At 57.2% G+C, this 57,671-nt stretch carries 46 protein-coding genes; 22 read left to right on the top strand and 24 right to left on the bottom strand.

Features of this window, described 5'->3' with window-relative positions:
- The first annotated feature begins 12 nt into the window (after positions 1-12).
- From LEP6406_RS28425 to LEP6406_RS0215905, 4 genes are all read left to right on the top strand, one after another.
- Positions 13-1,227 carry a PDDEXK-like family protein gene (locus LEP6406_RS28425; RefSeq protein ID WP_162160889.1) on the top strand — a complete coding sequence of 405 codons (1,215 nt, stop codon included), beginning with the start codon at positions 13-15 and terminating at the stop codon, positions 1,225-1,227.
- Between the two features lie 166 nt (positions 1,228-1,393).
- Entirely contained in the window at positions 1,394-2,095 is a 702-nt protein-coding gene (locus tag LEP6406_RS0215915; protein ID WP_008318203.1) for a DUF433 domain-containing protein, read from the top strand.
- Positions 2,096-2,221: 126 nt separating this feature from the next.
- On the top strand, positions 2,222-5,377 hold the full coding sequence (locus LEP6406_RS0215910; RefSeq protein ID WP_008318200.1) for a type I restriction endonuclease subunit R: 3,156 nt from the start codon (positions 2,222-2,224) through the stop codon (positions 5,375-5,377).
- Positions 5,364-6,143, top strand: a complete 780-nt coding sequence (locus LEP6406_RS0215905) for a M48 family metallopeptidase (RefSeq protein WP_008318198.1) — start codon at positions 5,364-5,366, stop codon at positions 6,141-6,143. Before LEP6406_RS0215910 ends, LEP6406_RS0215905 begins: the two co-directional genes overlap by 14 nt.
- Here the strand turns inward: LEP6406_RS0215905 and LEP6406_RS32950 are convergent.
- Both LEP6406_RS32950 and LEP6406_RS0215895 read right to left on the bottom strand, forming a co-directional pair.
- Positions 6,140-6,316 (bottom strand): hypothetical protein, encoded by a 177-nt coding sequence (locus LEP6406_RS32950; protein WP_202807533.1) that lies wholly within the window; start codon positions 6,314-6,316, stop codon positions 6,140-6,142. The two genes, LEP6406_RS0215905 and LEP6406_RS32950, sit on opposite strands and share 4 nt — an antisense overlap.
- Positions 6,317-6,318: 2 nt before the next feature.
- On the bottom strand, positions 6,319-7,266 hold the full coding sequence (locus tag LEP6406_RS0215895; protein WP_008318195.1) for an alpha-E domain-containing protein: 948 nt from the start codon (positions 7,264-7,266) through the stop codon (positions 6,319-6,321).
- 119 nt (positions 7,267-7,385) lie between these two features.
- On the opposite strand from LEP6406_RS0215895, the gene LEP6406_RS32945 reads away from it, so the two are divergent.
- Positions 7,386-7,538 (top strand): hypothetical protein, encoded by a 153-nt coding sequence (locus tag LEP6406_RS32945; protein ID WP_155834702.1) that lies wholly within the window; start codon positions 7,386-7,388, stop codon positions 7,536-7,538.
- Here the strand turns inward: LEP6406_RS32945 and LEP6406_RS0215890 are convergent.
- The 4 genes from LEP6406_RS0215890 to LEP6406_RS0215875 all read right to left on the bottom strand — a co-directional run bounded on the left by LEP6406_RS0215890 (position 7,535) and on the right by LEP6406_RS0215875 (position 12,644).
- Positions 7,535-8,968: a circularly permuted type 2 ATP-grasp protein gene (locus tag LEP6406_RS0215890; RefSeq protein ID WP_008318191.1), complete on the bottom strand. Its 1,434-nt coding sequence runs from the start codon at positions 8,966-8,968 to the stop codon at positions 7,535-7,537. The two genes, LEP6406_RS32945 and LEP6406_RS0215890, sit on opposite strands and share 4 nt — an antisense overlap.
- A gap of 130 nt (positions 8,969-9,098) precedes the next feature.
- Positions 9,099-9,764 (bottom strand): hypothetical protein, encoded by a 666-nt coding sequence (locus tag LEP6406_RS0215885; RefSeq protein WP_008318189.1) that lies wholly within the window; start codon positions 9,762-9,764, stop codon positions 9,099-9,101.
- A gap of 496 nt (positions 9,765-10,260) precedes the next feature.
- Complete coding sequence (gndA, locus tag LEP6406_RS0215880; RefSeq protein ID WP_008318187.1) at positions 10,261-11,685, bottom strand: NADP-dependent phosphogluconate dehydrogenase; 1,425 nt, start codon at positions 11,683-11,685, stop codon at positions 10,261-10,263.
- A gap of 242 nt (positions 11,686-11,927) precedes the next feature.
- Positions 11,928-12,644 carry a tetratricopeptide repeat protein gene (locus tag LEP6406_RS0215875; RefSeq protein ID WP_225886697.1) on the bottom strand — a complete coding sequence of 239 codons (717 nt, stop codon included), beginning with the start codon at positions 12,642-12,644 and terminating at the stop codon, positions 11,928-11,930.
- 505 nt (positions 12,645-13,149) lie between these two features.
- Here LEP6406_RS0215875 and LEP6406_RS0215870 point away from each other — a divergent pair.
- The 3 genes from LEP6406_RS0215870 (at position 13,150) to LEP6406_RS0215860 (ending at position 17,870) form a co-directional block, all read left to right on the top strand.
- A complete protein-coding gene (locus LEP6406_RS0215870) occupies positions 13,150-13,755 on the top strand; it encodes a peroxiredoxin (protein WP_008318183.1) in 606 nt (201 codons plus the stop codon).
- 551 nt (positions 13,756-14,306) lie between these two features.
- The gene (gene sat, locus LEP6406_RS0215865; protein WP_008318181.1) at positions 14,307-15,485 is read left to right on the top strand and encodes a sulfate adenylyltransferase; all 1,179 of its coding nucleotides are present in this window, start codon (positions 14,307-14,309) and stop codon (positions 15,483-15,485) included.
- 108 nt (positions 15,486-15,593) lie between these two features.
- Positions 15,594-17,870 (top strand): caspase family protein, encoded by a 2,277-nt coding sequence (locus LEP6406_RS0215860; RefSeq protein ID WP_008318180.1) that lies wholly within the window; start codon positions 15,594-15,596, stop codon positions 17,868-17,870.
- An 8-nt stretch (positions 17,871-17,878) separates the two neighbouring features.
- Here LEP6406_RS0215860 and psb35 read toward each other — a convergent pair whose 3' ends face one another.
- The 3 genes from psb35 to chlG all read right to left on the bottom strand — a co-directional run bounded on the left by psb35 (position 17,879) and on the right by chlG (position 21,677).
- On the bottom strand, positions 17,879-18,100 hold the full coding sequence (psb35, locus tag LEP6406_RS0215855) for a photosystem II assembly protein Psb35 (RefSeq protein WP_317133847.1): 222 nt from the start codon (positions 18,098-18,100) through the stop codon (positions 17,879-17,881).
- A gap of 47 nt (positions 18,101-18,147) precedes the next feature.
- The gene (locus LEP6406_RS0215850) at positions 18,148-20,535 is read right to left on the bottom strand and encodes a transglycosylase domain-containing protein (protein WP_008318173.1); all 2,388 of its coding nucleotides are present in this window, start codon (positions 20,533-20,535) and stop codon (positions 18,148-18,150) included.
- A 131-nt stretch (positions 20,536-20,666) separates the two neighbouring features.
- Positions 20,667-21,677, bottom strand: coding sequence for a chlorophyll synthase ChlG (gene chlG / locus LEP6406_RS0215845; protein ID WP_008318168.1), 1,011 nt, complete (start codon positions 21,675-21,677; stop codon positions 20,667-20,669).
- 470 nt (positions 21,678-22,147) lie between these two features.
- Here chlG and tgt point away from each other — a divergent pair, with 470 nt between their 5' ends.
- Both tgt and LEP6406_RS0215830 read left to right on the top strand, forming a co-directional pair.
- Complete coding sequence (gene tgt / locus LEP6406_RS0215835; RefSeq protein ID WP_008318161.1) at positions 22,148-23,266, top strand: tRNA guanosine(34) transglycosylase Tgt; 1,119 nt, start codon at positions 22,148-22,150, stop codon at positions 23,264-23,266.
- 82 nt (positions 23,267-23,348) lie between these two features.
- Positions 23,349-23,486, top strand: a complete 138-nt coding sequence (locus tag LEP6406_RS0215830; protein WP_008318159.1) for a photosystem II reaction center protein K — start codon at positions 23,349-23,351, stop codon at positions 23,484-23,486.
- Positions 23,487-23,590: 104 nt separating this feature from the next.
- On the opposite strand, the gene LEP6406_RS0215825 is transcribed toward LEP6406_RS0215830, so the two are convergent.
- A complete protein-coding gene (locus LEP6406_RS0215825; RefSeq protein ID WP_008318156.1) occupies positions 23,591-24,454 on the bottom strand; it encodes a DUF72 domain-containing protein in 864 nt (287 codons plus the stop codon).
- A gap of 78 nt (positions 24,455-24,532) precedes the next feature.
- Here LEP6406_RS0215825 and msrP point away from each other — a divergent pair, with 78 nt between their 5' ends.
- The 3 genes from msrP (at position 24,533) to LEP6406_RS0215805 (ending at position 27,727) form a co-directional block, all read left to right on the top strand.
- The gene (msrP, locus tag LEP6406_RS0215820; RefSeq protein WP_008318154.1) at positions 24,533-25,531 is read left to right on the top strand and encodes a protein-methionine-sulfoxide reductase catalytic subunit MsrP; all 999 of its coding nucleotides are present in this window, start codon (positions 24,533-24,535) and stop codon (positions 25,529-25,531) included.
- A 266-nt stretch (positions 25,532-25,797) separates the two neighbouring features.
- Positions 25,798-27,150 (top strand): hypothetical protein, encoded by a 1,353-nt coding sequence (locus LEP6406_RS0215815; protein WP_008318152.1) that lies wholly within the window; start codon positions 25,798-25,800, stop codon positions 27,148-27,150.
- Positions 27,151-27,337: 187 nt separating this feature from the next.
- On the top strand, positions 27,338-27,727 hold the full coding sequence (locus LEP6406_RS0215805; RefSeq protein WP_008318150.1) for a hypothetical protein: 390 nt from the start codon (positions 27,338-27,340) through the stop codon (positions 27,725-27,727).
- Between the two features lie 65 nt (positions 27,728-27,792).
- On the opposite strand, the gene LEP6406_RS0215800 is transcribed toward LEP6406_RS0215805, so the two are convergent.
- The 6 genes from LEP6406_RS0215800 to LEP6406_RS0215775 form a co-directional block, all read right to left on the bottom strand.
- Positions 27,793-28,452 (bottom strand): phosphoribosyltransferase, encoded by a 660-nt coding sequence (locus LEP6406_RS0215800; protein ID WP_008318149.1) that lies wholly within the window; start codon positions 28,450-28,452, stop codon positions 27,793-27,795.
- Between the two features lie 27 nt (positions 28,453-28,479).
- Positions 28,480-28,821 (bottom strand): hypothetical protein, encoded by a 342-nt coding sequence (locus LEP6406_RS0215795; RefSeq protein WP_008318146.1) that lies wholly within the window; start codon positions 28,819-28,821, stop codon positions 28,480-28,482.
- A gap of 287 nt (positions 28,822-29,108) precedes the next feature.
- Entirely contained in the window at positions 29,109-29,366 is a 258-nt protein-coding gene (locus LEP6406_RS0215790) for a CRR7 family NDH-1 assembly protein (RefSeq protein WP_008318144.1), read from the bottom strand.
- 56 nt (positions 29,367-29,422) lie between these two features.
- Positions 29,423-30,166, bottom strand: coding sequence for a hypothetical protein (locus LEP6406_RS0215785; RefSeq protein WP_008318143.1), 744 nt, complete (start codon positions 30,164-30,166; stop codon positions 29,423-29,425).
- Positions 30,167-30,171: 5 nt separating this feature from the next.
- Positions 30,172-31,533, bottom strand: coding sequence for a tRNA (N6-isopentenyl adenosine(37)-C2)-methylthiotransferase MiaB (gene miaB / locus LEP6406_RS0215780; protein WP_008318142.1), 1,362 nt, complete (start codon positions 31,531-31,533; stop codon positions 30,172-30,174).
- 70 nt (positions 31,534-31,603) lie between these two features.
- Positions 31,604-33,607, bottom strand: coding sequence for a cation:proton antiporter domain-containing protein (locus LEP6406_RS0215775; protein ID WP_225886547.1), 2,004 nt, complete (start codon positions 33,605-33,607; stop codon positions 31,604-31,606).
- 273 nt (positions 33,608-33,880) lie between these two features.
- Here LEP6406_RS0215775 and LEP6406_RS30430 point away from each other — a divergent pair, with 273 nt between their 5' ends.
- From LEP6406_RS30430 to LEP6406_RS0215735, 8 genes are all read left to right on the top strand, one after another.
- Positions 33,881-37,432, top strand: a complete 3,552-nt coding sequence (locus tag LEP6406_RS30430; protein WP_071992245.1) for a bifunctional diguanylate cyclase/phosphodiesterase — start codon at positions 33,881-33,883, stop codon at positions 37,430-37,432.
- Positions 37,433-37,506: 74 nt separating this feature from the next.
- Positions 37,507-37,704, top strand: a complete 198-nt coding sequence (locus tag LEP6406_RS0215765) for a hypothetical protein (RefSeq protein ID WP_008318139.1) — start codon at positions 37,507-37,509, stop codon at positions 37,702-37,704.
- Positions 37,705-37,789: 85 nt separating this feature from the next.
- Complete coding sequence (locus LEP6406_RS0215760) at positions 37,790-40,207, top strand: heavy metal translocating P-type ATPase (protein ID WP_008318138.1); 2,418 nt, start codon at positions 37,790-37,792, stop codon at positions 40,205-40,207.
- Positions 40,208-40,683: 476 nt separating this feature from the next.
- Positions 40,684-41,445 (top strand): DUF502 domain-containing protein, encoded by a 762-nt coding sequence (locus tag LEP6406_RS0215755; RefSeq protein ID WP_008318137.1) that lies wholly within the window; start codon positions 40,684-40,686, stop codon positions 41,443-41,445.
- 30 nt (positions 41,446-41,475) lie between these two features.
- Positions 41,476-42,153 carry a transcription antitermination factor NusB gene (gene nusB / locus LEP6406_RS0215750; protein ID WP_008318136.1) on the top strand — a complete coding sequence of 226 codons (678 nt, stop codon included), beginning with the start codon at positions 41,476-41,478 and terminating at the stop codon, positions 42,151-42,153.
- Positions 42,154-42,213: 60 nt separating this feature from the next.
- On the top strand, positions 42,214-43,794 hold the full coding sequence (ftsY, locus tag LEP6406_RS0215745) for a signal recognition particle-docking protein FtsY (RefSeq protein WP_008318135.1): 1,581 nt from the start codon (positions 42,214-42,216) through the stop codon (positions 43,792-43,794).
- 41 nt (positions 43,795-43,835) lie between these two features.
- Entirely contained in the window at positions 43,836-44,615 is a 780-nt protein-coding gene (locus LEP6406_RS0215740; protein ID WP_225886545.1) for a lipase family protein, read from the top strand.
- A gap of 351 nt (positions 44,616-44,966) precedes the next feature.
- Positions 44,967-46,961 carry an FAD-dependent oxidoreductase gene (locus LEP6406_RS0215735; RefSeq protein ID WP_008318133.1) on the top strand — a complete coding sequence of 665 codons (1,995 nt, stop codon included), beginning with the start codon at positions 44,967-44,969 and terminating at the stop codon, positions 46,959-46,961.
- Here LEP6406_RS0215735 and LEP6406_RS0215730 read toward each other — a convergent pair.
- From LEP6406_RS0215730 to LEP6406_RS0215715, 4 genes are all read right to left on the bottom strand, one after another.
- Positions 46,952-48,361, bottom strand: a complete 1,410-nt coding sequence (locus LEP6406_RS0215730) for a leucyl aminopeptidase family protein (RefSeq protein WP_008318132.1) — start codon at positions 48,359-48,361, stop codon at positions 46,952-46,954. The genes LEP6406_RS0215735 and LEP6406_RS0215730 overlap by 10 nt on opposite strands.
- 84 nt (positions 48,362-48,445) lie before the next feature.
- Positions 48,446-49,627, bottom strand: coding sequence for a M20 family metallopeptidase (locus tag LEP6406_RS0215725; RefSeq protein ID WP_008318131.1), 1,182 nt, complete (start codon positions 49,625-49,627; stop codon positions 48,446-48,448).
- Between the two features lie 336 nt (positions 49,628-49,963).
- On the bottom strand, positions 49,964-50,395 hold the full coding sequence (locus LEP6406_RS28415; protein WP_008317039.1) for a gamma-glutamylcyclotransferase family protein: 432 nt from the start codon (positions 50,393-50,395) through the stop codon (positions 49,964-49,966).
- Positions 50,396-50,399: 4 nt separating this feature from the next.
- The gene (locus LEP6406_RS0215715; protein WP_008317040.1) at positions 50,400-51,473 is read right to left on the bottom strand and encodes a glycosyltransferase family 4 protein; all 1,074 of its coding nucleotides are present in this window, start codon (positions 51,471-51,473) and stop codon (positions 50,400-50,402) included.
- Between the two features lie 362 nt (positions 51,474-51,835).
- On the opposite strand from LEP6406_RS0215715, the gene LEP6406_RS0215710 reads away from it, so the two are divergent.
- Entirely contained in the window at positions 51,836-52,738 is a 903-nt protein-coding gene (locus LEP6406_RS0215710; RefSeq protein WP_008317041.1) for a cell division protein FtsX, read from the top strand.
- Positions 52,739-52,869: 131 nt separating this feature from the next.
- On the opposite strand, the gene LEP6406_RS0215705 is transcribed toward LEP6406_RS0215710, so the two are convergent.
- From LEP6406_RS0215705 to urtD, 4 genes are all read right to left on the bottom strand, one after another.
- A complete protein-coding gene (locus tag LEP6406_RS0215705; protein WP_008317043.1) occupies positions 52,870-54,768 on the bottom strand; it encodes a primary-amine oxidase in 1,899 nt (632 codons plus the stop codon).
- 113 nt (positions 54,769-54,881) lie between these two features.
- Entirely contained in the window at positions 54,882-55,649 is a 768-nt protein-coding gene (locus LEP6406_RS0215700; protein ID WP_008317044.1) for a PEP-CTERM sorting domain-containing protein, read from the bottom strand.
- A 321-nt stretch (positions 55,650-55,970) separates the two neighbouring features.
- A complete protein-coding gene (gene urtE, locus LEP6406_RS0215695) occupies positions 55,971-56,726 on the bottom strand; it encodes an urea ABC transporter ATP-binding subunit UrtE (RefSeq protein WP_008317046.1) in 756 nt (251 codons plus the stop codon).
- Positions 56,727-56,745: 19 nt separating this feature from the next.
- On the bottom strand, positions 56,746-57,671 hold a 926-nt coding region (gene urtD / locus LEP6406_RS0215690), incomplete at its 5' end, for an urea ABC transporter ATP-binding protein UrtD (protein WP_263971185.1).

The raw sequence follows: 57,671 nt of genomic DNA, 5'->3' as shown, positions 1-57,671 counted from the left end.
CTGATGATGAATATGCCCGCCCCTGATCCCCAAAAGCTGCTAGAGCAGCTCGTCGTCAATAACGCCGACCTCGAACGCCTAGAAAGCCTGCTCAACCAGTTCAACATCTTTGAAGCCGTGGGCATGGTGCGGCAGGAGATCCGCCACTCCCGCTTCCTCTCCTTCCTGCTCAACCCCAACGCTCCCCATCACCTCCGCGATATCTTTCTCAAAGCCTTCCTCAAACAGCTCTTGCTAGGAGCCAACAACGCCACCGTCAGCCCCATCGACATTGACATTGCCGATCTCACCGATACCGAAGTCCGCCGCGAGTGGAAAAATATCGACATCCTGCTGGTTTCCCCCGGTAGCCAAATCGTCTGTGCCATTGAGAACAAGGTCGATTCTGGTGAGCACTCTAACCAGCTCCAGCGCTACCGCCAAATCGTTCAGCAGGAATTCCCCAACTACCGCCAAATCTTCGTCTTCCTCACGCCCCAAGGCATCTTTCCCGATGGCGAAGCAGACCAAGAGCACTGGTGCGTTTACAGCTATCGCAAAGTCGCAGACTTGATTGGGGAGGTGTGCGATCGTCACCGCGCCACCCTCCAGCCCGAAGTCTGCACCCTCATGCAGCACTACAGCACCCTCATCAACCGACACCTCATGGAAGACTCCGAAATCGCCAAGCTCTGCCGCGATATCTACCTAAAGCATCAGGCAGCGATCGACCTCATCTACGAGCATCGTCCGGCCCTAGATATCGAAGCCTATAAGCTGGTCAAAAAGTTGGTGAACGAGGCTTCACCGGATCAGATCGTTTTTGACGATAGCTGGACCGCGAGAAAGATCCTCAGCTTTTCCGTTCCCAGGTGGGATGACTTTCCTGCTTATACAAGCTGCCAAGGCTGGACGAAATCGCAACGAATTCTGCTACTTCAGTTCCATGTCGAGCCCCCCATTCTCAAGCTCATTCTCTGCCTCGGACCAGGCGATCCCAATATTCGCCAATCAATCTACCTATCCATCAAAGACCACAACATCCTCGGATTCACCACACAACAGCCGAGCCCAGAAGTGAAATGGCTGGCTCTCGTCGAAAGAATCATCTCCGAAGACCTTCGCCCGGAGATGTTTATCAGTGACATTGAAGACGACGTGCGGCAGTTCTGGCAGCAGTTCCTTACCAATGAGCTACCTAGAATTGATGAGGCGATCGTGCAAGCCTTTGGGACAGCCCAGGGATAGAAAAGGGGGGCGATCGCCCCCCTAGAGACCCACTGCGCCAAAAAACAGGCCATCAACCAGGGCATGATTCAGCAGATCCTTACCGGGTGAGTGCTGTTGGTATAAGTTATTCCGATTCCCCTATCTGGTTGATAATGAGAGCCATCCCTGAACTATCCAGGCCACCATGACCGATCTCTACCAGGGTCGCGACCCGAGAGACATCTCCACCTACACCCTCCCCGATGCCGCCCGCTACCTACGCATTCCCGTGGGCACCATTCGGTCGTGGACAGTTGGCCGCTCATACCCCGTCAGCCAGGGCAAACGCTTCTTCGAGCCCCTGATCGCCGTTCCCCCACAAACGCCCCGCCTGCTCTCCTTCACCAACCTGATCGAGATCCACGTTCTACGCGCCATCCGCAAACACCACAAAATTCAGCTCGACAACGTCCGCACCGCCCTCGACTACCTCGAAGCCCAGCTCCAGGTCTCCCACCCCCTAGCCCACGAAGAATTTCGCACCGACGGCATTAGCCTCTTCATCGAGCGCTATGGCACCCTGATCAACGCCTCTGCCCAGGGCCAAACCCAGCTCAAAGCCGTGCTCACCCAACACCTAGAGCGCATCGAACCCGACGACACCGGCCTCGCCATCAAGCTCTACCCTTTCACCCGCTCCGACGAAGCCCACAACCCCCGCATCGTCGTCATCGACCCCCGCATCGCCTTCGGTCGCTTGGTCATCGACGGCACCGGCATCCCCACCCACATCATCGCCGAGCGGTACAAAGCTGGAGACTCACTGCAAGACCTGGTCGAAGACTACGATTGTGACTTCAGCCAGATCGAAGAAGCCATCCGGTGCGAAATTCCCCTGGCAGCATGAGTTCGGGTAATGTCTGGTTTTCGTGAGGCATTTCCCAAACGAGTGATTGGCCCAAAAACGGCTTGCTATAACTGGGGAACACTGGTTAAGCAGCCCAACCTCGGGCACCCATCAAGGAGCACAGCCGTGAGCACCGTCGGCCAACGGGAACGAGCCACCCAAAATCGAGTCGTCCAGTTGTTTCAAACCCACCTAGGCTACCGCTACCTAGGCAACTGGGAGGCCCGCCCCAACAACCGCAACATCGAGGCCGACCTACTGCGATCGTGGCTCACCCGCCAGGGCGTTAGCGAAACCCTGATCGCCAAAGCCCTGCGGGAGCTAGACCAAGCCGCCGCCCTGGGCGATAGCCAAAACCTCTACGACGCCAACAAAGCCGTCTATGGCCTGCTGCGCTACGGCATCAAAGTCAAAGCCGGAGCCGGAGAGCAAACCCAGACCGTACCGCTCATCGACTGGCAGCAGCCCGAAAATAACGACTTTGCCCTGGCCGAAGAAGTCACCCTCAAAGGCCAAAACAACCGCCGACCCGACCTTGTGCTCTACGTCAACGGCATTGCCCTGGGCATTCTTGAACTGAAAAAGGGCAGCGTCGATGTCGCCAAAGGCATTCGCCAAAACCTCGACAACCAGCGCAAAGAGTTTAACCGCGCCTTCTTCACCACCCAGCAGCTCGTCATGGCCGGGAACGACACCCAGGGCCTGCGCTACGGCACCATCGAAACCGCCGAGAAGTATTACCTCACCTGGAAAGAAGAAAACCCCCGCTACACCCCCAAAACCGACCCCAAAAGCCACAAATACCTACCCACCATCGACCCCGCGATTAGCGACAATGCCCTCGACACCGCCCTGGTGCGCCTCTGTGCCAAAGGTCGCCTGCTCGAACTGATCCATGACTTCACCGTCTTTGATGCAGGCATCAAAAAGACCTGCCGCCACAACCAATACTTCGGTATCAAAGCCGCCCAGCAGCGGGTGCCGCAGCGCGAAGGGGGAATTATCTGGCACACCCAGGGCTCAGGCAAAAGCTTGACCATGGTGTGGCTGGCCAAGTGGCTGCGCGAAAACGCCACCGATGCCCGCGTGTTGATCATCACCGATCGCACCGAACTAGACGAACAAATTGAAGGCGTCTTCCACGGCGTAGACGAAGCCATCTACCGCACCACCAGCGGCACCGACCTGATCGCCAAACTCAACAGCCCTACTCCCTGGCTGCTGTGCTCCCTCGTCCACAAATTCGGCAACCGCGACGAGGCCGACTCCAGCCAGAGCACAGACGAATTCATTCAAGACCTACAGCGCAACCTGCCCAGCAACTTTAGCCCCAAGGGCAACCTGTTTGTCTTTGTAGACGAGTGCCACCGCACCCAGTCAGGCAAGCTCCACACCGCCATGACCACCCTGCTGCCGGGGGCCATGTTCATCGGCTTTACTGGTACGCCGTTGCTCAAAGCCGACCAACAGACCAGCCTAGAGGTGTTCGGCACCTACATCCACACCTACAAATTTGATGAAGCCGTCAGCGACGGGGTGGTGCTCGACCTGCGCTACGAGGCTCGCGACATTGACCAGCACCTCACCTCCCAGCAGAAAGTCGATCAGTGGTTTGAGGCCAAAACCCGCAGCCTTTCAGAACTGGCCAAGTCACAACTGAAAAAGCGCTGGGGCACAATGCGCAACGTGCTCTCTAGCCAGTCGCGCCTGGAGATGATCGCTAACGACATCTTGATGGATATGGAGACCAAGCCCCGGCTGATGGACGGGCGCGGTAACGCCATCCTGGTGTGCGCCAGCATTTACCAAGCCTGCAAAATCTACGAGATCTTCAGCCATACTGACCTGGCGGGGAAATGTGCGATCGTCACCAGCTACAAACCCGGCCCCGCCGACATCAAAGGCGAAGAAACCGGCGAAGGCGAAACCGAGAAGCTGAACCAGTACGCCATCTACCGCCGCATGTTAGCGGAGTACTTTAATGAACCCGAAGACCGGGCCATGCACCGGGTGGCAGAGTTTGAACAGCAGGTGAAGGATCGCTTCAAAAAAGAACCGGGCCAGATGCGCCTGCTGATTGTGGTGGATAAGCTGCTCACCGGCTTCGATGCCCCCAGCGCCACCTACCTCTACATCGACAAAAATATGCAGGATCACGGCCTGTTTCAGGCCATTTGCCGGGTCAATCGCCTCGACGGCGACGACAAAGAATACGGCTACATCGTGGACTACAAAGACCTGTTTAAGTCCCTAGAGGGGGCGATCACCGACTACACCAGCGGCGCGTTCGAGAACTATGACGCCGAGGATGTCGCTGGACTGCTGTGCGATCGCATTGAAAAAGGCCGCGATCGCCTCGAAGACCTGCGCGAACAGGTCAAAGCCCTCTGCGAGCCCGTGCGCCTGCCCCGCGAAAGGCTCGACTACCTGCACTACTTCTGCGCCGAAGACACCGCCGACAAAACCGCCCTAGCCGCCAACGAACCCAAGCGCGTCGCCCTCTACCAGGTAGTCGCGGCCCTGGTACGCGCCTATGCCAACCTGGCCAACGAAATGGCCGCAGCAGGCTACTCGCCCCAGGAAATCGCCACCATCCAGGCCGAGGTCAAGCATTATGAAACGATGGGCCACGAGGTCAAAATTGCCAGCGGCGACTACATCGACATGAAGCAGTACGAGCCCGCCATGCGCCGCCTGCTCGACAGCTACATTCGCGCCGACCCCAGCGAGACCATCTCCGACCTCGACGAGATGGGCTTGATCGATCTGATCGTCCAGCGAGGCACTACCGCTGCCTGTGAGCAACTGCCCAAGGGCATCCGCGACAACCAAGATGCCGTAGCCGAAACCATCGAGAACAACTTGCGGCGGGTGATCACCGAGGAAAGCCCGGTCAACCCCAAATACTACGATCGCATGTCCGAGCTGCTGGACGCTCTGATCCAGCAACGACGACAACAGGCCATCAGCTACCAGGAGTACCTAGAGCAGGTGAAACAGCTTGCAGGCCAAGTCAAGCCCGCTGCTGACGCTGACCTAGACAGCTATCCCACATCCCTGGATACCCCAGCCAAGCGATCGCTCTACGACAACTTGGGCCAAAATGAAGCCTTAGCTCTGCGCATCGACACAGCGGTACGCTACACCAAGAAAGCTGACTGGATTGGCAACAAATTCAAAGAACGAGAAGTGGCCCGCGCCGTGCGCGAAGAATCCGCAGGCTACAATGTCAACCTCGACCAGGTGATGGAATTGCTAAAGAACCAACGTGAGTACCAATAGTCTCACCTTAGATCCAGCCCCCAATTCAGCTCCTAATCCAGCCGCCGGGACGACCGCCATCGTGATTCGCGACATTCCCGTGCAGGTCATGCGCAAGCCGATCAAAAATCTGCACCTGGGCGTCTACCCCCCCGATGGCCAAGTGCGAGTCTCGGCTCCCGAACACCTCACCGACGACAACATTCGCCTCGCCGTAATTTCCCGTCTCAGTTGGATTCGCAAGCAGCAGGCGGCGTTTCAGGCTCAGCCCCGCCAGTCAGCGCGAGAAATGGTCAGCGGCGAGAGCCACTACCTGTTTGGCCAGCGCTATCGCCTGGAGGTGATCGAACGGCGCGGTCGCCACGAGGTGGTTGTGAAAAACAACAGTACCCTCCAACTGTTTGTGAATCCTGGCACCACCCCCGCAAACCGAACTAGGGTTTTAATCGAGTGGTATCGCCAGCAGCTCAAAGCTCGTATCCCCCCCTTGCTAGTGTTCTGGCAGCCGATCATTGGCCAACAGGTTAGCGCCTGGGGCGTCAAGAAAATGAAAACTAAGTGGGGCAGTTGTAACAGTCAGCAGCGCCGCATCTGGCTCAACCTAGAGCTAGCCAAAAAGCCCCCCGAGTGCCTGGAATACGTGATGGTTCACGAACTCGTGCACCTGCTCGAACGTCATCACAATGACCGCTTCAAAGCCCTGATGGATGAGTTTTTGCCCCCCTGGCGCATCCGGCGCGACCTACTCGCGTACGCTCCGTTAGGACATGAGACCTGGGAGCATTAATACCCCAGAGCCGCGATCGCTGCCTTCTTCTGCTCGGGGCTCACCTCCAGATACCGTTGCAAACTAGCCAAGCTCCGGTGGCCGCTAATCTCCTGAATCACCCGCAGGGGCACCCCAGCATTCCGAATACGCTTCCAGGATTTCAGCGATCTGGCAATGATGAATTGCCCCACGCCTAGGCCGATTGGAGGGAAAAGAAATCCTCAAAAATACAGCCCCCCACTCCGTTTAGGCGGCTCTGAAGACCATCTAGGAATTCATGGAGGCCGTCCTGGAAGATTTCCTCAATGGTGACGTACTCCAACTCCGATCGCAGGCGTCCGAGGGCGCGATCGCTGGGGGTGCTCCAGGTTCCCGCTGCTGTCCCGGAAATGCTATGGAGCGATCGCTCCGCCTCCAGTAAACAAAAGTGGATAGACCGGGGAAATTCCCGGTTTAAGAGTAAGAACTCCGTCACCCCCGTTGGGGTAATGCGGTACTGATTTTTGCGATACATCTCATAGGCGCTGGCGGACTTGAGCAGAGCAATCCACTGGAGATCATCCAGTGGTGTCCCCACCGCCTTGGCCGAGGGCAGCAGAATGTAGTATTTGACATCCAAGATTCGCGCTGTCTTGTCCGCCCGCTCCAACAGCCGCCCCAGTTGCCCAAAGTGCCAGCCTTCGTTGTGGGCCATCGTGGCATCCATTACCCCGGCAAATAGGTGACTGGCCATTTTCACCTGGGGATAAAATTCGTGGATATTAGACAGTGACCCCGCCTTGGCTGCCTCCATGACCTTGAGGTAAAAGTCGTTGACCTGCTCCCACATCTCTGAAGAAATAATCTCCCGCACCGAGCGAGCACTTTCCCGCGCCCGCTGAAGACAGGACAGGATGGAATTGGGATATTCGCGATCAAAGGTAAAGAATTGGAGCACGTTCTCCGCGCTCGCCTCGCCATAGCGCTCCCGAAATACCTCTAAATCCCCCGTTGTGACCACTAGGGGTTCCCACTGCTGGGTCACCCCTGGGGGACAATCCAGCAGCAAATTCAGATTCACATCCACAAAGCGGGCCACATTTTCTGCCCGCTCTACATAGCGGTTAATCCAGTAGATGGAATCGGCAACACGACTGAGCATGGTGATTAATTCAAATACGCGAACAGAACAGAACAGGGATTGCCCCTACGGAACACAGGGGAGGCAGAGCCTCCGGCAGAGGTACCCAGGCAGAGCCAGGGCACCAGAACACAAATTCCATGGGCGACATCCTGCATTGGGCGCGGTTTCCGCGCCCCTACCCCCATCACCCCTACCCCCATCACCCCAATACCCCATCACCCCAATACCCCATCACCCCAATACCCCATCACCCCAATACCCCATCACCCCAATACCCCATCACCCCCTAACCTTTAACAACCCAAGTGTCTTTACTCCCTCCCCCTTGGGAAGAGTTGACCACGAGAGACCCTTTGCGGAGGGCGACACGGGTGAGGCCACCGGGATTGACGTGGATTTTTTTGCCAAAGAGGATGTAGGGCCGCAGATCGACGTGGCAACCTTCAAAGGTGTCGCCGATGAGGGTGGGGACGCGGGAGAGGCAGAGGGTGGGTTGGGCGATGTAGCCTCGGGGATTGGCTTGGATCAGTTCTGCAAATTCGGCTTGCTCCGCTGGGGTGGATTGGGGGCCGACTAACATGCCGTAGCCTCCGGAGGCGTTGGTGGCTTTCACCACCAATTGGTCCAGGTTGGCCAGGACATGGGCTTGCTGTTGGGGATCTTCGCAGAAGTAGGTGGGGACGTTGGGGATGATCTGATCTTCGTCTAAGTAGTAGCGCACCATCTCGGGCACGTAGGCATAGATGAGCTTGTCATCGGCGACGCCAGTACCCATGGCATTTGCGATCGCAACTCGACCCTGACGGTAGACCTCCATCAGACCGGGCACCCCGAGGAGGGAATCGGGGCGAAAGGCGAGGGGATCGATGAAGTCATCATCGATGCGCCGATAGACCACATCCACCCGCTGGAGACCCTTGGTGGTCCGCATCTGCAAGTAACCGTTTGACACCACCAAGTCTCGTCCCTCCACCAGTTCCGCCCCCATCTGCTGGGCTAGGAAAGAATGCTCAAAATAGGCGGAGTTGTAAATGCCAGGGGTGAGGACCACCACGCGGGGATCGCTGAGGGCAGGGGGAGCCAGGTTGAGTAGGGTTTCCAGGAGCTGGCTGGCGTAGTCATCCACGGGCTGAATATCCAGCACCGAAAAAAGCTGGGGGAAGGTACTCTTCATCACCCGCCGATTTTCCAGCACATAGGAAACGCCAGAGGGGCAGCGCAGGTTGTCCTCCAAAACGTACCAACGGCCATCGCGATCGCGCACCAGATCGGTACCCGTGATGTGGCACCAGATTCCCTCCGGTGGCTGGAGCCCCATACAGGGTTTCAGAAACCCTGGAGCCGATTCCACCACATGACGGGGAATGACATTATCCTTGAGAATCTTTTGATCGTTGTAGACATCGTGGATAAAGCAGTTCAATGCCTGAATCCGCTGCTGAAGCCCCCGCGCTAGCCATTCCCATTCCTGGGCCGCCACCACCCGAGGCACCACATCAAAGGGAAAAATGCGCTCAGTCCCTTCATCGTCGCTATAGACATTGAAGGTCACGCCCAACTTGAAGAGGGCATGTTGGGCGGCCCGTTGCCGCTGCTGCAAATCCTCTAGGGACAGTTCGTTAATGCGGTCAATTAGCAGCCTAGCCTCAGGGCGAGGTTCCTGCTGACGAACAAAGAGTTCGTCATAGAAATCACCGGGATCATAGTCATTGAACAGCACCACCAACCTCCTGACAGACGGATCACTGACCGCCTGTATTTGTCTATGCTTTATTGGAATACGGGCTCACCGTCCCACGGTTTGTAGTGAGAGCTACGGATTACCCTGAATGGAGGCGAGACGGAGCAGTCTAATCGTAATCATAGATGTCTTGGGCCTGGACCCGACGGGGGCGGGGAGCTGTAGGCAAGAATTCCTGTTGATAGTAGGGATAGCTGGGGGGTGGGATATCCGGTGCGTAGACGATTTGGCTGGGGCGCTGAGACCGACTACGGGCTTGGAAGGCCACCAGTATTACTAAAATCAGCAGCACAACGGCCCCGCCCACGAGGACCACAATCACCAACCCTGCGCCCACCCAGAGGAGGGAAGTCTGGGTTTTGTCGGTATCTTGCTGCACGCCAGCCAACTGCTGTTGTTGGGAGGTCAGGTTATTAACCGATCGCTCATAGGCATCCAGGCGAGTCGCGATCGCACGGGTTTCCAAGCGCTCCTCCTGAAGTTGGGACTCCAGATCTCGGATTAGGCCCTGTTGCTCATTGAGTTGGGTCTCTAGGGTGGTGGTTAAAGCCTGTTGCTGTTTCAGCGCTTCCAGCAACTTTTCCTGGGCCTCGGTATTCATCTCTAGTCCGGGCGGCGGCGAGGGCACTGGAATCACCGCCTCATTTAACGCAGGCGGTGAGGCTAGATCCACATTCGGAGAGGATTCGCTCACCCCAATCCGAGCCAACAACAACATTAGCGCCGCAGCGCCAGTGGTGGCACAACCTGCAATAAATGCTGAGGTGTCGCTCATACCATTGGAGTTTAAAAAGCCCTCGGACGAGGCAGGTTTACCACCCAAGATGGTGGAATGGGTTTAAGGATAGCGCCTTAGAGGATAGCGCAGCCTGCGACAATCCTGGTACATCTTAGGAGCCAACTTTAAGGTTAGAGTCAAGTTTATATGACCGCTACAAAATTATGACCAGTTCCCAGATTATGGGGTGGGGTGACTCACCCCATAATCTCCCTCACAGCCTGGAAGGTATCTCTCCTAACCCCTCTCCCAAACTTGGGCTTTCGTTCATTTTCCGGTCCCCTCTCCCCGTGGGAGAGGGCTAGGGTGAGGGGCCGAGTGTGCCACGATGGAACGGCCAGGGTATTTACGCCGCCCAGTACTAGTGGTCTGTCAACCTTACCTTTGTGAGTCTGCGTAGATTGGGTGAAACGAAGGGTCACCCAACAGCGGTGGGCCATGTTGGGTTCCGCTAGCACTGCACCCAACCTACAAAATTAGGTTTGACAGACCACTAGACATGGGCTGGAGCCTTGGTCCATTCCGTATGGAATGCACCCTCCTTGTCTACTCGGTCATAGGTGTGGGCACCGAAATAATCCCGCTGGGCCTGGGTTAGGTTCTGGGGCAAGCGATCGCGGCGATAGCTATCGAAGTAGTCCAGGGATGCGCTAAAGGCCGGGACGGGAATACCCAGTTGGGCTGCCATGGCAATCACCTCGCGCCATGCCGATTGGCGATCGAGGATGGTCTGCTTGAATTCCGGAGCCAGCAGCAGGTTAGCAAGGCTACTGTTCTCATCGTAAGCCTGTTTGATCTTGTTCAAAAAGCGGGCACGAATGATGCAGCCCCCCTTCCAGATGCGGGCAGTTTCCCCCAGATCTACCCCGTAGTTATAGGTTTGGGACGCCTTGTCGATCAGCGCCATACCCTGGGCATAGGAACAGATTTTGGAGCAGTACAGGGCGTCGCGAATCTTGTTGATGGTGGCTTTCACATCCCCCTCAAAGCGATCAGGGGGGCCGTTGAGTTCCTTGGCGGCGGCGACCCGTTCGGCCTTAATGGAGGACATGATGCGGGCGTTTACCGCAGCGGTAATGGTGGGGATCGCCACCCCCATTTCCAGGGCGCTCATGACGGTCCAGCGCCCGGTGCCCTTTTGTCCCGCCGCGTCTAGGATTAATTCCACCAAGGGCGTCCCGGTCTCTTCATCCAGATTGGTGAAGATGTCCGTGGTGATTTCAATCAAAAAGGAGTTCAGCTCGTCCGTCAGGTTCCATTCGGCAAAGACATCATGGAGCTGTTCATGCCCCAGACCTAGGACGTTCTTCATCAGGTCATAGGCTTCGGCAATGAGCTGCATGTCGCCGTACTCGATGCCGTTGTGGACCATCTTGACGTAGTGACCAGAGCCACCGGGACCAATGTAGGTGACGCAGGGACCATCATCCACTTGGGCGGCAATCTTCTGCACAATGGGGGCGATGGAATCGTAGGCGGCGCGGGTACCACCGGGCATGAGGCTGGGACCATTCAAGGCTCCTTCCTCACCGCCGCTGACCCCCATGCCGATAAATCGGAGGCCCGTGGACTCTAGTTCCTCCACCCGGCGTTCCGTATCGTTGTATAGAGAGTTGCCGCCATCGATGATCATGTCTCCTTCATCGAGGAGGGGCTTGAGCTGGTTAATCACCGCATCTACGGGGCCACCGGCTTTGACCATCACCAGGATGCGCCGGGGCCGCTCCAGAGCGGTGACAAATTCTTCGAGGGAATAGGTGGCCTGGACATTTTTGCCCTGGGCGCGTTTCGCCATGAAGAGATCAGTTTTGTCGCGGGAGCGGTTGTACACGGCGACGGGGAAACCATTGCGCTCGACGTTGAGGGCGAGGTTCTCGCCCATCACGGCGAGGCCAATTACACCAAAACTCTGTGCCATAGGTCTGTTTAGGGGGTTGAGGACGGGGAAGGATCGCTCACGCCTGGATACGCTGCGGGGGAATCGGCTAGTCCAATGGGATTGCCCAATTGGATGTTAGCTCCATTGGGGTAATTACCTTGCCCAATTCCAGCGCCCTAGGGCCACAAGCTGTGTTTAGAGTAGTCAACTTTATTTGTCTCTCCTAGACACCCTCAGGTTTTCTTTGAGATTACGGGGAAATTGTGGTGGATGGCATGCTCCTATCGGGCTTGCCACAGGGCCGTTACGGTGGTGATTTGTTCGGGACTAAACCCGGCGCGGCTGAGGTGGTCTAGGTGGGCGCGATCTCGGTAGCGCCCATCTAGGGCCAGGGCTGTACCGTAGGCGGTTTGGGCCGCAGCCCTATCACCTGCACTCCAATGGGCCAGGGCTAGCGCTACCCAGGGATGGGGGTTATAGGGTTCTAGTTCCGTGGCTTGCTGAGCATGGGCAATGGCCTGGGGCAGGTCTGGCCAGCGCTGATAGGCCAGACTCAGGTTGTAATGGGCAATTTCATTGTCTGGCTTCAGGGTCTTCGCCTGGGTGTGGGTTGCGATCGCGGCAGCCAAATCCCCTTCCACCAAGTACACGATGCCCAGAGCATTGAGGGCGGGAATATCCTCTGGCTGTTGGGTCAGAGCCCGTTGCAGGGTGGCAATGGCCTGAGGTCGCTGACCCGCTAGGTGTTGGGTCCAGCCCAGAAGCACTTGCCCAGGGATGTGATTGGGATCCAGGGCCACGGCTGTTTTCAGAGTTGCGATCGCATCCGTCATCTCCCCTCCTTGCCGGAGTTGGAGTCCTCGCTGACGATAGGCGGCGGCAGCGGCAGGATTCTGCAAGAAAGCAGGCTGCCCCAGGGTTGCCAGTTGAGGGAATTCCATCCCCTGTAGGGAGGTAGCCCCCTGGTCACAGCCCCCCACCCCCAGTAGGGTGATCACCCCCAGCAAGACACAACTATACCCACCGACATACCTACCGACATACCCACCGACCGATGGTCCCTGCCGTTGTGGGCGTCCCCCCTGAACCCGATCGGTGCACAGGGAATTCCCTTGGCCCCTAATTGACCCTAGAGCGGGGTTGTTCAAGAGTTAAGTTCCCTTGTGAATAATCGCTTGGGCTAATTTGCTCCAGATACCGAGCACCTTTCTGATGCTCAGTGCCCCCCGGACTAGCGACTGCTATCGTGAACGACAACTGCCATCTTGCCCTCCATCCTAGCGACGATTTGGCAACGATTGGAACCCCCCAATCCCTTGTTCTAGGGGCAGGGAGAGCCCGAAAAACAGGCAGAATGGCTGTGGTGATATAGTCAAAAAGACCTGTAGCGGTGGTGGACCTAAGGGCATCCAGGACTACGACTCAAGCTCCGTCATGCAGGGTGTCTTCTGGTCAGTCCATTCGGTTGCGTTGCATCAATACGGTTTTAGGAGAATGTGTATTATGACCAGTCCGGCAGAAGGCTGTTTGCGAGTGGGCCAAGCCGCTCCCGACTTCACCGCGACGGCAGTGGTCGATCAACAGTTCAAAACCCTCAAGTTATCCGATTTTCGCAGTAAATACGTCGTCCTGTTTTTCTATCCTCTGGATTTCACCTTTGTCTGTCCCACAGAAATCGCCGCCTTCAGCGATCGCTACAGTGAGTTCAAAGACCTCAATGCCGAGGTCTTAGGTATCTCAGTAGACAGTGAATTTTCCCACCTGGCTTGGATTCAGACAGAACGGACACTCGGAGGAGTTGGTGATCTGAACTATCCCCTCGTGTCTGATATCAAGAAGGAAATCAGTACCGCCTATAACGTTTTGGATCCCGATGCAGGTGTTGCCCTGCGCGGCCTTTTCATCATCGATAAGGAAGGGGTGGTTCAACATGCCACCATCAACAATCTTTCCTTCGGACGCAGTGTGGATGAGACGCTGCGGGTGTTGCAGGCGATCCAACATGTCCAGGCTTACCCCGATGAGGTGTGCCCTGTGGGCTGGCAACCAGGGGAAAAGACCATGAACCCCGACCCGGTGAAGTCCAAGGAGTTTTTTGCCTCGGTTTAGAAGCTTCCACCTCAACAGTCATCTCCGTAGGCCCACCCTGCGGGAAGAGCCAAGATCCATCTAAATAACACCCCACTACCCGCCCAATATCGGTCACCCGCTCACCGGGCAACCACAAGGGATTGCCCCTACAGAACACAGGGGATGCAGAGCCAGGGCACCAGAAACAGTTCTGAACAGTCCGCCAAATGCGAACCAAACCCGCCCCTACCGTTCACACCTGTCACCCTCTGCATTGGGCGCGGAAACCGCGCCCCTACCCATCCACCCCAACACCCCATTACCCAAGCCCTTTGGGCAGGCTTCGCCAACACACCCCATCAGGGGTCACCCGGCAACGAAGACGGTGCATTGCTTCGCGTGGGCGAAGCCACGCCTTAGCGCTATGCACCCTACAACCCCCACCCCATCACTCCATCACTCCCCCACCCCATCACTCCCCCACCCCCTCCAGTGAGTATTAAATCTCCCCCACGGATAACTCATTGGTGTTCAATAGATTTCAGTGGATTAAAAGTAGTCAATAAGCAGTAGACACAGAGGACGATATCTTGAGTCATTCCATTGGTGACAATGCCCCCCACGGCGGCACCCTGATCAATCGCATCGTGTCCCCAGAGCAGCGTCAAGAGTTTCTTGCCAAGGCAGATCACTTGCCCGTAGTGCCCTTAGACGATCGTGCCTTTTCTGACTTGGTGATGATCGCCATCGGTGGCTTTAGCCCCCTGACCGGATTTATGGCCCAAGCGGACTACGAGACCGTCGTGACGGATATGCGTCTTGCCAACGGTTTGCCCTGGTCGGTGCCCGTCACCCTGTCTGTGGATGAGGCCATTGCCGCCCCCCTAGAGGAAGGCACCCTGGTGCGCCTAGATGATAGTAGTGGCCGCTTTGTGGGAGTCTTAGAGCTGACCCAAAAGTACACCTACGACAAGGTCAAGGAAGCCACCCACGTCTACCGCACGGATGAGGAGAAGCACCCTGGAGTCAAGGTGGTGTACGACCAGGGACCGATCAACTTAGCTGGCCCTGTGTGGCTACTCCAGCGAGATCCCCATCCCCTATTTCCTACCTACCAGATTGATCCGGCGGTTTCGCGGGCACAATTTGCGGCCAAAGGATGGACAACTGTGGTGGGTTTTCAAACCCGCAATCCCATTCACCGCGCCCACGAGTACATCCAAAAGTGCGCCTTGGAAATCGTGGATGGCCTCTTTCTCCATCCCCTTGTGGGGGCCACCAAATCCGATGACATTCCCGCTGATGTGCGGATGCGGTGTTACGAAATCATGGTGGATCGCTACTTCCCTCAAGATCGGGTAATTCTGGCCATTAATCCCTCAGCCATGCGGTACGCTGGTCCTAGAGAGGCCATTTTTCATGCTATCGTTCGCAAGAACTACGGCTGTACCCACTTTATTGTGGGCCGCGACCATGCCGGGGTAGGGGACTACTACGGAACCTACGACGCCCAATACATTTTTGACGAGTTTGAGCCCGGTGAGTTGGGCATTACTCCCCTCAAGTTTGAGCATGCTTTTTATTGCAAGCGCACGGGGACAATGGCAACAACCAAAACCAGCCCCAGTACCCCAGAGGAGCGGGTACACCTTTCTGGGACCAAGGTTCGGGAGATGCTGCGCCGGGGAGAATTGCCCCCACCAGAGTTTTCTCGACCTGAGGTGGCCACGGAACTGGCTCGGGCAATGCGGGCTCCCCAGGGCGTCTAGATTCCTCTTCATGGGGCTTGGTTTGGTACTACCCCCAATCTCCATGGCACGGTCGTCTGCTCTGGGCCTGATAGTTGAAACGACCGCTAGGAGTGAAACAGCAGCATTGTGGCGCTGGGACGACGAGCATTTGGGCAACGGCTAGGGCTGGTCCTAGCCGCACTGGGATTAGCCGATAGCAGTTTGACCGGCTGGGCGGGGGCCTATCAACGGGCCTTGGCTCAGTCGGCTGGGCGTCGTTTGGCGCTCTTAGTTGGCATTGATAACTACCCTGAGACGGTGTGGCAGGGGGATGGCGGAGCCGGACGGGGGGCTCCTCTGCGGGGGTGCACTACGGATGTGATGCTCCAGCGATCGCTGTTGATCCAGCGGTTTGGATTTTTGCCGGAGGATGTGGTGACTCTGGTGGACGGTCAGGCTACACGCCAGGGTATTTTGCAGGCGCTGGAGGACCATCTGGTGGCCCAGGCTCAGCCAGGGGATCTGGTGGTGTTCCACTTCAGTGGGTTGGGGGGCCAAGTCTACCTCAGCGATCGCCCCCAGCAGGCGATCCCCACGCTGGTGGCGGTGGACAGTCATTTGCCCCAGGCCAATCGTCCGGAGATTCAGGATTTGTTTGAAGCGGGGCTGGCGGCCCGCCTGCATCAAATTTCCAGTGCCCAAATTACAACGGTAATTGATGCCAGTCGAGCGGAGCCCCTGGGATGGCTCCAGGGTAATTTGCGGGTGCGATCGCGCCCTGTGGTCCCCACTGGAGAGTTGCCCCAGAGACAGCCAGAGGCGGACATGAAGCCAGAGGTCTTGGCCCATCCTTCTTGGCCCGGTTTGGTGTTACGGGCGAGTGGGCCAGACCGGGTGGCACTAGAGAGTGATTGGTCCGGCTTTAGCGCTGGGTTGTTGACCTACGCCCTGACCCAGCAACTGTGGGTGTCGCGATCGGGGCGTTTCCCCCAGGAGGTGTGGCAAGGTATCCGCCAAGCCATGACCCGCTGGCTTAAAACCGGGACCACAGCCCAGATAGAGGGAGGGGCAAGTCCTAATGTATCTCTGGGTTTCTATGGTGGGGGCAGCGATCGCATGACTCCAGTTGTGGGAGCCATTCAGTCCCTGGGGAAGGAGGGCAAGACGGCTACAGTTTGGCTGGGGGGGCTAGAGCCTGCAATTCTGGCCCACTGCGAAGCAGGCACCCGCTTACGCCCTGTTACCCCCCAATCCACCCTCCCTACTTCCCCTGAAACCGTGGTGGTACAGTCGCGTCAAGGGCTCACGGCGACCGTGCAGATCGTGACGCCCCCCGCCCCCGCCATGGGTATGGGGGTCGTGGAGGCGGTGCGGCTCTTGCCCCGTAATCTCTCTCTGACGGTGGCCCTGGATGGAGACTTGGCGCGAATTGAACGGGTAGATGCCACCAGCGCCTTGGCGAGCATTCCCTATGTGGCAACTGCGATCGCGGGAGAGCAAATGGCCGATTGTCTCTTTGGCCGAGTTCAGCTCCAGACCGCACCCACCCTGACCGCAGCAGTTCCCACAGACCAAAACGTTACCCCCATGAAATCGGCTCCAGCAGCCGGGGAGATCAGCCAAAACGGTTATGGGTTGTTTGCCCCCGATCGCACCCTGATTCCAGGCACCACCACAGACCAGGAAGAGGCGGTCAAAACTGCTGTAGGGCGTTTGAACCATCAGTTACAAAGTCTGTTGGCGGCAAAACTACTGCGTCTAACCCACAATCCGGTATCCTCCAACCTGCCCATCCAGTTCACCCTAGAAGCCGTCGGTAAACCTCGGCAAATTCTGGCCCAAGCGGCCACAGCCTGCCTGTCGGAACGGCGGCAGAGTAAACCCTCCGCTGCCCTAGCGGGTATTGCCAATATCCCAGAGCCAGAGACAGTCCAACGACTGCGGTTCCGGCTCCATAACTTTAGCCGTCGTCCCGTCTATGCCCTATTAGCCACCTTTGATCGCCATGGGCGTTTTTCTCTCTACTGCCCCACCTTGGTCGAGCCGCCCCTACCCGATGAACCCTTAGAAACCCTGGTCACAGCGGCCAAAATCGGTCCCGATGATCAACGTGTTTTTCCAGAGAGCGATGGGGGATGGCTTTTCAAGCATCCAGCGGGCACCCTGGAAGTCTTTGCAGTCCTGAGTATGACCCCCTTTCACCACACCTGGGATACCCTGCGGCAGCAGGGCATCGTATTGCAGGGAGACCGTCTGATCACCTTGTCCCAACCCCTTGCCGTCGCCCAAGCCCTTTTAGCAGATCTGGATAGCGCGGGGCGCGAGAATGCTCAAACTGAGAGCAAACCGACGATCGCTCCCGAAGACGATCGCTTCTTCCATCTCAAGATGGAAACCTGGGCCGCTTTAGCGATCGCGGCATAAACCTGCGATTAGGTGCCTGTCTCCGTCTCATCCTTTGGTGAATCGACCTTGGGAATAAAATCTGGGCGATCTTTGTCTTCCCAACCTGCGGGTCGTTTGGAGTTGTACCAAGCCAGAGAGCCAATGGCCACTGCTGCAACAAATCCCACCACATAGACAGCGGTGAAGTAGGGAAAGCTGGCCGCCTCAGCGGTAGCCAGCTCGGTCATCCAGATTAGGGACATCGTCATATTTTCCTTGCTAGTGCGTCTGGGTATTCTGTAGAGAAGAGATGGGGCTACTCCCCTGCCGAGTCCCCGCTGCCGCCACTGGGCGCAGGGGTGGGTGGGGGAGCCGGAGCTGGGGCCGGGGCTGGGGCAGGTTCTGGGGCCGGAGCGGGGGCCGGAGCCGGGGCAGGTTCTGGAGACGGAGCCGGGGCCGGAGCCGGGGCCGGAGCGGGGGCCGGAGCCGGAGGAGAGCTCCCCCCGCCACTGGATCCCCCACTCGGGGCCGGACGGCTACCGCTGCCCCCGCCGCTGCTGGGGGCAGCAGGTGTGGCGGATTCCTCAGAACTCGCAGGCGTCGGCTCCTGTTCGGCTACCCCAGAGGATTCACCCTCCGGGCGATCGTCCCTACTCTCGTCACTGTTGGGACTAGCTGTCACCCGACCAGGCTTCACGGGCTCCGCCTCAATGCTGCCCCGCCGTCCCGCCAGTTGGGGCAGGGGCGGGAATTCTTCAACGGGAATCTCGTCCAACAGTTGGGAAACAAACTGTCTCCAAGTGTAAGCAGCGGTGCTGCTGGCACCATAGGTGGGACTACTGTCATCATTGCCTAGCCAAACCCCCACCACCAATTGGGGGATGTAGCCGATGAACCACAGATCGCGGTTGCGTTCAGAGGTGCCCGTCTTACCCGCCACTGGGCGGCCAATGGCAGCTCTTGCACCGGTGCCCCCTTCCACCACCCCTCGGAGCATCCAGGTCATAATCGCGGCGGTGTCGGCATCCACCGCCTGTTGGGGCGTCGCATCGACGCTATAGAGGACATTCCCAGCACTGTCTACAATCCGCCGAATTCCATGGGCTTGGACATGCTTACCCGCCGTGGCCAAGGTGCCATAGGCGCTGGTAATTTCCAGCAGATTGACCTCGGAGGCTCCCAGGGCCATGGAGTAGGTGGCATTGAGGGGGGACTCAATACCCATCCGCTGAGCCATCTCGATTACGGGGTCGAAGCCCACGTCAATTAAGACCTTCACCGCCACGATGTTAATAGAGGAAGTTAGCGCCCGCTGAATGGAGACATTGCCGCTATAGCTACCGCCATAGTTTTTGGGCTCATAGCCATCCACCACAAACTTAGCGTCGGCATAGCTCTTGGAGGGGTCAAACCCTGCCGCGATCGCAGTGGTATAAACAAACGTTTTGAAGGTAGATCCGGGCTGCCGCTGGGCCTGGGTGGCTCGGTTGAACTGACTCTCATTAAAATCAGTGCCCCCCACCATGGCCTTAATCTCGCCATTGCGGGGATCCACCGCCACCAGAGAACCCTGGCCAAAGCGCTGCCGTTGCCCTTGGACCTCGACAGTTTCCTCAATGGTGCTCTGGGCCTTGCGTTGCCAGTCTATATTCAGCGTGGTTTCAACTTCCAGTCCCCCGGCTTCAATCACCTCCGGGGGCAGGAGTTCCGCCAGTTGTCTCTGAATGTAGATGGTGAAATAGGGAAACTCGCTGTAGAGATACCTCGGTTCCTTGGGGGTGGTCAGCAATTCAGCGGCACGGGCGGTATCCGCTTCCGCCTGGGTAATGACCCCCGTCTCTAGCATCCGACCAATGACCAAATTACGCTGGCGCAGGGCAGCAACCGGATCCACAAGGGGAGAGTAAACACTAGGAGCTGGGGCCATCCCCGCAATCATGGCGGACTCCGCTAAGGTCAACTCATCTACGGCTTTACCAAAGTAAATCCAGGCAGCATCAGCTACCCCGTAGGCCCCGGCCCCCAGATAGACCAAATTCAGATAGCGCTCTAGCACTACCGACTTGTCGTAGTCCTGCTGAATTTTCAACGCGATCAGGGCTTCCCGAACCTTGCGTTGAAAGTTGCGGTCTTGATCCAGAAAAACAATGCGGGCCACCTGCTGGGTGATGGTGCTGGCCCCTTCCACCACATCCTGCTGGCGCACATTAGCCAAACCAGCCCGGACAATAGCCTGAAAGTCTACACCACTATGCTCATAGAACCGCCGATCCTCAGCCGCAATGAAAGCTTCCAGAAGATCCGGAGGAATGTCATCGTAGGCGACCTTGTCGCGGGTAGCGGGACCAAGTTTCTGTAAAACCCTGCCATCCCCCGCTCTGATGGTGATGGTGCCACCCCGTTCATAGGTGAGGAGCTTAGCCGTATCTGGCAGTTGGGCATCCGTAGATCGCCAGACCCGATGGACCCGATGGGCTCCCCCCGTGCCCATGGCCCCCACCAAGAGTACCAGCCAAAACAAAGGTCGATAGTGCAGGGGTCGCCGATAGCGAGGCGATCGTACTTTTTGAGGTTTGGCCTCAGGGGATAGGGCTGCCCCCGCCACATCGGCTTGGGCAAAATTCTGATGCAGGGAATCTGAACCCCCAGTCTTCTGGTGTTGTACGGCCCAGAATCCTCGAAACCTAGAGAAGACGCTCGTCACCTTATGCCCCCATGCCTCTGTACTGCAATGGTTCCGGTATTGCAATGGTTATTAAAACGGCACCCCTACAATCGGACGCTGGGTTGCAGCTCCTGCCCATAACTGCGCAGATTCTACCAGCCTCCATCGTCCTAGACTACCGTGCTGTGACCCAGGGCCAATGCCGTCACCAACATACCCAAAACCAAGAAGGGTTGGGCACTAGCTTGATACTTCACATCGTTTTCCAGGGGATTCCGTAGAAAGTACATGTCTTGAAAGGTAATCTGGGGAATAATCAGCAGCACCAACAGCACGGCGTAGAGATTCTGGTGTACCGCCACCAGATAGGCTGCGATGCCCCCCTGGAAAATATCAATCATCAGCACACAGATCCAGGCGGCGGTGCCGACTCCGAACATTACCGGTAGGGAAGCGAGCCCCATCTGGCGATCACCCTCCACACTTTTGAAGTCATTGACTACCGCAATCCCCAACCCCGCCATGCTGTAGAACAGGGTTAGCAGCACAATGGTCAGGTTTAACTCCCCAAACAGAGCATGACCCGCCCACCAAGGTAGGGCAATATAGCTGGCTCCGAGGGCATAGTTGCCCAGCCAGCCATTTTGCTTCAGTTTCAGGGGCGGCGCGGAATAGATGTAGGACAAAAACGATCCCCCCAGGGACAGAGCGGTAATCGTGGGAAAAGTATGACCTGCCCAGCGATCCAAACCATAGGCAACGGCAATACCAGCCCCCAAGAGAAGCAAAATTTGCACCACCACTTGGGGAACGGAAATTGCCCCCGAGGGAATGGGGCGATAGGGTTCGTTGATGGCGTCAATGTCGCGATCGTAGAAGTCGTTGAGGGTTTGGGTATAGCCCGTCAGCAGGGGACCCGACAGTAACATACAGGCCGCCACCACCAAGACGGTTTCCACACTCCAGGTGAACTGTCCGGAGGAAGCGGAGCCGCAGAGGACACCCCAGATTAGGGGAATCCAGGTAATGGGCTTCATGAGTTGCAGGCGAATCTTCCAGATGGAGGTTTCCCCAGCGCCAGCACCCTTCATCCCTAGAAGTTGGCGGGCTTTGCTGCCGCGTGGGTCCGAGGGGGGGGGATCCTGACTCGGTGTAGTCGTGGTGGGGGCGGGCTCAGCCATAGTGGTTCTTGAAGTTATGAACTTAGATGTGGATTTAGCTTAACGATTACCACGATTCACCGTAACCCACCCATCGCTGTCTTTAGGCCATTTCCCGAAAAGAAAGTTTCCCCATGGAGCGCACAGCCCTGCAACCCCTAGGGAGGACCGTTTGGTCAGGTGCTAGTACCGCAGGCGTAAATCAGTCCACGATTGTCGTGTCAGCCCAACATTTTCCGGTTCCCTCTCCCCGTGGGAGAGGGCTAGGGTGAGGGGCTGAGTGTGCCACGATAGAACGGTCAGAGTATTTACGCCGCAGAGTGCTAGTTTCTATGGCGGAGATTGTCTGTGGGGGAACTCGCCGTGGAATCGCTGAGACATTTTTGCGGGAGGCCAACATTGGCTTGACGCTGGGCTTTAAGATTGAGGTTCTGTCAATTTTTGCCCCAGTCCGCTCAGCGGGAAACACCTGAATCTTCGGAAATACCACGTTGTCAGTCTTTACCTACCAATGCGAAGGCCGCTGTAGCCACACCGAGGCCCGAGCAGGCACCTTCACCACCCCCCATGGTCCTGTCCAGACCCCTCGGTTCATGCCCGTGGGAACCTTGGCCAATGTCAAAACCGTTACCCCGGCTCAGCTCCAGACCACCGGAGCCCAGATGGTGCTGGCTAACACCTACCATCTGCACCTGCAACCGGGGGAAGACATTGTGGCGGGGGCGGGGGGCGTGCATCGCTTTATGGGCTGGAATGGTCCCATGTTGACGGACTCGGGCGGGTTTCAGGTCTTTAGCCTGAGTGAGATGCGCAGCATCTCGGAGCAGGGGGTGACTTTTCGTTCCCCTAAGGATGGTCGTATTATTAACCTCACTCCAGAGGAGTCGATGCGGATTCAGATGGAGCTGGGGGCGGATGTGGTGATGGCCTTTGATGAATGTCCGCCCTATCCCGCCAGTTGGGAGGCGGTGAAGGTGGCGACGGATCGTACCTACCGCTGGCTGCAACGTTGTATGGCATCTCACCAAGCTCCCCACCAGGCACTTTTTGGCATTGTTCAGGGGGGGGTGTATCTGGATCTGCGTCGAGAGGCGGCGGTGGCTCTGACCGCGCTGGATCTGCCGGGGTATGCCATTGGCGGTGTGAGTGTCGGTGAGCCACCGGAGTTGATCGAAAAAATTGTCCAGGCGATTACGCCGCTACTGCCGCAGCACAAGCCCCGCTACCTGATGGGGGTGGGCACCTATCGGGAAATGGTGCGTGCGATCGCAGCGGGTATGGACCTATTCGATTGTGTCATTCCTACCCGGCTGGCGCGCCACGGCACCGCTTTGGTGGCGGGGGAGCGGTGGAACTTGAAAAATGCTCGCTTTCGCCGAGACTTTGCCCCCTTAGATGCCACCTGCCCCTGCTATACCTGTCAAACCTTTAGTCGTGCCTACCTCTGCCACCTGATCCATGCCCATGAGTTACTGGCCTTCACCCTGCTGTCAATCCATAACATTACAGAGCTGGTGAGGTTTACCCAGCGTATTCGCGATGCCATCCTCCGCGATCGCTTTGCTGAGGAATTCAGCCCCTGGCTGACTTCGGAACTTCCGGAAATCTAACTGTTGGCCGGGGCTACCGGGTGCGGTCGTGTTAAAATGTGTGGCAATTCTGAGAAACTGTGTTGAAGAGGTGGAAACGTCGATGGAAGCCGCACTCCTGCTCGCAAAACTGCCTGAGGCATACTCTATCTTTGATCCCCTAGTGGATGTCCTGCCCGTAATTCCGATCTTTTTCCTGCTGTTGGCCTTTGTGTGGCAAGCCGCAGTGGGCTTTAGATAAGCCTGCTGATCACCAGCCCTGGCTGTGGTAACAGACTTAATTCTGGCCTAGGGGATAATGCTGCAACATTATCCCCTAGGTCTTTTTAATTAACCTACAAAATCTTAAAACAGGGTGAGTTGACTGGGGTCGGGGGGAATCGCGTCCCAGGGAAGTGGGGGAAGGGTTGGCAGTGCAGTCTGTAGGTGGTGGTAGAAGTGCCGCGCGATCGCGGGGGATTGGACCTCGTCGGGGCAGTGGATAAACAGGTAGGTATCGATGCCCTGGGTAATCCAGTCCGTAAGGCGAGGGATCCACTCCTGGATATAGGGCTCGTTGGTGGGGCGGTGGGGATGACTGATGTAACGCACCAGGGTAAAGGGAGCCGTGATGATGGGCTGTAGTGGCACCTTGGGCTTGCGGCGCTGGGAGGTGAGCTGGGGATCCTCTAGTCCGTCCCCAAGTCCGTCGTACATGGGGCGACTATCCAGTAGCACCCTGCCTACCCCTAGACGGGTAAGCAAGTCCGTTAAGCGAGCGGTATGGGGCTCTTGGAACCAGGCTGCGTGACGGACTTCCACGGCTACGGGCACTGTGGCTCGGGGCCATTGGGTTAGAAAGTCTTGCAGATCCGAGAGGCGATCGGGGCCATAGCTGGGAGGGAGTTGGACAAAGATAGGGCCGAGGCGGGGACCCAGCCGTTGCAAGGTCTGGAGGAATTTTTGGGTGCCTTCTAGGTGGGGCAGCAGTGGCCCTTGGTGGGAGTAGAGCCGGGGGAGTTTGGGGCAAAACCGAAAGGTTTCTGGGGTGTGGGCGGCCCAGCGATCGACGGTGTCTGCGTCGGGAATGTTGTAAAAGGTGGTGTTGCCTTCGACGGCGGTGATGCGATCGCAATAGAGCTGAAGAAATTGTCTGGGGAGAGCAGTCGTGGGGTAAAAATTCCCTACCCAGTCTTTGAAGGCCCACACGGCACAGCCAAGGTAAAACATCCTGCCGTCTCCTGAACTCGCTCCCTAGAGAATAGGGTGTCACAATCAGGACGGTAGCCCTAGAATCGCGATCGCACTATGCCCTTTACCCATATCCCCCCATCCTGGCAACTGCCCGACAGCGCCGCCACCCCGGAAACGGCGTTCTGGAATCGCCGTAGGTTTATCAAAACCCTTGTGGGAGCGGGCATTGGGGCGTCTGCCCTGGGGCTCAACGCCTGCGGTCAGGCCCGTAATGGCGACATTGACCCGGCTCTACGTCAAACCCTGGGTCGCCCGCTGAACTCAGTGCGCCCCAACCCCGACTTTCGAGATGGCGGTCGCCCCATCACCGAGCAGGTCCATGCCAGCCGCTACAACAACTTTTACGAGTTCGGCGGCACAAAAAACATCTGGCAAAATGCCCAAAAACTGCCCACCGACCCCTGGACCCTAGAGGTCGGCGGGCTGGTGAACAATCCTCGTACCTATGACCTGGCGGATCTGACCCGGCGCTTTCCCCTAGAGGAGCGGGTTTACCGCTTTCGCTGTGTGGAGGCATGGGCCATGGTGGTGCCCTGGATTGGGTTCCCCATGCGGGCGTTGCTAGAGGATGTAGAGCCCACTAGCGACGCCAAGTTCGTCAGCTTCACCTCCTTCTACGACCCCAAAGTCACACCGGGACCCGCCTGGGAATTTGCTCTGAATCTGCCCTGGCCCTACGTGGAGGGGTTGAGAATTGAAGAAATGGCCAATGAACTGGCCTTCTTTGCCGTGGGACTCTATGGCCGCACCCTACCCAAGCAACACGGGGCTCCCATTCGCATGGTGTTGCCCTGGAAATATGGTTTCAAGGGGGGCAAGTCCATCGTGAAAATCGAATTTCTACGGGAGCAGCCCGCCACCTACTGGAACATGATCTCTCCCAATGAGTACAAGTTCGAGGCGAATGTGGAGCCGGAAGTGCCTCACCCCCGCTGGTCCCAATCCCGTGAGCGCATTGTCGGCTCCGGAACCAATCCCTTTAACTGGGAGGTCCAACCCACGGTGATCTACAACGGCTACGGCGAATACGTCGCCGATCTCTATGGGGTCTAGGGATATTGATCCCCAAGCAAGCCTCTACCCTCCCCACTCGTTCCTGTCCTAAACCGACTGGCGACTGATATGTAGCGACATGCAGTTGGATTGCGCCCCTACTGGAGTGAGATGAATACTGCCATACACTGCCGATAGTGGGGGTTTCCGTACCCGGTTGGGCTGTTGGATAGCCTCTAGAGAAGGAGCCTCCCTTTCTATACTGGATGGGTAGGGTTTTTTCCTGACCTTGGAAGTGCCCCTGCGGTTCTATCGAGCAATTGCCCATGACTCCTAACCCCGCTGTAATGGAAGCTGTCGAGTCCCTGGACTACCGGGTGACCGTGGGTGATTTGGCGGCCAGCGCTGGCCTTGATCTCAACACGGCCCAACGGGGGTTGATTACTCTGGCGGCAGATACCCAAGCCCACCTTCAGGTCTCAGAGGCTGGCGAAATTGCCTACGAGTTCCCCAAGAACTTCCGGGCTGTGTTGCGCAACAAGTATTGGCGAGTGCGCCTACAAGAAACCTGGGATCGAATCTGGGGCGTACTGTTCTACCTGATTCGCATTTCCTTCGGCATTTTGCTGCTGCTGTCGATTTTGATCATCGTGGCAGCGATTGTGGTGATTATCGTTGCACTCAACTCCTCGCAAAAGGATGATAACCGCTCCAGCAGCCGGAGTGGCGGCGGCGGCATGATGTTTATTCCTCGCTTTTGGGTGGGAGATCTGTTTTGGTTCTTTCACTACAGTCCCAATCGCCAGCGACAGCAGCCCCAGCGCCAGACCGGGCGCAGTGGCGACGATGATGACATGAATTTCCTGGAGGCGGTGTTTTCCTTTCTGTTTGGAGACGGGGATCCCAATGCTGATCTGGAGGAGAGGCGTTGGCAGACGATTGGCACTGTCATTCGCAACAACGGCGGGGCGGTAGCGGCGGAGCAGATTACCCCCTATCTGGATGGGTTTGGGGAAAGCTGGGCCAAGGATGATGACGACTACATGATGCCGGTGCTGCTCCGCTTCAATGGCGTTCCCCAGGTCAGTCCCCAGGGCAATATCATTTACCATTTTCCTGAGTTGCAGGTGACGGCAAACGAGGGTCAGGGAGTAGCCTCTAGGAGCTATCGCAAATCCAGTTCCGTCGCCGCCTATTTGAAGGAGGCATCTTGGCGCTTTAGCCAAGCCAGCAGCGGTAAGCTGACGATGGCGGCAGGGTTGGGTATCTTCAATTTTGTTGCCGCCATTGTGCTGGGGGCACTGATGCAGGATCCGGCTCTTGTGGCGGAACTGGGGGGTTTTATTGCCTTTGTCAACAGCATTTACTGGTTGCTGCTGGGTTATGGAACGGCCTTCCTAGCGGTGCCTGCGGTGCGCTATTTCTGGGTGAAGCGTCAAAACCGTCGCATTGAAACCCATAATGAATGGCGTCAGGAACGGGCGATCGCCCTCAACCAGATTTCGGAGGTAGTGCAGGACAAGATTGACTACGCCCAGAAGTTTGTGACCCAAACCGTAGTTACCAAAGACGATCTGGCCTATACCACTGATCAGGATCTGATTGAGCAGGAGGCGGATCAGAAGGAGAAGCTGGATGCGGAGTGGCTGAAGCGTCTCGATGGATCTGACTCTCCATAGAGACTCGCAGGAAAATAACGTACCGGTTGATCGGGCTTTCTCCCTTCAGAAGACGTTAGCTTTCTCCTTTGGGGAGAAAACCTGGCCACTGGTTACACTATTAACCCGCAGATCCCTAAGTCTGACTATCACTATCGTCTCCTGACTCCCGGTCCTGTGCTTCCCGTGCTGTTGCTTACGCCTATCCATGTTGATTGATTCACTGCCCTTTCAATTTTCCTTGGACAAAGTTGCGATCGCAGGGTCAGCCCTGTGGGCCTTGGGCCTGTATCTCACCTTTGCCACCCTGGGGCAGTGGGTCAGCAACGGCCTCAACCGTTGGTTCAACTTTGCCGAGCGATCGTTGTATATGTCTGAGGAAGAGTTCGAGCGCACCCGCAAAGGTCGAGAATCCCAAAACGCCTTTTGGGCCTCTGTCCTGAGCATTGTGCCGTTTCTGATAGTGGGGTTCCTGCTGCACTACGGGATTGAGGGGGGGCTGGGCACAAGCTGGTCCATCAGCCTCAGCCTAATTGTGCTGATGGGAAGTGGCATCTATGAACTGGGGCGGCGGAATAGTCAGGATGCAGATTCCTAGGTAAATTACTGCCGCCTTCAAGCGTCTCGCCTGCACGAGCAAGATGCCCATCCGACCTCCAAGCATCAATTCGGATTGCTATGGGACTGGAGTAAGGTCTGCACCTCGTCATCGGAGGTCTGGTCAAAATTGTCATACCATAGGCTGATGGACCGTAGGAACTCGGGCACTAAAGGACAGAGAATTTGGGCCACTTGGGGCTGCAAAATTCTCAGGGCCATTGGGGAGGCTACGGGTACCGCAATGACAATAGCGGCAGGATGCTGGGCGCTGAGGGTGGACACCGCCACCTGCATCGTCGCCCCGGTGGCGATGCCGTCGTCCACCAAGATCACGGTGCGCCCAGTCACCGAGGGCGCAGGGCGTCCCTGACGATAGAGCTGGTTGCGCCGGTGTAGTTCTTGATATTCCTGGTCAGTAACCAATTCCACCTGCCGAGGCGAAACGTCGCACTGGGCTAAGATGGCGGTGTTGAGGAGCCGTGACCGAGGCAGGGCAAGGGCTCCCATGGCCAGTTCTGGTTGTCCTGGTACCCCTAGTTTGCGCACTAACCACAGTTCTAGGGGCAAGTCTAGGGTTGTTGCGATGGCATGGGCTACGGGCACACCGCCCCGAGGCAGTGCCAGCACTAAACTCGTCGGGGGCAACAACGCTGCTGTTTGTGAAAGGAGTTGCTGGGCAAGCTGTTGCCCCGCGATCGCGCGATTAGGAAAGCGAGTCACCATGACACCGTTTTGTGGACCAAGGGATCGCTAAAAGCTACCACCGAAGCCCACTGAGGGATCCCCCATGGTGCTAAAAACCGTAAGTCCCAAAGGCAATTTAGCCTCACCATTTTCCCCAATGAATCCCCGTAGCCAGGGCATATTAGCAGGATCAAAAACCCCTTCCGAGGGCTCTTTTCTGCCAAAGGTGGCTTCATTTACCTGGGTGGAGATGGATTGGAGGCGTTCGGGATCGACATCTGGAGACAGGTCTCGGGTTTCCAGGGGCAGCAGACTGGTGGCGGTGCCAGGGGCGTTGTCTGCTAGGGCAGTTCCGCCATTAAAGCCCAGGGTCAAAATCGCGATCGCGAGCAGAGTAGACTTCTGCATTGCCTATACCTCAAATAATGACAGCCATTGGATCCCTCACACCCTTGTGTAAAGATAGGCGATACCCCTAGGGTCCAGCCTCTGGCGACAGGCTCAGTTTCTCTGGTTATAGCTAAGGCTTTTGGTAGATCTTTGAGGTTGTGTCAAATCTTTTCAGTATCCGCCCTAGCTGGGGCAGATACTCACCTGAGTCCAGAGGGGATAGCCGGTCCACCCCGAACCATCCTCGGCCAAGGCTCGGGGGCATGACCTGAGTGTTTTCACGGTTTTGGCCCTACTTTTTCACCCTATTTTTCTAATCGAATGGCATACCACTGCCAGGTTTGACCGGGTTGCTGTTCAAACTCACAGGCGGTATCCCGCAGGCAACGGGCCTGCTCGGCGATGGTGGCGAACTTAGCCAAGTCACGGGGGAGGTCATCTTGATGGTCTCCCAGCATCCCCTGTAGGCGCTCCAGTAGTTCCTCAGCGCTGAGGATTTCCTCCTCCTGACCGGGCACGAGGAGCACAAACATCTCTTCCTGATACATGAGCGGATGGGCCATGGAGGAATTCCTTGCGGTAATGTGCGGTAATGAATCTCTCTACAGTACTGGGGCTTTCAGCCATCCTTGAGCCGGAAGACGGCATAGGTGTTGACTGCTGCCAATAGGTGCTCAGCGGTATCAGTCCCCTCAGCAGGACGAAAATATAGCGCTCCACCGGAGCGGTGGAAGAAGGGCAGGCGGCCCCCAAAGTCAAAATGGGCAATGTCGATCAAAAGGTCATCCCTCCCCGGAGAGAAGGGATCCTGAGGTCTAGCCTGCTGGGGAGCCATGGCCAGGGAAAAAAGATGCTGTCTGGAGTGACGCCGCCGAGGCTCTGTAGCGGTCCGGATCCCCTGGACACAGCTCCAGGGAATCAACAACTCGATGCGGGCTTGAGGATCTACGGAGCGGTGGTGAATGGCTTTCACCTCATGCCACAGCCACAACAATCCTGCCGCCGCGATCGCGGTATAGATCAAAGACCCCACGCCCTCCACCAGTTTCGCCGCCTCTTGGTCGCTAAATTGGGACTGGGGAGAGGAAAACTCGTTCACGGCGGGCTGCATAAACCGCTCGGCGGTGGTCAGGTAGGTGATCGCTTGATCCATGCCGACAAAGGTCAGAATCAGCAGCAGCACCAACCCTACCCCCGCAGCCGTAAAGCGACGGGCCAACTGCATCCGCAGACGCCGGGGAATGCGATAGCCGAGCAGAGATAGTCCCTGGGCGCAAATCTCTATCTGCCCCGGCCCCACAATTGGGATCGGCACGGTGTCATGGCCCATCAGGGGCGGGACAAAGGTGCCACGAACGTCCATCTCGTCTAAAGGGTCGCCATAGCGGCAACGAGGGGAATACCTGTGAGGCTAAAGGGGCGGACTTCGGTAATGCGAACCGCGATGATTTGTCCCCGCAGGGCGTTGATGTCTCCCTCGAAGAAGGTGAGACGGTTGCCTCGGGTGCGGCCCATGACTTGGGCAGGGTTTTTGGGATTCCTGTCCTCCACAAGTACCTCCTCGACTCGGTTCTGGTAGCGCTGCGATCGCAGTGCGGCTTGCTGGTTGACGAGGTGGTTCAGCCGTTGCAGGCGATCACTTTTGATCTCCTCCGACAACTGATTGTCCCAGAGGGCCGCTGGGGTATTGGGGCGGGGGGAATAGGCCGCTGTGTTGAGCTGGTCGAAGCCAATATCCGCCACCAATTCCAGCGTGTTTTGGAACTGTTCCTCCGTTTCCCCTGGGAAGCCCACAATGGCATCGGCACTAATGGCCGCATCCGGCATGTACTGGCGAACCAAGTCGATAATGCGGCGATACTTTTCCTGGGTATAGCCCCGCGCCATCGCCTTGAGCACATCGTTATCCCCCGACTGGAAGGGGATGTGGAAATGCTCACAGACCTTAGGCAACTCCGCACAGGCTTGAATCAGCCGCTCAGTGAAGTAGCGGGGGTGGCTGGTGGCAAAGCGAAGGCGCTCAATTCCCGGTACATCGTGGACAGCATAGAGCAGATCCGTGAGGGTATTTTGCCGCCGCCCTTCAGGGGTAATCCCCGGCAGATCGCGTCCGTAGGCGTCGATATTCTGCCCCAGCAACGTGACTTCCCGAAAGCCCTGCTGTCCCAGTTGCACCATCTCTGCCCGAATCGCCTCCGGCGGGCGGGACTGCTCTACCCCCCGCACCCCCGGCACCACGCAGTAGGTGCAGCGCTCATTGCAGCCATAGATCACATTCACCCAAGCTGTCACCTGGCTATCGCGGCGGGGCTTAGTGATGTCCTCCATGATATGGATGGCCTCGGTGGCCACCACCTGATTGCCCGCAAAAACCTGCTCCAGCAAATCCTGAAGACGGTTGGCGTGTTGTGGTCCCATCACCAGATCTAACTCTGGCACCCGTCGCAATAGCGCCTCCCCTTCCTGCTGGGCTACACAACCCGCCACAATCAGCGTCAAGTTCGGCTGCTCATGCTTGCGCTTGGCCTGTCGCCCCAGGTAGGAATAGACCTTTTGCTCCGCGTTGTCGCGAATGGTGCAGGTGTTGTAAAGCACCACATTGGCGTCATTGGGATCCTCCGTCCAAGTCAGTCCCATGGTTTCCAAAATCCCCGCCATGCGTTCAGAGTCGGCCTTGTTCATCTGGCAGCCGAAGGTGGTGATGTGGTATTGCCGGGGGGAGGGGGACATGGTAGGTCTAGGCAAAGGAGGTCGCAATCTTAAATAGTAGCGTGGGATTTCAGCAGCGTGAGATTTCGCCTCACGCTAAGCGTGGGTAATGAATGATGATCATCGAGACCTCAGGGGAACGACGGGCGATGGCCTCGGGAGCCCGCCCCACCACCGGCTGGCCAATACGGCGACCACTGGCGGTGAGGAGCAGCAAGTCTCCGGTTTGAAGTTGCCGCGACACCCGCACTAGGGAACTGCCTGCCATTAATTGCAGGTTCAGGTCGGGGTCTAGATCCAGGTCATGGTAGCGGCTAGGACTGCGCCCCGGTTTCATTTGAATAATCTCCAAACTGGCCTTGAGTTCCGTCGCCAGCAGTTGGGCTAAATCAATGGCCTGCTCAAATTCCTCCTGAGTGGTTTCCACCTCCGCCACCGCAAGCACTAGGCGCTGAGTGTTTTTCAAGGGGGCGGGAAAGCGGGTGATCAGTACCGGCACCAGAGCCATACGGACCACATTGTCCAAGACACCGCCCAGGAAATTTTCCCGATAGGAGGAGTAGCCCTTCCAGCCACAGATAATCAGACTGGCGTGGCGCTCCGCCACTGCCCGAATGATGCCTTTGTCCACGGAATCATCCACCCGACCAATGGTCTCAACCTGAGCGACGGCAGCATGGGCCATCTGCTCCGCCGCCGCCAGCAGTTGGGTCTGCTGGGTCAGGGCATGGGCTGGGACCGCTTCCCCCGCGTCGGAGACGACATGGATGGGCAGGAGAGTTCCTTCCCCCCGCTTCACTAGGATCAGAGCCAATTGCAGCAGGTTGTTTTCTGTATTGGGGTTAGCTACAGGCACCAAGACGCGGCCTCCCCAAAGAGCATCGGATTTAGCCTCTGTCTCTGAGGACTCTTGGGGCTGAAAATCCCGCCCCCAGCGGGCTGTAATCCAGGGGGAGGCGATGCAACTGACGAGGATCATGGCAATGGTACCGTTCACCGTCAGCTCGTCTACAAGGTCGATGTTGAAGGCGACGGTAACCGCCGCCAGGGTGGAGGCGGCTTGGGCCACCGATAGGCCAAACATCACCATCACCCCATTGGCGGGGATGCGAAACAGCTTGCCAATACCCCAGGCGGCTCCGTATTTGCTCACCAGTTCCGCCCCGATCATCACCCCCGCCACCAGCAGAGACTGGGGTTCTCGCAGGAGGACTAGGGGATCCACCAACATGCCTACAGAAATCAGGAAAAAGGGCACAAATAGGGTGTTGCCGATGAACTGAATCCGGTTCATCAGGGGGCTGAGTTGGGGAATCAGTTGGGTCAGGGCAATTCCTGCCAGAAAAGCGCCCACAATGGGCTCTACCTGGATCTGGCCGGCAATGGAGGAGACCACAAACAGGGTGGCGAGGACGAAGATGAATTCGGCGTTCTCGTCATGGCCAAACTTGCGGAAAAACCACCGACCCAGAATTGGGACACCGATGAGAACCGCCAGGGTGTATATGGTCAGGGCTGGGATCAAAAAGAGCCAAAACCCTAGGGTCAGTTCTCCCTCTGTGGCCCGTACCACGACGGCCAGTACCAGCAGGGCTAGGATGTTGGTGATCAGGGTGCCCCCCAGGGTGATGGTGACGACCCGCGATCGCATAATGCCCAGTCGAGACAGAATCGGCAGCGCCACCAGGGTATGGGAGGCAAAGCAGGAGGCTACGAGAATCGCCGCTAGGGGCTCATAGCCAATGGCCAGCATGGCCCCGGTCCCTAGGATCATCGGCAACCCAAAGGTGGCAAGGCCAAAGCTGATCGCCTGTTTGGCATTGCCCTTGAGGTCATCCAGGCTGGTTTCCAACCCCCCCAGGAACATGAGGAACAGCAGCCCCACGGTGCCCAGCAGTTCAATGGTGGCGTCCCGCTCCAGAATATTGAGACCATGGGGACCGACAATGACCCCAGCAATGATTAGACCAATCAAACCGGGCATCTTCAGGCGCTCCACCAATAGGGGAGCCACCAACATGATGGCGATGATGATTAGGAAGACCTGCACCGGGTCTGTGATTGGCCCTGAGAGCTGGGCGAGGGGGAGGGGCATGAAAGTCATGGTGCAGGGGAGTGGGGGAGTCGGGGAGTGGGGGAGTGGGGGAGTCGGGGAACAGGGATCGTAACCCCGATGATTGTAGGCCATGGGTTAGGCTATGCCATGGGTCCGCAGACTGACAACCCAATCCCTTTTGGGATAGAGGCTCCAAAGTTTCTTCGCCGCAGTTCAATCCGTGCATCTACAACCTCACCGCGACCTCACCAGATCTCCCTAGGCGTAGGGGCTACACTCAAGGGAGATCAAGGGCTTATCCAGACTGAGATTATGGATAATGAAGATCCTCTCTTAGCCGGTCAAGTTTCCCCTGCCGAATGGGAACAGATCCCGGATCGGGTCAAGCGTTTGCTGACGGAACTGCTCACCAAGATGGATCTGGTGGAGCAGGGCAATCCACTCATCCCAGGGCCATTCATGCCGGGACCATTTTTGGACGCCGCTCCCATGGGAATTGCGGTCCATGATGCCACGGGGAACCTGATCTATCTGAATCAAATGGGGCAGGCGCTTTTGGGCCGCACCTGTGGGCTAGAGTCGAACCTGAATCATCTCCCTGAGTTGTTTCAGGTGTATCGGGAGGATAGTCAAACCCTCTATCCTCCCGAGGCATTGCCCAGTACCCGTGCCCTGGGGGGAGAATCCATTCAGGTGGATGATCTGGAAGTGCATCACCCGGATCGGGTCATTCCCCTAGAGGTTTGTGCCCGCCCTATTTTTGACTCCCACGGTCAAGTCATCTATGCGATCGCAACTTTTCAAGACATCAGCGATCGCAAACGGCGAGAGGTCCAGTACCAAGCCACACAAAATGCCTTGCGGGAAAGCGAGATCCGCTATCGCCAGGTGGTCCAAACCCAGACCGACTTGATATTGCGATCGCGACCAGACACTACCATCACCTTTGCCAACGAAGCCCTATGCTTTGCCCTAGGGCAACCGCTAGACAAAGTCATTGGGCTAAAGTGGGACGCTTTCGTTCCAGAAGATGAGGTAGAGGAGATTCATGGCAAGATTGCTGCCCTCACTCCCGATGCCCCTATCTTTGAAAACATCAACCGCGACCAGCGGGCTAATCAGCAAATCGGATGGACCCAGTGGATCAGTTTAGGCATTTTTGATTCCCAGGGAAGGTTGCTGGAAATCCAGTCGGTGGGTAGAGATGTCACCGCTCTGCAAGAACAGGTTCGTCGGGAAAAGGCCCTGAATCGAGTCTTCCAGGCCATTCGCAATTCCCTCGATCTAGAGACCATCTTTGCCACAGCCACGGCGGAAACTGCTCAACTGCTTGCCCCCCTCGACTGCTTTGTGGTGCAGTATGACTCCGATCAGGCGGTATGGCGGCACGTGGCCGAATTCCGTCACGATCCCCATTCTCCCACCACGATAGGCTTTACCATTGCTGATACTGATACCCCCTTTGCTGAGCACCTAAAGCGGTTTCAGGTGCTGCGGGTGGAGGACATCAGCGCCACTGAAGACGAGATCAATTGTTCGGTGGCCGAAGCGATGCCGGGAGCCTGGTTGCTGATTCCCCTGGCGGTCGAGGGGAAACTCTGGGGCAGTTTTAGCCTCAATGCCACTCAGCCCGCTTTTAGATGGCAAGAGGATCAGGTTGAACTGGCCCAATTTGTGGCAGAACAGCTCGAAATTGCGATTCAGCAGTCCAATCTCTACCACAAGGTTCATTTAGAACTAGTGGAACGTCGCCGGGTTGAAACGGCCCTGCGAGAAAGTGAAACTCGGTTTCGCCATTTATTTGAATCAACCCCCAAAATTGCAGTCCAGGGATACAACCGCCATCGTCAGGTCATTTATTGGAATCAGGCCAGTGAGCTGCTCTATGGCTACACTCGCGAAGAAGCCTGCGGTCAACAACTTGAAGACCTCATTATTCCGCCGCAGATGCGGCCCGCCGTCATCGAGGCTATCAACCGTTGGCTGGTGGAGGATGAGGCGATTCCCGCCGATGAACTGAACCTGATGCGAAAGGATGGATCCACCGTTGCGGTCTACTCTAGCCATCTCCTGCTCACCAATGCGGCGGCGGAAAAGGAACTGTACTGCGTGGATATTGATCTGCGCGATCGGAAACGGGCGGAAACGGCCCTGCGGGAGAGCGAGGAGCGCTATCGCCTGTTAGCAGAGAATATCCATGATCTAGTCTGTCTCCATGACTTGGATCGGCGATATCTCTATGTCAGTCCCTCCTGCGAGTCCCTTTTGGGCTATTGCTATGGGGATATGGTAGGCCAAGATCCCTATGATTTTGTCCACCCTGAGGATCGCGATCGCATGGTGGCAGACTGCTATGGCGCAGCGCTGTCTGGTCAGCCCAAACCCACCACCTATCGAATGCGGCAAAAATCGGGCCAGTATATCTGGTTTGAAACCTTGACAAAACCGATTCTGAATTTCCAAGGGCAAGTGGTGCAATTGCAAACCACATCGCGGGATGTAACCGAGCGCATTCAAGCCCAAGCCCAGATCCACCATGAGGCACTCCACGATAGCCTCACCGGATTGCCTAACCGTAACCTCCTGATGGAGCGCTTGGCGTTAGCCCTCAACCGTGCCCACCGCTCCCCCAACTATAGGTTTGCAGTTTTATTTTTGGACCTCGATCGGTTCAAGGTAATTAACGACAGCCTCGGGCATTTAACGGGGGATCTGCTGCTGATCGCCATAGCCCAAAGAATTAGGTCGATTTTGCGGAGCACCGATCTGGCCGCCCGCCTCGGGGGCGATGAATTTGTCATCTTGCTAGATGAAATTCAAGGGATTCAGGAAGCGGTTCGAGCCACGGAGCGAATTTTTGCTGCGCTGCGCAGTCCTCTGGAAATTGAAGGACGACAGGTATACAGTACCGCCAGCATTGGCATTGTGCTGGGGTCGGGGGACTATGATCAAGCCTCCCATTTGTTGCGGGATGCCGACACCGCTATGTATCGCGCCAAAAGCCAAGGCCGATCGCGCTACGAGGTCTTCAATGCGGCTATGCACGCCCAAGCCCTAGAGCGACTCCACCTAGAAAATGATCTGAGGCAGGCCATTACTCGCCAGGAACTCATCCTCCATTACCAGCCCATAGTGGCCCTAGATACGGGATACCTGGTGGGATTGGAGGCCCTGATTCGCTGGCACCATCCTACCCAGGGGTTAAAGCTGCCTGGAACATTTATTCCCGTTGCCGAAGAAACCGGACTCGTCAGCACCTTGGACTACTGGGCACTCGCCACCGCCTGTGGACAGTTGGCTCAGTGGCAAGCCCAGTTTCCGCACCTTGCCGACTTAAAAATGAGTGTGAATCTCTCTGTGCAGGATCTCCGTCGCCCTGATCTGTTGACCGAGGTAGATCGGGTTCTGGGTCAAACGGGTCTGGCAGGATACTGTCTCGTCCTAGAGATTACGGAAAGTATGCTGATTGATGATGTTGAAGCCACGATTGTGGCGCTAGAGCAACTCAAGGAACGGGGGGTCCACATCACCATTGATGACTTTGGCATTGGCTATTCCTCCCTCAGCTATTTGCATCGATTGCCCGTGGATAGCCTCAAGGTCGATCGCTCCTTTGTGCAGCACATCCATACGGATAAGCGCAATCATCAAATTTTGGCCACCATCATGGCCCTTGGCAATCAGTTAGAGTTAGATGTCATCGCTGAAGGCAGTGAAACCCAGGAGCAGCTTGAGCACTTGCAGGACTTGGGCTATAAATTCGCCCAGGGTCATTTCTTTTCACACCCCCTCAGTGGCCCTGCTACCGAAGTCCTCCTAGGCCATCCCGGTTTGAAGTTTCCCACCCCTGTTTCAGAAGAATGACATGATGGGGAAATCGGGACCAACACTGGCCCAAAGGCTGGGACAGGCAAATTGTTTACGATAAAGCTCCAATTATGATGAAGCTCCAAAAATGGTGGATTCTGGCCCTCTGTATGGCGCTGGGGGGCGGTAGCCTGAGTGCGATCGCGCAGCTCGATATCCCCACGCTGTTCAAGGGCTATGCCCTACTGGTGCCGCTTCAGGGGGCGGCACTACTGTACGTTTTTTACTGGTATCGTCGCCGCTCTCTCCCCGTTGACCGGGGAAATTAGGTTTCCCGCAGAGATTTTTGGGGTTCAGATCCCTTATTTCTCTCTCTAGAAATACGGCCTCTAAAAATACAGCCCTTGCTACTCCATGGTCAAAACGCCCCTTTCCCCCTCCGTTACTGCCCCTGAGTCCCTCACTATCACGCCAGTCCTGGTTTTAGATGTGGGGGGTATGAAATGTGCGGGTTGTGTACGGGCGGTGGAGAGGCAATTAACGACCTACGAGGGGGTGTTGAGTGCCACGGTGAACCTGGTCACCGAGGTGGCGGTGGTGGAAACCGGGCCGGAGACCTCCGTGGATGCCCAAGCCCTAGCGGCCAAACTGACGGCGGCGGGGTTTCCCAGCCAACCGCGATGGTCAGAGACCGACCCCAAGAGGCCATCGCACCCAGGGGGAAGCTCCCCAGCGGGGACAGAGGCGGATTGGGTTCACCGCAAGCGCGAGGAAACCCGCGCCCAAACCCAGCGACTGGCGATCGCCCTGATTCTCCTAGCCTTCTCTACCCTCGGCCACCTGAAACATTTTGGCAGCTTAGATATTCCCCTGATCAGTGATCTGGGCTTCCACTTTGCCCTGGCCACGATAGCCCTGGCTGGGCCGGGGCGACCCATCCTCGTGGATGGCTGGAAGGGACTGCGCCATGGGGCTCCCACCATGGATACTCTGGTGGGGCTGGGAACCCTCAGTGCCTACTTGGCCAGTGTGGTGGCCCTGGTGTGGCCGGGGCTGGGGTGGGAATGCTTTTTTGACGAGCCGGTGATGCTGCTCAGCTTTATTTTGCTGGGGCGCACTCTGGAGCAACGGGCTCGATTTCGGGCCAGCGATGCCCTGCGATCGCTCATGGCTCTCCAACCCGTCCAGGCTCGCCTGATTCCCCCAGCGAATGGCGATGCCGCGCCCCAGGTCGGGGTAGAGATTCCCGCTGGCTGTGTGCAGGTGGGGGAATGGCTACGGGTGCTGCCAGGGGAAACCATTCCCGCCGATGGGATTCTAGAGACGGGGCAAACCACCGTGGATGAGGCCATGGTGACGGGGGAATCCTTGCCTGTGGTGAAACAGCCTGGAGATGCGGTAGTGGCGGGCACGGTCAACCAAACGGGAGCCATTGCTCTGAAGGTGACCCATACCGGCGGCGATACGGTGCTGGCCCAGATGATTCGCCTGGTGGAAACGGCCCAAACCCGCAAGGCTCCAATTCAGCGTCTTGCCGATGGCATTGCGGGCTATTTCACCTACGGCGTTCTGGCTCTAGCTGTCCTCACTTGGGGATTCTGGTATGGCTGGGGGCTGACTCTGTGGCCTGAGGTGCTGCCCTTGGTCCTGGGGAGTGGTCATAGCGGGCACTTAATGACCACTCAATCTTCGGCCCTACTCGTGAGCCTGAAACTTGCGATCGCGGTTCTGGTCGTCGCCTGTCCCTGTGCCCTGGGGTTGGCGACCCCCACCGCCATCCTGGTCGGTTCCGGCCTGGGTGCAGAGCGGGGGCTGTTGATTCGGGGTGGAGACATCCTAGAGGCCCTCAGCACGATTGACACCGTTGTTTTCGACAAAACCGGCACCCTCACCCAGGGGCAACCCCAGGTGAGAGACTGTTATCCCCTGAGAGAGGGGGTGACGGGAGAGGATCTATTGCAAATGGCCGCTGCGGTGGAGCAGGGCACTCAGCATCCCCTTGCGATCGCGATTCAACGGGCAGCCCAGGCCCAGGATTTACCCCCCCTGACCGCCACCGAATTTCAAACCGAGGCAGGACTGGGAGCAGCGGCAACCGTTTCCTGGCAAGGGCAACATCAGCGGGTCTGGCTGGGCAATGCCCCTTGGCTGACCGTCCAAGGGATTGAGCTGAATTCTGCTGCCGAAGCAGCAATGTCAACCGTACCAGCGGGGGACACTGCCATCTATTTGGCCACTCACGTCGGCATTCTGGGGCTGATCACCGTCGCCGATGCCCTCCGGCCCGAAGCGGCAGCTACTGTGGCGGCACTTCAGGCCGTGGGGATAGGGGTCCATATCCTGACAGGGGATCGCGCCCCTGTGGCCGAGGCTGTGGCTGAAGCCATAGCCCTTCCCACCACTGCCATTACCGCTGAGGTTCTGCCCCAGGGCAAGGTCCAAGTGGTTCAGACCTTGCAGCAAGCAGGTCATCGGGTAGCCTTTGTCGGTGACGGGATTAATGATGCTCCGGTGCTGGCCCAAGCGGATGTGGGCATCAGCCTCCGGTCTGGTACAGACATCGCAGCGGCGGCGGCAGGGGTGGTATTGATGGGGAATCGCCTCTCCGATGTAGTCGCTGCCCTAAAGTTAGGTGCAGCTACGGTCAGCAAGATTCGGCAAAACCTTGGCTGGGCCTTGGTCTACAACGCAGTGGGTATTCCTCTCGCCGCAGGTGCATTGCTACCCACCACTGGCCTTAGTCTCAGTCCAGCGGTGGCGGCAGGATTAATGGCTGCTAGTTCCGTCACAGTAGTGGTCAATTCCCTGCTGCTGCGCTTCCATCGCCGTTAGAACGTTGCCAGAAATAAAACGTCTCCAGCCATACTTGGTCTGGCTGGGGAGGAATTGTTACCTGAGACGAGAATTGTTACGCTAAATACAATACAAATACAGTTAATATCCCCTTTTCCAGGAATATCACCAGCGATCGCAATGGATTGCCGTAAAATCGGGGAACCCAGAAACGGGAAATAGGAACAGGAATAGTGCGATGGCCAAAGGCCGGTCGGAGATCATCGCGATGTCGCCTAACCCCAGGCGTAGGCCACAAGCCCAAAATATGTTTACAATAGTTAACAAAACAATCGATCACACATCAAGCGTCAAGAAATCCAAGGGCTTATAAGCCACCAGCAAAATCGATGTCGATTGAGCGTCTAGGACTGGGGCCGCTGATAGGGGCTATGGCGGGGGTACCTGAGCGTAGCCCCCACGCCAAACCACCGCTGACCTTGTTCTATTTGTATTGAGTGGGATTCGGGTTGCCTGTGCTGCAAAAATTCAAGCAAGACCTGAAAAATGACCTGATCGCGGGTCTATTGGTGGTAATTCCGCTGGCGACAACCATCTGGCTTACCATCACCATCGCCAACTGGGTGATTAACTTTCTGACTCGGTTTCCTAAGCAGCTCAACCCCTTCACCGGGTTGCCGCCCCTGTTAGGAGACTTTCTGAACTTTAGCGTGGGCCTTGCCGTGCCCCTGTTCAGCATCCTGCTGATCGGCCTTATGGCGCGGAATATTGCGGGCCGATGGTTGCTAGATCTGGGGGAGCGCATTCTCCAATCCATTCCCCTAGCGGGCTCCCTCTACAAAACGATTCAGCAGTTGCTCCAAACGGTCTTCCAAGACTCTAAGACCCGTTTTCGGCGTGTAATTCTGGTCGAATATCCCCGCCGGGGTTTGTGGGCTGTGGCCTTTGTCACCGGATCCGTCGCCACTCAGGTGACGGGGGGGGTAGCCAACCAAATGTTGAGCGTGTTTATCCCCACCACCCCCAACCCCACTAGCGGTTGGTACGCGGTAGTGCCTGACAGTGACGTGGTCAATCTCTCTATTTCCATTGAGGATGCCTTCAAGGTGCTGCTCTCTGGTGGGATTGTCGGTCCTAACTTGGCGGAAGCTCTCGTCGCTGCCCAGGCAGGGCCAGAACCCGAAGAGCCGCCCTCGGCTCCGGTGCTTCAGCTCAATCAACCCTTGACGGACCTCAACCGCTCCCTGTCCATGATGCCTCTGGAAGAAGACTGCTAAGATGTCAAAGCTGTCTCTGTGGGGAAAACCATGCAGGCTCGTCGTATTGCCCGTGAGTTAGCCCTGCTGAGTATGGGGCAACTGCCCACCAAGCCTGAAAAACTGTCGGCCCAAGATCTAGAAGGTCTGCTGGCGGCAGCGGTACGGTCTTTGGTTGGGGAGGTACAGGATGCCTTAGAAAAGGCGTCTGGTGATTTGCAGCGCAGCCAAGAGCAACTCTTGGAAAGCGAAACCCGGACAACGCAACTGGCTGGAGCCCGCGCCATGGTGCAGGATGCGATCGCAGGCACCCAGCAGGCCATTAATAATTTGGGGGGCTCCCTCCAGATCCCTGAATTGGTTCAGGGATCGAACCAGAAGGCGGTTCGCAGCTATGCGGTGGAGGTGCTCAGTGTAGCCGCTCTCCATCGGCAAGCGGTGGACGCCGAGCTAGACCAAGTCATGGTGGCATGGCAGGTGAAGCGGCTGGCCCAAATTGATCGGGATCTGCTGCGACTGGCGGTGGTGGAGATGCAGTTTCTGGGAGTACCCGACCGGGTGGCCATCAACGAGGCGGTGGAACTAGCCAAGCGCTACAGCGATGAGGATGGCTATCGCTTTATCAATGGAGTGCTGCGACGTTGGCTAGAGCAGTTTCGGAACCAACTTCCCCAGGAAGATGGCCCGAAAACGGCTGCCCCCACCGATCCCCAATCCTCCCTGGTGTAGGCTGTTGGCTAAGAATTATGAGACTTATTAGCTGGGAATACGGGAGCTGAGAATACGGGTATGGCAGAGTTCAACTGGTTTAGCCGCAGCCATAGTGCGGCCCCAGCCGGGGAGTCTCCGGCGGAGCCCCAGTCTTCGGAACCCGCACCAGCAGAAACCCCTGTCCCCGCTGCTGAGGATTACTTGGCCTGGGCCAAGGCGGCCTACCAAAATATTCAGAAACAGCAGGCTGTTGCCGCCGCTTCCCCCGAAGCAAGTTCCCCCGAGGAAAGTTCTTCCCCGGAAGCCGACCCTGAGGCAGCGACTGCACCAGACGCTACTAAGGTGACTGAGCGGCCTGAACCGCCAGTGGCACCAGAAACACTAACGGCAGAGACTTCCCCTGAGACGCTCCCAGCAGCGATGGTCACAGACCGGCCCAAAGGGGCCATCGCGGACCCCGAACCCAAACCAGAACCTGAGGCGGACCCCCAGCCTGCCGTGCCCGCCTGGATGCAGGCCAATGCCGAGCGACAGGCCCGTCTGGAACGGCTCCGGGAAACTGCGATCGCGGAACCCGAACCCGAACCGAATCCCCAGCCCCGGTCCGGTTCCTCCACGCCGGTTGCCCCAACCCCGGTGCTACCGGATCTGAATTTTGACGAAGCCTTTCTCTGGTCAGCGGAGGTACTCGCGGCCCAGGGCCGACGGGCGGAGGATATCTCCGTTGAAGAAATCACCTGGCTGAACCGATTGCGCCAAGGGCTAGACAAAACCCGCCGTAGTTTGGTGAATCAGCTCAAGGCCATCGTAGGTCAGGGGCCACTCAACGACGACGCCGTATTAGAAATTGAAGCCCTTCTACTTCAGGCGGATGTAGGTGTGGAGGCCACCGACACCATTATCCAAGGACTACAACAGCGGCTACGGGAGGAAACCCTGCCCCCAGAGCAGGCCATTGCCTTCCTGAAACAGCTCCTGCGAGACATGCTGGATCGGCCCCTAGGGGAAGACCATAACCTCACCTTTGTTCCCGACAAGGAAACCCTGAATGTGTGGCTGATGACGGGGGTGAATGGGGCGGGCAAAACCACCACTATCGGCAAGCTGGCCCACATCGCCACCAAGTCCGGCTATACCTGTTTGATTGCCGCCGCCGACACCTTCCGCGCCGCCGCCGTAGAACAGGTCAAAGCGTGGGGAGCCCGGAGCAATGTTCAGGTGATCTCTAATCCCGGCCAAAATACGGATCCCGCCTCCGTGGTGTTTGACGCGATCGCGGCGGCCCAGTCCCGAGGGGTGGAACTGCTGCTGGTGGACACCGCTGGCCGCTTGCAAAACAAGAAGAACCTGATGGACGAATTGACCAAGGTGCGGCGCATTATTGACAAGAAAGCCCCCAATGCCCGGATTGAGTCCCTGCTGGTGCTGGATGCCACCCTGGGACAAAACGGACTGCGGCAGGCCCAGGTTTTTGCCGAAGCCGCCAGCCTTAGTGGTGTTGTCCTGACCAAGCTAGACGGTACCGCGAAAGGGGGGGTCGCCCTCGCTGTGGTCCAGCAACTGGGCCTGCCCATCCGCTTCATCGGCGCTGGGGAAGGCATCGAAGATCTGCGCCCCTTTTCCAGTTATGAATTTGTTGAAGCTTTACTCAGCAGTTAAGAGGATTACTGGGAATAGCCGCGATAATTTTGGGAGCAGGGTTGCCTGCCACTGTATCCCCCATTGCCCCTTTCTCGGTAACCGCCATGTCCGCCATGTTTAACCCCGAGTTGGCCCTTCATTGTGTCCGCCTTAGCGCCGAAATCTACCGAGATTTTGCTGATATTCGTTTTCCCTCTACCCCCAATGCTAAGGTCACCCTTCTGCCCAGCGAAACAAAGGGCATCGATACCCAGGCCGCTGTGCTCTATCAAGAGGAACACAGCCGGATCTTCCTTGCTTTTCGAGGCAGCGACAGCAAGGATGACTGGCGCAGCAACATTCAATTTCGCCAGCAGATCTATCCCTACGGGGATGAGAGCAAAACGGATGTCCGGCTCCACCGGGGTTTCATGGCGGCCTATTTTGCCGTCCGCGATCGCGTCCTCGACGTCATGAAGCAACACCCTAGTGCCACTGTGATCGTGACAGGCCACAGCTTGGGGGGAGCCCTGGCCACCGTTGCTGCCCTAGATGTGCAATACAACATTACCCAGCACACCCAACAGCCCCTTGCGGTTTACAGCTTTGGCGCTCCCCGTGTGGGTAATGCGGCCCTAGTTGAGTCCTTTGAGCAACGGGTTCCCCACAGCTACCGCTATGTCTATGGCCACGACCTTGTTACCCACATTCCCCGTGTCTGGCAGGGCTACCGCCATGTGCCTACTGCCATCAATTATGGGCCTAGCTTTTCTTGGAATGTCTTTAGCCGCAAATTTAAGGACCACGAAATTCAGAATTACATCACGGCGCTAGAGGTGGCCCTCCACCAGGGAAGCTGAAAGCAACGTGATCTCTAGGGCCTCTCTAGGGCACATTATTGACGGAGCGGCGGTCAGAGACCGCATCTATAGCGATTCTCACTCGGGTTAAGGGACTCGCAGAAAAATAAGGTGCCCCGCTGATCGGGCTTGCTCCCTCTGGGAGCCCTTACAGGAACGACTCCGCTCAGCCCTCAATCTCCGCTCAGCCCTCAATCTCCGCTCAGCCCTCAATCACTGAAGGTTGAGCGGAGTCGTTCGCGTAGCGTCTCCCGAAGGGAGAAAACCTGGCCACGGGGAAAAGTGGGTAAAATTTTGCGCGATACGTCCTCCAAGTTGATACACTTCCTAAGCCTTTACCGCACGATTTTCATGGTTCACCCGCGTCTCTATGAGTCTCTGCCCCTTAATCACACTCGACGCCAGCGCCGCATTACCCTCGTCTCTATTGCTGCCTTAGCGGGACTGATTAGCGGTACCTTCTTTCTCGAAGCCTTTCATGTGGCCAATAGCTATCTAGAAATACCTTTGGGGGTTACTGTTGAGCCCCTAGGGGCCAGCATGATGGGCGGTAGTACCGTGACGGGTCTAGCGGAGCTTCAGGCGGCCAATGGGCGACCTCAACTGTGGCCTCTGCCCCCAGCGGCGGAGGTGTGGCAATGCGAAGTGGTGGTAGTGGGGGGATCCCTGGGGGGGGTTGCCGCAGCCTTCCATGCTATGCAGACCGGAGCCCAGACCTGTCTGATTGAGCTGAGCCCTTGGCTGGGAGGCCAGATCAGCTCCCAGGGGGTGTCGGCGATTGATGAATCGCGGGTTATTCGGTCTTCCCCTAGTTTTTCCCCTAGTTGGGATGGATTCAAGCGTTTGATCCGTAGTCAGGTGGTGACTCTACCGGACTGGACTGGGCTGACCACGCCGGAGCCTGTCCATCGCCTAAACAATTGCTGGGTGGGGGATCTGTGCTTTCTCCCTGAGGCGGGCGCGATCTCATCTCAACAGTGGCTTGAAACTGCGTCTCGGAAAGCTCCCAACAGCCGCTGGGCCACCGCTACAGCCTTTAAGGGAGCCGCCTTTGATCCGTCGGGCCGGAATATCACGGCTATCTACGCCGTTCAACGGATTCCTCGTGCCGCTGACTATGCTCCCCAGGGTCGGTTTTCCCGAGAGCTGTTCCATTGGTATGCCTGGTCCAGTGATGACACCTTTGAGAAGGTGCCGATCCGCTTAGAGGCTCCTCCAGAAGGGCGTATGGTGGTGATTGATGCCACTGACACTGGGGAACTGGTGGCCTGGAGCCGGGTACCCCATCGCATTGGCTCCGATGCCCAGTCTCTCTTGGGGGAAGTGAATGCTCCAAAACAGAGTAACCCTGACTGTACCCAAGCTTTTACCTACCCCTTTGTCATCGCGATCGCAGATGACAAAGGAGCTAGCTACCAAGCCCTACAAAAGTTAGAAACGGGTATGTCCCGAGCCGAACACCGCCGTGCCTTTGGCATGGAGGGTTTTCCCATGTTCGACAACCGCAGTCTGTTTAACTATCGCCGTATTGTCAGCTTTGCCGCTGGTCCTGCCCATGCCAGCCCCTCTCTACCGGGGGAAATGACTTTGGTGAACTGGAACCAAGGCAATGACTGGAACATTATGGATGACCCCCTAATTCTGACCCAGGAGGCCATTGATGAAGCGGGCCAACGGCAAAACTGGATGGGGGGACTCTCGGTGGTGGCGCTGCAAAATGCCGAAAATCATGCCTTTCGCTTTGCCGAATGGCTGATGGATACCCAGGCCACCCCCGATCGTCCGCTGGCCCTACTGACAGGGGTGAAGGCTCCCCTAGGTACGGTGTCTGGTCTCAGTATGCTGCCCTATATTCGCGAAGGGCGGCGCATTATCGGGCGTCCTGCCTATGGCCAAGAGGAATTTATGATTCGGGAGGCGGATCTCCGCAGGGATATGGCGGGGGGCCGTGATTTCAGCCCCACCGCTGTGGGTCTAGGCCACTACGACATCGATATCCATGGTTGCCGCTACCGCAACTGGCAACCCTCCTTTGAGGCTACGGGGGCGGGGATGACGGAGGGGCGAGTGCGTCCCCTCCAGATCCCACTGGAGAGCATGATTCCCATTGGCTTAGACAATGTCCTCATCGGTGGGAAAACCATGGCGGTTTCCCACATTGCCAATGCCATGACCCGAGTCCATCAGCCGGAATGGAGTACCGGGGGGGCCGCAGGTGCGATCGCAGGTTGGCTGATTCATGACGGTCAGCCCGCAGATTTGACCCCAGCCCAAATTCTCGTAACCGATCAGATAGCCCTCGTCCAAGCCCACCTCATAGAACAAGGGTTGCGCTATCAGTGGTGAGTCATCCCTAGGCGTTGACGAATCAACTCAAAGAGGGCTCGCATCCCCATGGCTTCGCCCCCTTCCGGACGCCCTGGTAGGCTGCGTACATTCCAGGCCATTACATCAATGTGCACCCAGGGAATATCGGACTTGACAAACTCCTGCAAGAAGAGAGCAGCGGTAATCGCGCCGCCGTAGGGGCTGTTGGATATATTCGACAGGTCCGCCACCTTACTACTGAGCATGTCTCGGTAGGGGCTATGGAGGGGCAGTTGCCAGAGGGGATCTTCTGCGATCGCGGCGGCGCTCTGCAACGCTGTCGCCGTTTCCCCATGGTTGCAGAAAAAGGCAGGCAATTCCGATCCCAAGGCCACCCGCGCTGCCCCCGTCAAAGTGGCAAAATCCACCAGTAATCTGGGCTGATCCTGGCAGGCTTCCCAGAGGGCATCCGCCAGCACCAGACGCCCCTCTGCATCCGTGTTGCCCACCTCCACTGTCGTCCCCTTGCGCGAGGGCAAAACATCTAGGGGCCGCATGGCATTGCCCGCGATGCTATTCTCCACCGCCGAGATCAACACCCGCAACCGCACCGGCACCGCCAGCTTCATAATCATCTGGGCCAGCCCCAGAACATGGGCCGCACCCCCCATGTCCTTTTTCATCGTCAACATGCCCCGAGAGGGTTTGATGTCCAGCCCACCGGAGTCAAAGCACACGCCCTTACCTACCAGGGTCACCTTAGGGGCATCTAAATCTCCCCAGTGCAGGTCCAGCAGTCGGGGTTCGCGATCGCTGGCCTTGCCGACGGCATAGATCAGCGGATAGTTCTGGGTTTCTAGGCTTTCCCCCGTGATCACCTGCAAATCCGCCCCATAGGTCACGGCGAGGACCTGAGCCGCCTCTTCTAGTTGGGCTGGTCCCAGATCATTGGCAGGGGTAGTGATCAGATCCCGGACCAAATAGGTGGCCTCCACCGCCGCCTCAATATAGTCTCGATCCGCCTCGGGGGGAAGTTCCAGCTCCGCCAGGGGATCGGGAGATTTTTCCTTGTAGCGGGTGAAACGATATTCCCCCAGTCGCCATCCTAGACCCAGTTGGGTGGCCTCCTCCGGCGTGAACTTTCCCTGAAGACGGTAGCGATGGGGGGGGAGAGAGGAGGGCAGAGCGGCCAGGGTCCAGGTGTCGAGGCGGCGAGATCGGCCCACAAGAACCAGGGCCAATCCCCCGGATTCATTGGGCAGCAGGCAAAAGGAACCGGGTTGGGCTTGGAACCCGGTGGCCTGGAACCAATCCCGCGATCTCACTAATTGTTCTTGGAATTGGGGATCCTGAAATTGGGGATCCTGGAGTTGGGCCGCAGTGATGAGGTGGAGGGGAATGACGGAGGTGGAGGCGGAAGGGGCGGAAATGGCAGTCACGCTAGCAAATTTAGGGGCGACAGGTTCATTAGAGGTTGACGAAAAATGCGAAAACCCCCAGATTCCCCTGACCCTATCACAGCCTTAGCCCCGCTGCTGCCAATAGCGATAGGCCGAGTAGGCTAGGGTGACCACCCCCGTCACGATGGCATCTTCATTGGCCTGAAACTGGGGATGGTGCAGGGGAGGGTTAGTCCGGTCGGGGAAGCCCACCCCCAGTCGAAACATCGTCCCCGGCGCGTGGTCTAGGTAGAGGGAAAAATCCTCGGCCCCCAGGGAGGGTTCTAGGATCAACTGCACCCGATCATTGCCCCAGGCTGCTTCAGCGCAGGCGGCGGTAAGTTGGGTCAGGGCCGGATCATTTTGCACCGAGGGCACACCGGGACGGTACTTCACCTTGTATTTGGCCCCATAGGGCTGGCAGGTGGCGGCGACAATAGCTTCGATCCAACCGGGTAGGGCCGTGCGGGTGTCGGGATGGAGCGATCGCACCGTCCCTATCAACCGGACATGGTCGGCAATCACATTGGGAGCCCGTCCTCCCTGGATCTGGCCAATGGTCAACACTACGGGATGGAGGGGATTTTGGGTGCGACTGATGGACTGTTGCAGCGTCGTGATCACCTGGGCCGCAATCCAGATGGCATCCACGGCCTCATGGGGTCGCGCCCCGTGACCCGATTCCCCCACAATTTCAATTTCCAGGTCATCCGCCGCTGCCGTCAGCGCCCCGTAGCGAATGCCGATAGTTCCCCCTGGAATTGAGGGGTAAACATGCACCCCCAGAATCGCTGCGACCCCTGTCATCACGCCATCACCGATCATCCATCGCGCCCCCTGGGCGGTTTCCTCCGCTGGCTGAAAGAGAAACCGTACGGGTCCCGGTAGCGGTGTCTCTAGGGCGGCGAGGACCATGGCGGTTCCTAGTCCTACCGTGGTGTGGATGTCGTGGCCGCAGGCATGCATCACCCCCGGCTTTTGGGAAATAAATTCAACCTCCGCTCGCTCTAAAATTGGCAGGGCGTCCATATCTGTGCGAATGGCCAGATAGTCTGCCGCCGCGTCCACCCCCGGTAGTTCTGCCACCACCCCCGTTTTCCCCACCAGTTCCTGGGCCTTGAGGCCACAGGAGGACAATACCCCGGTAATGTAGGCAGCGGTTTGATATTCTTGGCCACTCAATTCCGGCTGGCTGTGGAGATGGTGACGAATTTCAATCAGGCGGGGAGCAAGCTTATCTGCGATCGCATGAATCCGGTCGAGCATGGGCGGTAGGCGTGAGGGGGTCTTTCTATGGTACGGAGTGTTGGGGGGTGTGGGGGTGTGGTGAAGGGTGGGGGGTGATGGGGTAAATCCCGTAGGGGCGGGTTTAGCCCGTATGTAGCGGGTAATTCAGGATGGGAGGCTCAAAACCCGCCCTGTTGTTGCCGGGTGATAGGGGTTGGGGGGTTGGGGTGGCAGGTGTTTTCTGGTGCCCTGCCTCTGCCTGGGTATCTCTGCCGGAGGCTCTGCCTCCCCTGTGTTCCGTAGGGGCGCGGAAACCGCGCCCAATGTAGGATGTCTCGTAGAGGTGAGGTTTTCGCGCCTAATGTAGGCGGGGCCTCAATTTCCACCCTGCTTAGGGCTAATCGTTGGCCATGTGGTCTGATTCCAAACTCCGGTGGGAATCCAAATGCCCTGGCAGCGTTCTACCTGCTCCGTTGCCATCACATACATCCAAGCTGTACCAAGATCAGCTCCCTCGGGGGTAAATACGGGACGCTGGAGGCGAATATAGAGATTTTCTAACTGCGATCGCGTGGGATCATACTCTTCAAACTCGTCCAACATCCCTAAGACCGCCCCATCCATAAGGGTTAGGAGTGTCCCAGTCACCCAGCCTGGTTCATCGGTGAGGGCGGGGTAACCCTGGGGCAGATGGTAGAGACGCCCCTGAACCTGGGCAGGGCAAGTTGCTTCCAGATAGGGCGCGCAGTAGCGATCGTGGAAAGCTTCCCCCGGCTTCAGGGTTCCGTAGACAAAAACCTGATGCACGGGCCTATCGCGAGAGGCGACGACGAGACAGACGGTACACCCGCCAGGTGGTGTAGGTCATTAGCAGGGTTGCACCAATGGCATAGGCGATGCCGCTGGGCAGGCCGGAAAAGGCTAGGGCCAGACTGCCGACCCAAAGGGTGAGGGCATAGATAAAGAGCACAGCCCAGCGATGGGAGAGGCCCGCGTTGAGGAGACGGTGGTGTAGATGGCGTTTATCGGCCACGAAGGGAGAATTACCGGAGCGCAGTCGGTCCAGAATCACCGCTGACATATCGAGGATCGGGACCGCCAAGATGAGGTAGGGCAACAGGACCGCTACCGTGGTCACACTTTTAACCAGGCCAATGATGCCCACCCCCGCCAGGGTAAAGCCCATAAAATAGGATCCACCATCCCCCATGAAGATCTTGGCGGGGTTGAAGTTATAGCGCAGAAAGCCCAGGGCTCCCCCTGCTAAGGCCGCTGCAATCAGAGCGGCGGCGGGCTGGTTCATAAACAGGCACATCACCAGCATGATGATGGCGGCAATGCCAGATACGCCTGCCGCCAATCCATCCAACCCGTCAATCCAGTTAATGGCGTTGGTCATCCCTACCAGCCATATCACTGTGATGGGTAAGCTAACCCAAATCGGGAGTTGAACCAGTCCCAAAAAGGGAATAGTCAAAAAGTCGATACTGACGCCGACGTGCCATGCAATTCCAGCAACCAGGGCCTGCATCAGCAGACGGCTCAGGGAAGAGAGGCCAAAAAGGTCATCCATCAGACCAATTAGGAAGGAGGCTAGTCCTCCTAAGGTCAAGCCCCAAATCGCATATTCTTGGGTTGGGCTCAGGTGCTCGCCGCTACCATCTATGAAACCGCCAGCGCCCCACACCAACAGTAGGGCGACTAGGGTTCCCAGAAAAATGGAAATGCCCCCTAGGCGTACCATGGGCTGGTCGTGGACCTTGCGGCCTCCCGGCAAATCAACACGGCCACTCTTGAGGCCAATCCGACGTACCAAGGGCGTCGTCGCTAGAACCACAAGGGCTGAAATAATGAAGGCGAACAAATGGAAAAGGTGGGAAGGCATTAGACCCTTCAGGCTGCGTTTCTAAACGGAAACAATGCAGTCTTTATGGCGATGCGATAACATTTCAGGTCTTCTATGGCAAAAACCATTGAAAATTCCGTAGGAAACTGCGCCGCCAAGCTCCATGCAGAATAGGACAGATCAGGAACGATGTCTACCGTTGGGCTCTAACTCTATCAAGTTCCTTGACAAGAACAAGCCAGGATGAATAGCTTAGACCATCATTCCTGGGGAGTATTCAATACCCATTAGGGACAATTACGGAATCCAAATACCAATTACGGACAATTCCGGAATCCAATTGGGACACCCCTGCTTCAAAACAGAAACCCCTGGGGGGCGGGCAGAATTACACTAGACCCATGCTAAAAGCGTTTACAAAAACAGACTATTTACTGCGGGAGACCCTCCTGGGGATCCAGCGGGGCGGTTGGATGAACTGGGCCGCCATTAGCACTATGACCGTGCTGCTATTTCTCTTTGGCATCAGCCTCCAGGCCACCTGGCAGCTAGAGGGATTACTGAATCAATTTGGCAGCCAACTTGAGGTGTCGGTATACCTGGATTCTGGCGTTCAGGCCGACTCCCTTCAGGGTACTGTCGCGGCAATGTCGGAGGTGACGGCGGTGCAACCCATCTCTAAGGAATCGGCATGGCAGGATTTGGTTAGTGAACTGGGCATCTCGGATATTGAGGGAGCGACGGAACAGCTCAACGGCAACCCCCTCGTGGATGCCCTCCGGGTCAAGGCCAACCGTTCTGAGGATGTCCCTATCCTGGCCAGTAAGCTCTCGGCCCTTCAGGGGGTCAATGAAGTGCTGTACGTGGATGAGGCAGTGAAACGGTTGGCCCAACTCAACGACGGTCTGCGGTGGGCGGGTCTAGTGGTGATTGGTGTCCTTAGCCTAACTGCGATCGCGGTGATCACTACCACGATTCGCCTAATTGTCATGGCCCGCCGTCGAGAAATTGAGGTGATGCAGTTGGTGGGAGCCACCACCGTTTGGATTTATCTGCCCTTCATCCTCCAAGGGGCGACCTTTGGCCTCGTAGGGGCTGGTATTTCCTGGGGACTGCTCAGCGCCATCCATCACTTTTTGGATGAAATTGCCTCCCAGCAGCCGGACTTCGTGAAATTCCTTGTCGATGGTCTGCAAATCAGCCCTCAGCAGACCTGGATGCTGCCGGTCTCCCTCGTGGGTTTGGGGACAACGATAGGGCTAATGGGGAGCTTGGTAGCTGTGAGGAAGTTTGCCCTGCGATAAAGGTAGGGGCTGGTCTGGCCATTCTGAACAGATAGCTTAGGAGTTACGGATTGACAGGACTGTCAATCCGTAACTCCTGTTTACGTGCACATCCCTGGCGGATGGGCAGCGAAGCTTAAGCCAAACTCAGGTTAATGACAATGGGCTTTGGGACTGGGGGGCACATCCAGGGCCGGGTTTTGATCAAAGAAGCCTAACGGCTTTAGGGTAAAGCCACTGTAGGCCACGGGCATCACCGGCCAATCCTCCGGGCGAGGGATGTGGTGGTGGCCAAAGACGTACCACAGCACCACATCAGTATTCTCCAGAGGCCGATCCGCCACCGTCCACTGCGGTAAGCCCTCACCGCCGGGATGTTGGTTGGGGTAGGGGCCAGCGGGGAAGTTTTCCGCTGCCTGGTAGGGGGTAACCCACAGGTGTTGGTTCAAGAACCCAGCCCGTTTCATGATTGGCGCTTCTGGGTGGGCAAAGGGGAGGATATTTTCCCCTGGAATCAGCTTGAACCCCACCGGTTGCCCCAGGCGATTGGTGACCTGGGGATTGACCACCTTCCAGTAGCGGCCCACCAGGGGATCGATACGGCGTTGGGCCGATTTTTCGGTATCCAGCAGGGTGGGTACGGCATACCAGCCGTTGCCCTGGGGGTTGTCTGGCCCTAGGGGTTCCGCCTGGGAATTCACTTCGTACACGCTGTTGGCACAGCCATCCACATCGAAATCCAAGCGCATGGCGAAGAAATGCTGGTGGTTGAGGGCGTTCACCTCTGGGGCTACCAGGGTGCCGTACTTGCCCTGATCCGCCAGAGCCCCCACCAGCAAAATCCCTGTTAATTTAATCTCGTATTGAATGGTGCCGTCCTGGTAGAAGTACCAGTAGAAGCCGTATTCATAGTTGTCCACGGTGGCAATGAAGGAGAGGACGAGACGACGCGATCGCCGCACATCCACATGGTCTCGCCGCCAGTCCGTATGCTTCCAGAGAAGGCCAAAATCCTCCTCATGGAGACAGACGGCATTTTCCGTCACCGCCACATTGCCCCGGCTATCGGTCAGCACCGCGTCAAAGTAGCGGATCTCCCCCAGGCAATCGCAGCCATTGGTAAGGGAATTGGCCAACATTCCCACCCCATGCTCCCCTAGGTCAAAGGCATTTTTGCGAAAATGCTGGGGCCGGGGATCGCCATAGGGCACGACCATTTCTGCCATGGAGGCTCGATAGAGAATGGGGCGTAGGCGACCCTGATCTTCATAGCCCACCTGGTACAGCACTAAGCCTTCGCGGGGGGTGAAGCCAATGCGGATTTGCCAGCGCTGCCATTGGATTAAATGGCCCTCAATGGCGAAGCTTGGCCCCTGAGTCTGGGTAATGGCCAGGGGTTGGATGTCCCGGCGGTACTGATCTTGGAAAAATTCTCTGGCATATTCCCCCGGTTCCGGCGGCACGGGCACGTCCCCGATATCCTCAATCCGCACCACCGCCATCCGGTTCAAGTCCACCACGGGCACGAGACCATCGATGGGGCGGGCGTAGAAGTTACTCTCTGGGGTGGTACGCACGTAGCAGAGGCAGCGAGACAGGCGCAGTCCATCTTCCTCTGGGAAGCCAAAGTTGCCGATCGCCCAGGGATCTACTACCACCTGCTCCAGGTCTAGCCCCCGCCGCGCCACCGCAGCTTGGAAGTCGGGGTGGGCGCGCACCACCGCCTCACAGTCCACCAGTTCATCCGCCATGATGTTGGGCTGAATCCCCGGTAAATGGGTCCAACTCACCACCTGACCTTGACTCAGGGAGACAACAGCTTCGTAGGTGTGGCCTGTCTCGTTATCCAACAGCACCAGAAAGGCTTGCCGATCCCACGGTTCCCCTGGTTGGTAAGTCAGCACCGCCGCCTTCGGGGGTTCCTTCAGGGTCACCGTGGGGAAGCGCCAGCGATCGCCTACCCCCTTCTGTTCACGGACCAAGGCTACTGCTATTTGGACTTCTTCAATGGATAGGGGTTCGAGGGGATGCAGGGGAGCAGAGAGGGCCATAGGGAGGTGGAATCGCCATCGACGAAATAAACAAATAGAGGGGCGATACCTGTGGGTATCGCCCCTCTACTATTGTCTATCTGATGCGGAGAATTGCTAGGACTCTCCGACGATTAAGAGTGGCTCCGTCGCCGCTTCAGGGTAAGCCCACCCCCCGCGATCGCGAGTAGCCCCAAAATCGAAGTCGGTTCCGGCACCGCCACACTGTCGTCAGGGTCAGGATCCGAGGGGTCAGGATCCGAGAGGTCAGGATCCGAGGGGTCAGGATCACCCCCCAGAGGTGTTGCAGTTTGAGCTAAGTTAAAAGCAATCTCGAAGGGCAGATTCAACGTATCTGAACTTAAACTGCCGCTGCCACTCCCTTTTATAAAACAAAGACCCACCAGGCAACTATTGAGTTCGCCCGCATTGAAGGCATCAATGTAGCCATCAATCAATAGTTCTGGGCCGCCGCTATAGCTGAATTGAAAGCTTGTCAGAGGATTGTTGGCAGCATCGAAGATGTTGCCAACACCATTGAGACTAGACAACATTACGGTGCTTACCAGATTTTCAAAGGGGAGTCCGGCTACTGCCTGGATGGCAAAATCTCGCAACAGGGTTTGGAGTGGGCCGATTTCGGGGGTAAGGCTAGCACCAGAAACCAGTCTATTTGCTAAATCATCAACCTCAACGGTTTCATCAAGGGTAAATGTGGCCGGTAGCACACCCGACAAAAGAAAAAGAGGGCTGTCACTACTGAGGATAATGTCCCCTTGATAACTCACCTGGGTCAGCGATGCTGCCTGGGCCGGTAGGGGGGCAATCAGGGCGCTGCCAGTCAGGCCAAACACTCCAGCTACTAGACCACAACGCCAGTAATTATTCAGTTCTATCAGCATTAGACTTTCTCTAACATTCAGCAAGTTGCTTAGCAAATGCAAACCCTAGGGATAGCGTCCTTTCCACTGGTCCGTAATTACCCCATGATATCGCCTCAACTATAAGCGCTCCTATGTGAAGTTCCAGAAAAGCACTATAAAGCTTTGATGAAGTTCTTGGTCTTGGGCTCGGAAAATACAGGCATTTTTCAAGGGATTTTCCTGGGGAATATAGCGGTTCTCACTCGGGTTAAGTACAGGCAAGGGGCTTAAGCCCCTTGCTCGCCAAAGTGTCATTAAGTTGAGGTGTACCTCATACATTAGGGAACTGCTATATCTCCTCTAGACAGCGAGGAACTTCTGAATCACATCGTTGCTGAGTTCTGTTGTCGAGCCTGAGGCAACAATGCCGCCCTTTTGCATGGCGTAGTAAAAGTCGGCTTGCCGGACAAAATGCAGGTGTTGCTCTACGAGTAGGACGGAAATGCCCGTGGTTTCGACAATGTGGCGCACGGCAGCCTCAATATCCAAAATAATCGAGGGTTGAATTCCTTCCGTTGGTTCATCCAGCACCAGTAATTTGGGCCGCCCCATGAGGGCACGGGCGATCGCAAGTTGCTGTTGTTGACCGCCGCTCAGGTCTCCCCCCATCCGGGACAGCATGGTTTTCAGCACTGGAAATAGGGCAAAAATCTCCTCGGGAATGGGCTGATTTAGCCCCCCCTTACGCTGGGCATCCGCCTCCATGCCAATCAGCAGGTTTTCCTGCACCGTCAGACGGGGAATGATCTCCCGGCCTTGGGGTACATAGCCAATTCCCAACTTTGCCCGCTGGTAGGGAGGCAGGGGCAGAAGAGATTTGCCCTCGTACTCAATGCTGCCGCTGCGGGGAATCAACAGCCCCATCAGGGTTTTCAGGAAGGTGGTTTTGCCGACGCCATTGCGCCCGATCAGGCACACCATCTTGCCCTGGGGAATGGTCAGATCCACATCTCGCAAAATGTGACTCTCACCGTAGTAGACATTCAGCCCCTGTACCCGCACCATGGGCGGCCCACTGGAGGCAAAGGGATCAGCGATCGCGGCGGCGGTTTGCATACTATTCTCCTAAGCTCTCCTAAGCGGCTTGGTGGTCAGATTCTGGTGCACCCAAGTAGACCTCGATCACTCGGGGATTGCTTTGGACCTCGTCCATGGTGCCTTCGCACAGAACAGAGCCTTCGTGGAGCACGGTCACCTGACGGGCAATCTGGCGAACAAATTCCATATCGTGCTCAATCACAATGATGGAGTGGCTCTCCGCTAGGGACATGAGCAGACTTCCCGTTTGCTCCGTTTCTTCGTCGGTGAGCCCTGCCACAGGTTCATCCACTAGGAGCAGATCCGGCGACTGGGCCACCAACATGCCAATTTCCAACCATTGCTTTTCCCCGTGGGACAGCAGGGCGGCGGGAATATCCGCCTTGGCCTGTAGGCCAATGGTCTCTAGTAGCCCCCCAACACTGCGCTTCTCAGCGGGGGGCGTTTTGCTAAACAGGGTGGAAAAGACGTTTTTGTTGCGGTTGCAGGACAACTCCAAATTTTCTCGGGGGGTGAGGTTCAGGTAAACCCGTGGGGTTTGGAACTTGCGCCCAATGCCGAGACGCGCAATTTCGTGCTCTCGCTGCTTTCGTAGATCCTTGCCCTTGAAACGGGCTTGGCCCTCTGTGGGCTGCACCTTCCCCGTGATCACGTCCAAGAAGGTGGTTTTGCCCGCCCCGTTGGGGCCAATAATCACCCGCAGTTCCCCTTCTGTCATAGAGAAGGTGAGATTCCTGAGGGCTTTGAATCCATCAAAGCTGACGGTGACATCTTCAATTTCAAGGATTGGGGTGGACATGGGAGGGGGTGGGGGTAGGGGGGTGATGGGGTAGGGGGGTGTGAGGGTTTGAGGGTAGGGGGGTGTGAGGGTAGGGGCGTGGTTTCCGCGCCCAATGCAGGGGGTGACAGGGGATAGGGAGTTTTGAATTTTGAATTTTGAATTGAATGTCTGGTAGGGGCGCG

Source organism: Leptolyngbya sp. PCC 6406 (assembly GCF_000332095.2).
GTDB lineage: Bacteria > Cyanobacteriota > Cyanobacteriia > Phormidesmidales > Phormidesmidaceae > PCC-6406.
Note: the sequence above shows the minus strand (reverse complement) of the source record. Positions and strands in the feature narration are given on the sequence as shown.

Excerpts from the sequence above, each read along its gene's own strand:
- LEP6406_RS28425 (WP_162160889.1), top strand. The coding sequence starts at position 13 with ATGCCCGCCCCTGATCCCCAAAAGCTGCTAGAGCAGCTCGTCGTCAAT.
- LEP6406_RS0215705 (WP_008317043.1), bottom strand. The coding sequence starts at position 54,768 with ATGGCCCTCTCTGCTCCCCTGCATCCCCTCGAACCCCTATCCATTGAA.
- chlG (WP_008318168.1), bottom strand. The coding sequence starts at position 21,677 with ATGGCTGAGCCCGCCCCCACCACGACTACACCGAGTCAGGATCCCCCC.
- LEP6406_RS0215800 (WP_008318149.1), bottom strand. The coding sequence starts at position 28,452 with ATGGTGACTCGCTTTCCTAATCGCGCGATCGCGGGGCAACAGCTTGCC.
- LEP6406_RS0215735 (WP_008318133.1), top strand. The coding sequence starts at position 44,967 with ATGGTTCACCCGCGTCTCTATGAGTCTCTGCCCCTTAATCACACTCGA.
- miaB (WP_008318142.1), bottom strand. The coding sequence starts at position 31,533 with ATGTCCCCCTCCCCCCGGCAATACCACATCACCACCTTCGGCTGCCAG.
- LEP6406_RS0215765 (WP_008318139.1), top strand. The coding sequence starts at position 37,507 with ATGATGAAGCTCCAAAAATGGTGGATTCTGGCCCTCTGTATGGCGCTG.
- LEP6406_RS0215830 (WP_008318159.1), top strand. The coding sequence starts at position 23,349 with ATGGAAGCCGCACTCCTGCTCGCAAAACTGCCTGAGGCATACTCTATC.
- msrP (WP_008318154.1), top strand. The coding sequence starts at position 24,533 with ATGCCCTTTACCCATATCCCCCCATCCTGGCAACTGCCCGACAGCGCC.
- ftsY (WP_008318135.1), top strand. The coding sequence starts at position 42,214 with ATGGCAGAGTTCAACTGGTTTAGCCGCAGCCATAGTGCGGCCCCAGCC.
- LEP6406_RS0215885 (WP_008318189.1), bottom strand. The coding sequence starts at position 9,764 with ATGAGCGACACCTCAGCATTTATTGCAGGTTGTGCCACCACTGGCGCT.
- LEP6406_RS32945 (WP_155834702.1), top strand. The coding sequence starts at position 7,386 with ATGGGCGACATCCTGCATTGGGCGCGGTTTCCGCGCCCCTACCCCCAT.
- LEP6406_RS0215775 (WP_225886547.1), bottom strand. The coding sequence starts at position 33,607 with ATGCCCCTCCCCCTCGCCCAGCTCTCAGGGCCAATCACAGACCCGGTG.
- LEP6406_RS30430 (WP_071992245.1), top strand. The coding sequence starts at position 33,881 with ATGGATAATGAAGATCCTCTCTTAGCCGGTCAAGTTTCCCCTGCCGAA.
- LEP6406_RS0215870 (WP_008318183.1), top strand. The coding sequence starts at position 13,150 with ATGACCAGTCCGGCAGAAGGCTGTTTGCGAGTGGGCCAAGCCGCTCCC.
- LEP6406_RS0215710 (WP_008317041.1), top strand. The coding sequence starts at position 51,836 with ATGCTAAAAGCGTTTACAAAAACAGACTATTTACTGCGGGAGACCCTC.
- LEP6406_RS0215815 (WP_008318152.1), top strand. The coding sequence starts at position 25,798 with ATGACTCCTAACCCCGCTGTAATGGAAGCTGTCGAGTCCCTGGACTAC.
- LEP6406_RS0215725 (WP_008318131.1), bottom strand. The coding sequence starts at position 49,627 with ATGCTCGACCGGATTCATGCGATCGCAGATAAGCTTGCTCCCCGCCTG.
- LEP6406_RS0215715 (WP_008317040.1), bottom strand. The coding sequence starts at position 51,473 with ATGCCTTCCCACCTTTTCCATTTGTTCGCCTTCATTATTTCAGCCCTT.
- LEP6406_RS0215790 (WP_008318144.1), bottom strand. The coding sequence starts at position 29,366 with ATGGCCCATCCGCTCATGTATCAGGAAGAGATGTTTGTGCTCCTCGTG.
- gndA (WP_008318187.1), bottom strand. The coding sequence starts at position 11,685 with ATGGCACAGAGTTTTGGTGTAATTGGCCTCGCCGTGATGGGCGAGAAC.
- LEP6406_RS0215795 (WP_008318146.1), bottom strand. The coding sequence starts at position 28,821 with ATGCAGAAGTCTACTCTGCTCGCGATCGCGATTTTGACCCTGGGCTTT.
- psb35 (WP_317133847.1), bottom strand. The coding sequence starts at position 18,100 with ATGACGATGTCCCTAATCTGGATGACCGAGCTGGCTACCGCTGAGGCG.
- LEP6406_RS0215785 (WP_008318143.1), bottom strand. The coding sequence starts at position 30,166 with ATGGACGTTCGTGGCACCTTTGTCCCGCCCCTGATGGGCCATGACACC.
- LEP6406_RS0215895 (WP_008318195.1), bottom strand. The coding sequence starts at position 7,266 with ATGCTCAGTCGTGTTGCCGATTCCATCTACTGGATTAACCGCTATGTA.
- nusB (WP_008318136.1), top strand. The coding sequence starts at position 41,476 with ATGCAGGCTCGTCGTATTGCCCGTGAGTTAGCCCTGCTGAGTATGGGG.
- LEP6406_RS0215760 (WP_008318138.1), top strand. The coding sequence starts at position 37,790 with ATGGTCAAAACGCCCCTTTCCCCCTCCGTTACTGCCCCTGAGTCCCTC.
- urtE (WP_008317046.1), bottom strand. The coding sequence starts at position 56,726 with ATGCAAACCGCCGCCGCGATCGCTGATCCCTTTGCCTCCAGTGGGCCG.
- LEP6406_RS0215915 (WP_008318203.1), top strand. The coding sequence starts at position 1,394 with ATGACCGATCTCTACCAGGGTCGCGACCCGAGAGACATCTCCACCTAC.
- LEP6406_RS0215805 (WP_008318150.1), top strand. The coding sequence starts at position 27,338 with ATGTTGATTGATTCACTGCCCTTTCAATTTTCCTTGGACAAAGTTGCG.
- LEP6406_RS0215700 (WP_008317044.1), bottom strand. The coding sequence starts at position 55,649 with ATGCTGATAGAACTGAATAATTACTGGCGTTGTGGTCTAGTAGCTGGA.
- LEP6406_RS0215825 (WP_008318156.1), bottom strand. The coding sequence starts at position 24,454 with ATGTTTTACCTTGGCTGTGCCGTGTGGGCCTTCAAAGACTGGGTAGGG.